Source organism: Xanthomonas sp. D-36-1, from assembly GCF_017746155.1.
In the GTDB taxonomy this organism is placed as follows: Bacteria; Pseudomonadota; Gammaproteobacteria; order Xanthomonadales; family Xanthomonadaceae; genus Xanthomonas; species Xanthomonas cissicola.
In genome coordinates, this window is sequence record NZ_JAGHWR010000057.1 from 1 (window position 1) to 57,671 (window position 57,671).

40 protein-coding genes, 3 pseudogenes and 1 riboswitch (1 of these 44 running past the window's edge) are annotated in these 57,671 nt (G+C 64.8%); of the genes and pseudogenes, 24 read left to right on the forward strand and 19 right to left on the reverse strand.

Annotated elements, in window-relative coordinates; all coding sequences use genetic code 11:
- Window positions 1-186, reverse strand: a pseudogene (locus tag J7367_RS15355) (IS5/IS1182 family transposase); the annotation flags it as partial.
- A gap of 71 nt (window positions 187-257) precedes the next feature.
- Here J7367_RS15355 and J7367_RS15360 point away from each other — a divergent pair.
- The 5 genes and pseudogenes from J7367_RS15360 to J7367_RS15380 form a co-directional block, all read left to right on the forward strand.
- Window positions 258-1,928, forward strand: a pseudogene (locus tag J7367_RS15360) (peptidase domain-containing ABC transporter); the annotation flags it as partial.
- Between the two features lie 164 nt (window positions 1,929-2,092).
- Complete coding sequence (locus J7367_RS15365) at window positions 2,093-2,242, forward strand: hypothetical protein (RefSeq protein ID WP_209028950.1); 150 nt, start codon at window positions 2,093-2,095, stop codon at window positions 2,240-2,242.
- Between the two features lie 102 nt (window positions 2,243-2,344).
- Window positions 2,345-2,542: a zinc-finger domain-containing protein gene (locus tag J7367_RS15370; RefSeq protein WP_003483377.1), complete on the forward strand. Its 198-nt coding sequence runs from the start codon at window positions 2,345-2,347 to the stop codon at window positions 2,540-2,542.
- A gap of 10 nt (window positions 2,543-2,552) precedes the next feature.
- Window positions 2,553-3,665 (forward strand): glycosyltransferase, encoded by a 1,113-nt coding sequence (locus J7367_RS15375; RefSeq protein WP_057661131.1) that lies wholly within the window; start codon window positions 2,553-2,555, stop codon window positions 3,663-3,665.
- A complete protein-coding gene (locus J7367_RS15380; protein ID WP_057661129.1) occupies window positions 3,646-4,977 on the forward strand; it encodes an O-antigen ligase in 1,332 nt (443 codons plus the stop codon). The genes J7367_RS15375 and J7367_RS15380 overlap by 20 nt, the downstream gene beginning before the upstream one ends.
- 92 nt (window positions 4,978-5,069) lie before the next feature.
- On the opposite strand, the gene J7367_RS15385 is transcribed toward J7367_RS15380, so the two are convergent.
- Complete coding sequence (locus J7367_RS15385) at window positions 5,070-5,990, reverse strand: LpxL/LpxP family Kdo(2)-lipid IV(A) lauroyl/palmitoleoyl acyltransferase (RefSeq protein WP_057661127.1); 921 nt, start codon at window positions 5,988-5,990, stop codon at window positions 5,070-5,072.
- Between the two features lie 264 nt (window positions 5,991-6,254).
- Between J7367_RS15385 and waaA the strand changes: the two genes are divergently transcribed.
- Entirely contained in the window at window positions 6,255-7,571 is a 1,317-nt protein-coding gene (waaA, locus tag J7367_RS15390) for a lipid IV(A) 3-deoxy-D-manno-octulosonic acid transferase (protein WP_007967746.1), read from the forward strand.
- 267 nt (window positions 7,572-7,838) lie between these two features.
- Here waaA and J7367_RS15395 read toward each other — a convergent pair whose 3' ends face one another.
- The 3 genes from J7367_RS15395 to J7367_RS15405 form a co-directional block, all read right to left on the reverse strand.
- Window positions 7,839-9,221, reverse strand: coding sequence for a TolC family outer membrane protein (locus tag J7367_RS15395; protein ID WP_007967744.1), 1,383 nt, complete (start codon window positions 9,219-9,221; stop codon window positions 7,839-7,841).
- A gap of 20 nt (window positions 9,222-9,241) precedes the next feature.
- Window positions 9,242-9,898 (reverse strand): protein-L-isoaspartate O-methyltransferase, encoded by a 657-nt coding sequence (locus J7367_RS15400; RefSeq protein WP_007967742.1) that lies wholly within the window; start codon window positions 9,896-9,898, stop codon window positions 9,242-9,244.
- 127 nt (window positions 9,899-10,025) lie between these two features.
- Entirely contained in the window at window positions 10,026-10,679 is a 654-nt protein-coding gene (locus J7367_RS15405; protein WP_057661125.1) for a TetR/AcrR family transcriptional regulator, read from the reverse strand.
- A gap of 216 nt (window positions 10,680-10,895) precedes the next feature.
- Here J7367_RS15405 and J7367_RS15410 point away from each other — a divergent pair, with 216 nt between their 5' ends.
- A complete protein-coding gene (locus J7367_RS15410) occupies window positions 10,896-13,898 on the forward strand; it encodes a two-component regulator propeller domain-containing protein (protein ID WP_007973353.1) in 3,003 nt (1,000 codons plus the stop codon).
- 243 nt (window positions 13,899-14,141) lie between these two features.
- On the opposite strand, the gene J7367_RS15415 is transcribed toward J7367_RS15410, so the two are convergent.
- Window positions 14,142-15,026, reverse strand: a complete 885-nt coding sequence (locus tag J7367_RS15415) for a LysR family transcriptional regulator (protein WP_057661123.1) — start codon at window positions 15,024-15,026, stop codon at window positions 14,142-14,144.
- 120 nt (window positions 15,027-15,146) lie between these two features.
- Between J7367_RS15415 and leuC the strand changes: the two genes are divergently transcribed.
- The gene (gene leuC, locus J7367_RS15420) at window positions 15,147-16,586 is read left to right on the forward strand and encodes a 3-isopropylmalate dehydratase large subunit (protein WP_057661121.1); all 1,440 of its coding nucleotides are present in this window, start codon (window positions 15,147-15,149) and stop codon (window positions 16,584-16,586) included.
- Here the strand turns inward: leuC and J7367_RS22330 are convergent.
- Window positions 16,561-16,653 (reverse strand): annotated as a pseudogene (locus tag J7367_RS22330) (16S rRNA (cytosine(1402)-N(4))-methyltransferase); the annotation flags it as partial. The gene leuC and the pseudogene J7367_RS22330 overlap by 26 nt on opposite strands.
- Window positions 16,654-16,656: 3 nt before the next feature.
- Here J7367_RS22330 and leuD point away from each other — a divergent pair.
- A complete protein-coding gene (leuD, locus tag J7367_RS15425; RefSeq protein WP_007967735.1) occupies window positions 16,657-17,304 on the forward strand; it encodes a 3-isopropylmalate dehydratase small subunit in 648 nt (215 codons plus the stop codon).
- Window positions 17,305-17,397: 93 nt separating this feature from the next.
- The gene (gene leuB, locus J7367_RS15430) at window positions 17,398-18,471 is read left to right on the forward strand and encodes a 3-isopropylmalate dehydrogenase (RefSeq protein WP_007967734.1); all 1,074 of its coding nucleotides are present in this window, start codon (window positions 17,398-17,400) and stop codon (window positions 18,469-18,471) included.
- Window positions 18,472-18,764: 293 nt separating this feature from the next.
- On the opposite strand, the gene J7367_RS15435 is transcribed toward leuB, so the two are convergent.
- The 5 genes from J7367_RS15435 to ilvC all read right to left on the reverse strand — a co-directional run bounded on the left by J7367_RS15435 (window position 18,765) and on the right by ilvC (window position 24,537).
- Window positions 18,765-20,327, reverse strand: a complete 1,563-nt coding sequence (locus J7367_RS15435) for a 2-isopropylmalate synthase (protein WP_022558520.1) — start codon at window positions 20,325-20,327, stop codon at window positions 18,765-18,767.
- Entirely contained in the window at window positions 20,324-21,454 is a 1,131-nt protein-coding gene (locus tag J7367_RS15440; protein WP_057661120.1) for a threonine dehydratase, read from the reverse strand. The genes J7367_RS15435 and J7367_RS15440 overlap by 4 nt, the downstream gene beginning before the upstream one ends.
- A gap of 75 nt (window positions 21,455-21,529) precedes the next feature.
- Window positions 21,530-21,787, reverse strand: a complete 258-nt coding sequence (locus J7367_RS15445; protein WP_022558522.1) for an ACT domain-containing protein — start codon at window positions 21,785-21,787, stop codon at window positions 21,530-21,532.
- The gene (gene ilvG / locus J7367_RS15450) at window positions 21,771-23,492 is read right to left on the reverse strand and encodes an acetolactate synthase 2 catalytic subunit (protein WP_057661118.1); all 1,722 of its coding nucleotides are present in this window, start codon (window positions 23,490-23,492) and stop codon (window positions 21,771-21,773) included. Before ilvG ends, J7367_RS15445 begins: the two co-directional genes overlap by 17 nt.
- A 43-nt stretch (window positions 23,493-23,535) precedes the next feature.
- Window positions 23,536-24,537 (reverse strand): ketol-acid reductoisomerase, encoded by a 1,002-nt coding sequence (ilvC, locus tag J7367_RS15455; protein ID WP_017156821.1) that lies wholly within the window; start codon window positions 24,535-24,537, stop codon window positions 23,536-23,538.
- A 649-nt stretch (window positions 24,538-25,186) separates the two neighbouring features.
- Between ilvC and ggt the strand changes: the two genes are divergently transcribed.
- Both ggt and J7367_RS15465 read left to right on the forward strand, forming a co-directional pair.
- A complete protein-coding gene (gene ggt, locus J7367_RS15460; protein ID WP_057661116.1) occupies window positions 25,187-26,896 on the forward strand; it encodes a gamma-glutamyltransferase in 1,710 nt (569 codons plus the stop codon).
- A 58-nt stretch (window positions 26,897-26,954) separates the two neighbouring features.
- The gene (locus J7367_RS15465) at window positions 26,955-28,811 is read left to right on the forward strand and encodes a methyl-accepting chemotaxis protein (protein WP_170922377.1); all 1,857 of its coding nucleotides are present in this window, start codon (window positions 26,955-26,957) and stop codon (window positions 28,809-28,811) included.
- A gap of 263 nt (window positions 28,812-29,074) precedes the next feature.
- Here J7367_RS15465 and J7367_RS15470 read toward each other — a convergent pair whose 3' ends face one another.
- Window positions 29,075-31,846 (reverse strand): TonB-dependent receptor, encoded by a 2,772-nt coding sequence (locus J7367_RS15470; protein ID WP_057661114.1) that lies wholly within the window; start codon window positions 31,844-31,846, stop codon window positions 29,075-29,077.
- 432 nt (window positions 31,847-32,278) lie between these two features.
- Window positions 32,279-32,376, forward strand: a riboswitch (TPP riboswitch).
- A gap of 91 nt (window positions 32,377-32,467) precedes the next feature.
- On the opposite strand from J7367_RS15470, the gene thiC reads away from it, so the two are divergent.
- The 4 genes from thiC to J7367_RS15490 all read left to right on the forward strand — a co-directional run bounded on the left by thiC (window position 32,468) and on the right by J7367_RS15490 (window position 41,003).
- Window positions 32,468-34,345: a phosphomethylpyrimidine synthase ThiC gene (thiC, locus tag J7367_RS15475; RefSeq protein WP_057661111.1), complete on the forward strand. Its 1,878-nt coding sequence runs from the start codon at window positions 32,468-32,470 to the stop codon at window positions 34,343-34,345.
- 422 nt (window positions 34,346-34,767) lie between these two features.
- Window positions 34,768-37,107 carry a winged helix-turn-helix domain-containing protein gene (locus J7367_RS15480; protein ID WP_057661109.1) on the forward strand — a complete coding sequence of 780 codons (2,340 nt, stop codon included), beginning with the start codon at window positions 34,768-34,770 and terminating at the stop codon, window positions 37,105-37,107.
- Between the two features lie 110 nt (window positions 37,108-37,217).
- On the forward strand, window positions 37,218-38,111 hold the full coding sequence (locus J7367_RS15485; RefSeq protein ID WP_057661108.1) for a helix-turn-helix transcriptional regulator: 894 nt from the start codon (window positions 37,218-37,220) through the stop codon (window positions 38,109-38,111).
- 48 nt (window positions 38,112-38,159) lie between these two features.
- Window positions 38,160-41,003 (forward strand): TonB-dependent receptor, encoded by a 2,844-nt coding sequence (locus J7367_RS15490; RefSeq protein ID WP_057661106.1) that lies wholly within the window; start codon window positions 38,160-38,162, stop codon window positions 41,001-41,003.
- A gap of 395 nt (window positions 41,004-41,398) precedes the next feature.
- On the opposite strand, the gene J7367_RS15495 is transcribed toward J7367_RS15490, so the two are convergent.
- Together J7367_RS15495 and ppa are read right to left on the reverse strand one after the other, a co-directional pair.
- A complete protein-coding gene (locus tag J7367_RS15495) occupies window positions 41,399-42,547 on the reverse strand; it encodes an HDOD domain-containing protein (RefSeq protein ID WP_057661104.1) in 1,149 nt (382 codons plus the stop codon).
- 113 nt (window positions 42,548-42,660) lie between these two features.
- The gene (ppa, locus tag J7367_RS15500) at window positions 42,661-43,197 is read right to left on the reverse strand and encodes an inorganic diphosphatase (protein ID WP_057661102.1); all 537 of its coding nucleotides are present in this window, start codon (window positions 43,195-43,197) and stop codon (window positions 42,661-42,663) included.
- Between the two features lie 197 nt (window positions 43,198-43,394).
- Here ppa and J7367_RS15505 point away from each other — a divergent pair, with 197 nt between their 5' ends.
- Complete coding sequence (locus tag J7367_RS15505) at window positions 43,395-43,874, forward strand: hypothetical protein (protein WP_209028951.1); 480 nt, start codon at window positions 43,395-43,397, stop codon at window positions 43,872-43,874.
- A 285-nt stretch (window positions 43,875-44,159) separates the two neighbouring features.
- Here the strand turns inward: J7367_RS15505 and J7367_RS15510 are convergent, their stop codons facing one another.
- Window positions 44,160-46,187: a sodium-translocating pyrophosphatase gene (locus tag J7367_RS15510; protein WP_057661099.1), complete on the reverse strand. Its 2,028-nt coding sequence runs from the start codon at window positions 46,185-46,187 to the stop codon at window positions 44,160-44,162.
- 250 nt (window positions 46,188-46,437) lie between these two features.
- On the opposite strand from J7367_RS15510, the gene J7367_RS15515 reads away from it, so the two are divergent.
- Window positions 46,438-46,962, forward strand: coding sequence for a hypothetical protein (locus tag J7367_RS15515; RefSeq protein ID WP_007972791.1), 525 nt, complete (start codon window positions 46,438-46,440; stop codon window positions 46,960-46,962).
- A 247-nt stretch (window positions 46,963-47,209) separates the two neighbouring features.
- On the opposite strand, the gene J7367_RS15520 is transcribed toward J7367_RS15515, so the two are convergent.
- Entirely contained in the window at window positions 47,210-48,466 is a 1,257-nt protein-coding gene (locus J7367_RS15520; protein WP_057661098.1) for a 6-phosphofructokinase, read from the reverse strand.
- A 158-nt stretch (window positions 48,467-48,624) separates the two neighbouring features.
- Here J7367_RS15520 and J7367_RS15525 point away from each other — a divergent pair, with 158 nt between their 5' ends.
- The 4 genes from J7367_RS15525 to J7367_RS15540 all read left to right on the forward strand — a co-directional run bounded on the left by J7367_RS15525 (window position 48,625) and on the right by J7367_RS15540 (window position 52,544).
- Window positions 48,625-49,188 carry an adenylate kinase gene (locus J7367_RS15525; protein WP_003483308.1) on the forward strand — a complete coding sequence of 188 codons (564 nt, stop codon included), beginning with the start codon at window positions 48,625-48,627 and terminating at the stop codon, window positions 49,186-49,188.
- A gap of 359 nt (window positions 49,189-49,547) precedes the next feature.
- Window positions 49,548-50,915: a UDP-N-acetylmuramate:L-alanyl-gamma-D-glutamyl-meso-diaminopimelate ligase gene (gene mpl, locus J7367_RS15530; RefSeq protein ID WP_176215021.1), complete on the forward strand. Its 1,368-nt coding sequence runs from the start codon at window positions 49,548-49,550 to the stop codon at window positions 50,913-50,915.
- Window positions 50,915-51,511 carry an LON peptidase substrate-binding domain-containing protein gene (locus J7367_RS15535; protein ID WP_057661093.1) on the forward strand — a complete coding sequence of 199 codons (597 nt, stop codon included), beginning with the start codon at window positions 50,915-50,917 and terminating at the stop codon, window positions 51,509-51,511. Before mpl ends, J7367_RS15535 begins: the two co-directional genes overlap by 1 nt.
- A gap of 148 nt (window positions 51,512-51,659) precedes the next feature.
- A complete protein-coding gene (locus J7367_RS15540) occupies window positions 51,660-52,544 on the forward strand; it encodes a bestrophin family ion channel (protein WP_057661091.1) in 885 nt (294 codons plus the stop codon).
- Window positions 52,545-53,202: 658 nt separating this feature from the next.
- Here the strand turns inward: J7367_RS15540 and J7367_RS15545 are convergent.
- A complete protein-coding gene (locus tag J7367_RS15545) occupies window positions 53,203-55,290 on the reverse strand; it encodes a bifunctional DedA family/phosphatase PAP2 family protein (RefSeq protein ID WP_057661089.1) in 2,088 nt (695 codons plus the stop codon).
- A 151-nt stretch (window positions 55,291-55,441) separates the two neighbouring features.
- Here J7367_RS15545 and J7367_RS15550 point away from each other — a divergent pair, with 151 nt between their 5' ends.
- On the forward strand, window positions 55,442-56,101 hold the full coding sequence (locus J7367_RS15550; protein ID WP_042806174.1) for a serine/threonine-protein kinase: 660 nt from the start codon (window positions 55,442-55,444) through the stop codon (window positions 56,099-56,101).
- A 132-nt stretch (window positions 56,102-56,233) separates the two neighbouring features.
- The gene (locus J7367_RS15555) at window positions 56,234-57,049 is read left to right on the forward strand and encodes an NAD(P)-dependent oxidoreductase (RefSeq protein ID WP_007967700.1); all 816 of its coding nucleotides are present in this window, start codon (window positions 56,234-56,236) and stop codon (window positions 57,047-57,049) included.
- 139 nt (window positions 57,050-57,188) lie between these two features.
- Here J7367_RS15555 and J7367_RS15560 read toward each other — a convergent pair whose 3' ends face one another.
- Window positions 57,189-57,671, reverse strand: partial view of an ion transporter gene (locus J7367_RS15560; RefSeq protein WP_007967699.1) — the 3' portion only. 390 nt of this gene lie beyond the right edge of the window; only the last 483 of its 873 coding nucleotides appear in the window; the start codon falls outside the window, past its right edge; it ends in the stop codon at window positions 57,189-57,191.

The following is a 57,671-nucleotide window of genomic DNA, read 5'->3' on the forward strand; positions in this document are numbered from 1 at the left end:
AATCCGCAACATCGTCGCCAGTGCGTACGGCTGCCGACCTGGCCGCCCCGACACTGGATAGTGCGGCGCGATCAGGGCAAGCAGTTGCTGCCACGGAACAACCTGCTCCATCTCGGCAAGAAAGATCTCGCGCCGGGTCTGCTTACGCTTGCCCAAGCCCTCAGCGTCACCGAACGTCAGCTGCATGGATGAATCCTCTACATAAGGCGATAGTGTCGCGCATCTGCGGTGAGTTGATCAGACCTTCCCTAGGGGGCGCAGTTTTACAGATCCTGTTGTTTTCCTTTGCGCTGCAGGTATTTGTCATCCTTGCGCCGTTCTATATGCAGTGGGTGGTGGATCAAGTACTGGTGTCGGGCGATCACGACCTTTTGATGGTAGTTGGCCTGGGGTTCGGCTTGGCGCTATTGCTGCAGATCGGCATCGGACTGCTGCGTGGCTGGTCGGTAGTATATCTGTCGTCCACGCTCGGTCTACAATGGATGACTAATGTCTTTGCGCATCTTCTGAAGTTGCCACTCTTTTTTTTTGAAAAGCGCCATTTAGGCGATGTGACGTCGCGTTTGTCGTCTGTGCAAATCATCCAGAACACACTCACCACCAGTTTCGTCGAGTCAATCATTGATGGGCTGATGACGATCGTAACGCTGGGGCTGATGTTGATATACAGTTGGAAGCTTGCGTTGGTGACCTTGCTGGCGGTTGGTCTTTATTTAGCGATTCGGGCAATTGCCTTTCATCCGATGCGCAACTGCACCGAGCTGCAACTTGTTGCAGCTGCCAAGCAACAAACCCACTTGTTGGAGTCTTTGCGCGGTATTCAGAGTCTGAAGGTCGCAGGTGAGGAATCGCAACGTCGATCTACTTATGAAGGCTTGCTCAATGATACGGTCAACCAGGATGCGCGGTTGGCGCGTATGGGGCTTGGATTCAGCACAGCGAGCCAGCTTGTATTTGGCATAGAGCGGATTGCGGTGATCTGGATTGGTGCCACTATGACGTTGGATAATGTGTTTTCGGTCGGAATGTTGGTCGCCTATCTGGCGTACAAGGACCAGTTTGCTACACGCGTGAGTGCTTTGATCGACAAATGGATCGAGTTCCGCATGTTGCGGCTGCATGGGGAGAGATTGGCCGATATCGTGCTGACGCCGCCGGAATGCGATTACGCATTACCGGAAGTACTGCCGCCGACTGAGCCGCGCATCGAAGTGGAAGGGCTATCCTTTCGGTATGCCGAAGGTGAGCCGTGGGTACTCAAGGGATGTAGTTTCAGCATCCACGCCGGTGAGTCGGTGGCGATCATCGGCCCGTCTGGCTGCGGAAAGACTACGTTGTTGAAGCTTTTGCTTGGTCTGCTGCAGCCGACCGAAGGCGTCATCCGCATCGGCGGTCATGACGTGCATAAGATCGGCCCGCGCAATGTGCACGCGATCGTGGGTGCGGTAATGCAGGACGACCAGTTGTTCGCCGGAAGCATCGCCGACAACATCAGTTTCTTCGACCAGGATTTCGATCTTGAGCGGATCGAGGCGGCAGCGCGGCTGGCAGCGGTCCATGAGGATATCGCTGCAATGCCGATGGGTTACCACGGATTGATTGGCGACATGGGCAGTTCGCTGTCTGGCGGCCAGAAACAGCGAATCATCCTGGCACGGGCGCTATATCGTCAGCCGAAGTTGCTGTTTCTGGATGAAGCCACCAGTCACCTCGACGTGATGTGTGAGCGACTGGTCAATGAGGCGGTCAAGCAGCTGAAGGTAACCAAGGTGCTCGTAGCGCATCGACCTGAGACCATTGCCAGCGCAGACCGGGTGATCGTGCTTGAGCAAGGGCGCGTGGTACAGGAGTTTCATCCCCACGCGGCGCTTTCGGACGTGCTTCCCGCCCGAGATATCGAGCGCGCGCATGGTCCTGCTGTTGTATAAACCCTCAAGAACTCGCTGGTCGGGGCGGTTGACATGGAGCAGGCACAGTGAGGAAGGCGATGGGTTTCAGGAGCGCCGTGGTAGCGGCCAGCATGCTGCTGTCGGGCTGCGCGAGTGACGACTGGGGGACGGCAGGCGCCTCGTCCCCGCCTGCCGATTGCCTGGTGGGCAACGACGATGGCCCGGTGGCGCCGGCCGGTGCAACGGGTGCGCGCAGCCTGCGCGACTCACGCTGCGATCCCACCAAGCAAGCGGAGTCCACCGGCATGCGTGCCGATCCGATCAAGCCGAACTTTGGCAAGCGGAACGAGTGAAGCACCAGCGGCGCGCTGCGACATCGATCGTTGCCACAGCCGCTCTCGATACGGCTCGCGCTGCTAGAATACCGGCCGTTCCCCCCGCCTGCGATGTACGCCATGAGCCAGACCGCCACCGCGCCCGCCAATGCCGAAAAGCGTTACACCGTGCACCGCGGCGACCTGCCGCTGAGCTGCCCGACCCCTGCGATGGCGCTGTGGAACTCGCATCCGCGCGTGTACCTGCCGATCGAAGACGAGCCCAACGGCGAAGCCAAGTGCCCGTATTGCGGCGCGCTGTTCGTGCTCGCCGACTGATACTGGCCGGATGCACCGCCTGACCGTGGTGCAACTGCTGCCGGCACTGCAGTCCGGCGGCGTCGAGCGCTCCACCCTGGAAATCGCTGCCGCGCTGGTGCGCGCCGGTCATCGCGCCGTCGTCGTATCGGCCGGCGGTCGCCTGGTCCAGCCGTTGCTGGACGCTGGCGGCGAGCATCTCACGCTGGAGATCGGCCGCAAATCGTTGCTGACGCTGCGGCATGTGGCCGGCCTGCGTCGCCTGTTCGCCGAACTCGGGGCCGATATCGTGCACGCGCGTTCGCGGCTGCCGGCCTGGCTGGGCTGGTACGCGCTGCGCGGAATGCCCAAGGCGGCGCGGCCGCGTCTGGTGACCACCGTGCACGGGCTCAATTCGCCCAGCCGCTACAGCGCGGTGATGACCTACGGCGAGCGCGTGATCTGCGTGTCCAAGACGGTGCGCGAGTACGTGTGCACGCACTACCCCCAGACCGATCCGGCGCGCCTGCGCACCATTCCGCGTGGGGTGGATATCGCACAGTTCCCGCGCCGGCTGCAGCCGGACCGCCGCGCACGTGCATGGGCGCAGACGCTGCTGCCCGGACTGCCGGCCGATGCACCACTGCTATTGCTGCCGGGCCGCGGCACGCGCCTGAAGGGGCATGCCGATGGTCTGCACCTGCTCGCCGAGATCCGTGCAGCCGGCGTGCCGGCCTTCCTGTGGTTGCCAGGCGCACGCGAGCCCGGGCGCGAAGCGTATGTGCGGGAGCTGGAGACAGAAGCCGCCAAACTGGGCGTTGCCGAGGCCGTCGCCTTGACCGAGCCCACCGCCCGCATCGCCGAGGCCTATGCGGCCAGCGATCTGGTGCTGCAGCTTTCGCGCAAGCCGGAAGCCTTCGGTCGCACCGTGGTGGAGGCGCTGTCGGTCGGCCGTCCGGTACTGGGCTGGGCGCATGGCGGCGTGGGCGAACTGCTGGCCGAGTTGCAACCCAGTGGTGCGGTTGCCGCCTTCGATGCCCAGGCCTTATGCGCGCAGGCACTGCAGTTGCTGCAGCGCGCCCCGGCAGCGCCGGCCGGGATTCCCTACACGTTGCAGGCCATGCAAACGGCCACTCTGAAGGTCTATGACGAACTCCGCCGCTGAGGCCCTCCCGCGGGCGCCCGTGTTGACGCCCGATGCCGGCCGCTGGGCGCCGCTGTGGGTGATCGTGTTCGTGGCGCTGTGGCCTACGCCCGGCCTGGCCGAAACGGTGTTGTCGCTGGGTGCGTTGTTCGCGGCGTACCGCCTGTTGCATGCACGCTTTCGCGGCGGCACGCGCCTGCTCAGCGGCGCGGCCTGGGCGCTGACCAGCGTGTTGTTCCTGGCGTACTGGTTGCCGCAGATGCTGTCGGCGTTCGACGCGGTGGATGCCGGCCGCGCGCTGCGCAAGTCGGCCACCGATCTGCGCTACCTGCCGTTCATGTGGTTGTGCGCCATCGCCGTGGCCAATGCGCAGCGTCGGCGTCGCACCTTTACCGGGCTGGCGGTCATCGGTGGAGTGTGGACGCTGGACGCGCTGCTGCAGCCCGCCTTCGGCACCAGCCCGTTGTTCTTTGGCATCGATCAGATCAAGCAGCTGATCAGCGGCCATGGCCTGTGCACGGCCCAGGAGCTGGCGCTGGTGGACAGGTTGAGCGGCGTGTTGGGCCCCTGCAATCTGAAGTTCGGGCAGACCCTGGCCAGCCTGTCGCCGTTCCTGTTGCTGGCGTTGGGGCGGCGTCATGTCTTGGCCTGGCTTGTCGGTGCGGCGGCGGTCGGCATCGTGTTGGTGTTGGCTGGCTCGCGCGCATCGTGGATCACCTATGGCGTGATCATGCTGCTGTCGGGTTGGCAGCTGCTGGGCGGGCGTCGTTTACTGGCTGTGGCGGTGGCCGGCGCACTGCTGGCCGTAGCGCTGGTGGCGGTGGCGCCACAGGCGCGCGAGCGCATCCAGCGCACCACGCTGGCGTTCGGCAATGGCGAACAGGGCGTGGACCAGGCCCTGTCCGGGCGCGCCCAGATCTGGGGCGCGGCGCTGTGCATGATCCGCGAGCATCCGCTCAACGGCGTGGGTGCGCGCGGGTTCCGGCAGGCCTATCAGGCCTGCAATCCAGCACCTGGCCGAGCGCCGGCATGGGGCGACGGGCCGGCCTTTCATGCGCATCAGATCGTGCTCGAAATCCTGGCCGAAACCGGCGTGATCGGCTTGCTGCTGTGGCTGGCCGGCGCGGCGCAGGCGTGGCGCGCGTGGCGCTACTCAAGCGTGGTGGCGCGCGAGCAGGCGCGGCCGGCAATGATCGCGCTGGTGGCCACGGTCTTTCCGTTCAACACCCATCTGGCGTTCTATTCCAGCTTCTGGGGCGGACTGAGCCTGATGCTGGCCGGGCTCTATGCCGGTGCCTTGCTCAACGACGATGCGGACCGCGTGTCGCAGTAACGCGGTGCGTAAGGGTGATCGGCACCGCGTCGATTTGCGAGCGTGCAGCGGCAACGCCCACACCTGCATTGCAGGCGTTCGCCGGCCCGGCGTCAGCGATAGAACGCGCTACGCCCCCCCGGCTGGCGCTTGAAGCGCCGATGGATCCACAGGTACTGGTCCGGCGCTTCGCGCACCATGTCTTCGATCGCGGCATTGACCTGCGTGGTATCGGCGATGACGTCATCGGACGGAATGTCGGCCAACGGCGGCGCGATCTTGAGGATGTAACGGCCACCCTCGCGACGATGGAAGTAGGGCACTACCGCGCAGCCGGTCAACCGCGCCAGCTGATGCGTGGCGGTGATGGTGGAGGCCGGATGTCCGAAGAACGGCACGAACACGGTGTCCTTGCCGCGCATGTCCTGATCCGGCGCATACCACAGAAAACCGCCGCGCTTGAGATGCTTGATGGTGGCGCGCAGGTCTTCGTTGGCGAACATGTGCGTGGCATAGCGCAAGCGCCCACGCTTGACTGCCCACTCGAACACCGGGTTGCGATGCCTGCGGTACATGCCGGCCAGCGGCACGTGGTCGCAGAGCAGGCGCCCGCACATTTCCAGTGTCATGAAGTGGCCGGACACCAGCAACACGCCGCGCTTTTGCTGTTGCAGTTGCTGCAGATGCTCCAGGCCCTCGATCTGCACGCCAGGTCGAATGGCATCGATGCTGCCCCACCAAGCGCGCGCGAACTCGAACAGGCCTACGCCGAGCGCGTCGAAACTGTCGCGCAAAAGCCGCGCTCGCCAGGCATCGTCCTGTTCGGGGAAACACAGTTCGAGGTTGACCTCGGCCGCGCGCCGACGTGTGCCCGCCAGGCGCATCGCAAGCCAGCCCACGCCGCGGCCCACTGCACGTTGCAGCGTCCAGGGCAGGCGCCCGGCCACCACCATCACCACCAGGCCCAGATACATCGGCCAATGCTTGGGGTTGCGCAGGGAAGGGCGGACGGCGACGTTGGCGGGCTCGGACATGCGCCAATTCTAGAGCGTGTTATGCACTTTGAGATGAGATGCATTGGCCGCTGACGGCCAACCCTCCGGGAAGCGCCCTGTGGCGCACCGATACTGCGTGCGCGCCTTGCCCAGGCGGCCGGCCTGGGCCGCAGCACACGCCTTGTCTCGACGCGCCACAGGACGCTTCGCACTCACCTCACAGTACATAACACGCTCTAAGGGATTGCATCCAGCCGGCAGCGTGCACATGCGCACGCACGGACGCTCCCGTATCCTGCACCCATGCGGAAAGATCCGATCGAATGGCTGTTGCGCGGGCTGTACTCGGCGCTGCTCTACTTGTTGTTGCCGGTCACGGTGTACCACCTGGTATGGCGTGGCTTTCGCGTGCGCGAATACTTCAATCGCTGGAACGAGCGCTATGCGTCCTACACGCATGCCTGTGGGCGGCCACGGGTATGGGTGCACGCAGTGTCGGTGGGCGAGGTCAACGCGGCCGCGCCGCTGGTCAACGCGCTACGTGCGCAGCGCCCGGATATCCGTTGGGTCATCACCACCATCACCCCCACCGGCTCCGAGCGCGTGCGCGCGCTGTGGGGCGATGCGGTGGACCATGTGTACCTGCCCTACGACGTACCCGGCAGCGTGGGGCGGTTTCTCGAACACTTCCGCCCGCGCCTTGCGTTGATCCTGGAAACCGAGCTGTGGCCGAACATGTTGTTCGGCTGCCGCGATCGCCAGATTCCGGTGTACATCCTCAATGCGCGATTGTCGGCGCGTTCGTTGCGCGGTTATCGGTTGCTGGCACCGTTGATCAGTCGTGCGCTGCGCACCGTCACCTGCGTGGCGGCGCAGTCGCAGGACGATGCCGAGCGGTTCGTCACCCTGGGCGCGCGCCCGGATCAGGTGATCGCGTTGGGCAATCTCAAGTTCGATATCGCCGCGCCGGCGCAATTGCAGGCGTTGGTCGCGCAGTTCCGCATGCACGTGCCGGCCACGCGCCCGGTGTGGATCGCCGCCAGCACGCACGAAGGCGAAGAGGCGGCCGTCGCCGATATCCACGCACGTGTGCTGCTGCAATTTCCGGACTTGCTGCTGTTGTGGGCGCCGCGCCATCCCGAGCGCTTTGCCAAGGTCGAGACATTGGCACGCGAGCGCGGTTGGCGCGTTGCCACGCGCAAGACCCAGCAATGGCCGCAGGCAGGCGACAAGGTATTCGTCATCGACACCCTGGGCGAGCTGATGAGCTTCTATGCGTGCGCGCAGGTGGCTTTCGTCGGTGGCAGCTTGCAGCCGATCGGCGGACACAACCTGCTCGAGCCGGCCGCCGTCGGCACGCCGGCAATCACTGGCCCGCATCTGCATAACTTCTCGGAGATTTCGCGGCGCATGCGCCAAGCCGATGCCGTTGCCATCTGCGAGGATGCCGAGTGCGTCTACCAGGCGTTGGCGCGCCTGCTCGCCGACCCCGCACAACGCCAGGCGATGGCCACTGCGGGCCTGGCGCTGGTCGCCAATGGCAAGGGCGCCGTGACCCGCACCTTGGTTCAGATCGCTCCCGATCTGCCGCCGCTGGCGAGCGAGGGCGTTGCGGCGTGAGGTCTGTCGCCCGGTGCGTGGCTGCGTGCATGGACGTGCTGCACTCCACCGAGGCGTGACCCCGGATTGCAGCCTTCGTTGCGTTCGGCGGTGAGAGCGTGCGCCAGGGAGTGAGACGCGCGTGGTCGGATCGCTCCGGTCGCATGCTGCATGCCGGAGTTGCCGGTTTACCGTACTTGCAACAGACCTCACAACAGGTGCGCATGCAGTTGCATCGCGCACAAAAAAAGCGGGCCTGGGCCCGCTTTCTCGTGCATCCCGTGGGTCTTACTGCAACGAACCACTGCCCTGCAGCTTGGATTCGGCATCCTGCGACAGCAGGCGATTGACATCCTGCAGGTCGGTGATGTCGAGCTTGCCGATGGCCTGGCCCAGCAGCAGGCGGTTCTGCAGGAAGTTGTAACGCGACTGCGCGTAATTCAGCTGCGCCTGGAACAGCGTGCGCTGGTTTTGCACCACGTCCAGCACGGTGCGCGTGCCGACTTCCAGGCCCACCTGCGAGGCGTCGTAGGCGGCCTGCGCCGACACCACGGCCAGACGGCGGGCTTCCACTTCGCTGATACCGGCAACGACGGTCTGGTAGGCATTGCGGGTGTTGCGATCCAGCGCGCGCTTCTGCTGCTCGTAGGTGTCCTGCTGGATGTCGCGTTGCGACAGTGCCTGGCGCACGGCCGACTGGGTCGCACCGCCGGCAAAGATCGGAATCGTCAGCGTGATGCCGACCGAATCGGTATCGATATTACGGCCTGCGGTGGTGAAGTTGCCCGCCGCCTCATCGACCGTTCCCTGGCCACCCCAGCTATTGCTGCGGCCGACATTGGCACCCAGGCTCAGCGTGGGCAGATGGCCGGCACGCGCAGCACTGACCTGCGCCTCGGCAGCGCTGACCTGCAACTGCTGCGCCTTCAGCGCGGGATTGTCGGCGATCGCGGTGGCAACCAGCTGATCCACATTGCTGTAGGCGGCCGGTACTTCGGGGCGGAACTCATCCGGCAATGCGCGCAAGCCGACCACGGGCTGGCCGGTCAGCTCGGTCAGAGCCTGGTAGTAGTCCTTGAGCGTATTGCGCGCGGTGATGGTGTCTGCACGCGCCTGGTCGTACTGGGCGCGGGCTTCGTGCACGTCGGTGATCGGCGCAAGACCCACTTCCAGACGCTTGTCGGCGTAGTCGAACTGCTTCTTTGCGGCCGCTTCGTTGGTCTCGGCTGCCGCCAGCGACTCGATCCCCACCAGTACCTGGAAATACGCCGCCGAGGTGCGGGTGATCAGGTCGTTGTTGGCCGATGCCAGGGTGAAATCCGCAGCCTTGGCCACTTCGCGCTGCGCACGCAGGTTGGAAAACTGCGCCCAGTTGAAGATGGTCTGGCTGCCCTGAATCGCGTACTGGCGCTGCTTGGTCGTGGAACGGCCATCGACGCCCTCCAGCTCGCGATGCGACTGGGTGTAGCCGGCGCTACCGTCCAGCTGCGGCAACAACGCCGCACGCGCCTGCACCTGACCTTCCCGATTGACCAGACGCGTGGACTCGGCCACGGCCAGCTGCGGATCGCCGTTGCGGGCCATTTCGTAGACCTGCAGCAGGTCGGTGGCGTGCGCAGCCATGGGAGACAGGGCGGCGGCCAGGGCCAGAACGAGGGATCGGCGGATCATCGGGGAAGCTTCCTTGGGAATCAGAATTGGAATCGGGGCGTCGGTGCGGCGCCCTGGAGATAGGCGAGGTCGGTTTCGAACAACGATTCGATGCGCGGGGCGTTGACGTCGCCACGGACCAGGACCGCTTCCATCACCGGGTCGTGACCGCGCACGACGAACAGCCGGCCGTTCGGGCGCAACCACTGCAGCCACTGGACGGGCAGCGTGTCGACCGCGCCGGTCACGCAGATGGCGTCGAAGCGACGCTCGCTCTGCCAGCCGAAGACGTCGGCGGTTTCGATGCGGACGTTGCTGCCCAGGCCGGTGCGATCCAGATTGGCGCGTGCGGCGGCGGCCAGCGCCGGATCGATCTCCAGGCTAAGGACTTCGCGTGCCAGTGCGGCCAGGCAGGCGGTGGCAAAGCCGCTGCCGGTGCCGACTTCCAGGACGTCCTCGCCTGGTTGCAGATCCAGTGCCTGCAACATGCGGCCTTCGACCACCGGCTTCATCATCTTGTGGCCGGCCGACAGCGGAATTTCCACGTCGACATAGGCCAGCGTCTTGTAGGCCTCCGGCACGAAGGCTTCGCGCGGCATGCGCGCCAGCACGTCGAGTACGCGCAGGTCCAGCACGTCCCACGGCCGGATCTGCTGCTCGACCATCTTTTCGCGGGCCTGGGTGAAATCGATCGTCATGATGCGGGTATCCAACGCGGTGGGGCGAACATTTTACCGGTGCGCGAGGCGCCTGGCGCATCTAGCATCGCCGCGCGCTGGCATCCGGCGCAGTGCCGGAAGTCATCGCCACCAAAGGCCGGGGCGCTCAGCGCGGCGCATAGGCCCTCAAAAAGAAGTCCACGCTGGTGTCGATGTGCTCATTGACCTGGGCGCGGGTGGGCTGGCCGTGCAGGCCGCACATCATCAAGGCGTAGAGCTCGCCCTTGAGCAGGCAGAAGAATTGCGAGGCGGCGCGTGCGACCTCCGGGATCTCCAGCTGGCCGTCGGCCACCCGTGCGGACAGGAAATCCGCCAGCGCCCGCTGCGTGCGCTTGGGGCCTGCATCCCAGAACATCTCGCGGATATGCACGTCGCCGGTCCCCGGCGCCATCATCATGCGGTGGGTGGAGATGGCCGATTCGGTGCTGACCATGGCGAAGAACGCATGGGCGATCTCGGTGAGCTGGTCGCGCAATGCGCCCTTGGGCGCGTGATCGAACAGGTCGTCCGGCATCATGTGCTGGCACTGTGCGCGGATCGCCTCGGAAAACAGGCTCTCCTTGTCGCCGAAGTGGCTATACACGGTCAGTTTGGAGACGCCGGCCTGTGCGGCGATCCCATCCATGCTGACCCCTGCATAGCCCTGCTCCATGAACATGGTGCGGGCGGCACCGAGGATGGCGGCACGCTTTCCAAGATCCTTGGGACGACCAGGGCCGTTGCTCTTGGTCTTGGAATTGAGAGGGGACGAGCTGGACATGCCGCCAATACTAGACCATCGGGTTCTATATTTATACTCGGCGCCGAATCGGTACGTTAACGGTTCCGTCTGCCCGGTTCCCGGTGTCGTGCCGCTCCCGGCAGCTGTCAGGGATCCACCGAAGGCAGCGCAAAAACCCCGGTGATAAATTTGCCGTAGGCCTGCCGGTGCATACGGTAGGTATCTCCAGCAGGCACGGACGAGGGGACGGGGAGCGTGGGAAGGGGCGGTACGCAGGCGCACACAAGCTGCGTTCGCAGCACGTGCGTGCGGCGGATCGGGCAGGCGTGGCTGTGGCTGCTGTGGTGCTGCGCAGTGCTCAACGCCTGGCCGGCCGGCGCGCAGGTGCTCAAACACACCGCTTACCACACCGTCACGCGCTGGAACATGGACGACGGCCTGCCGCACAACCTGGTGCACGCGGTGGCCCAGGGCGAAGACGGGCTGATCTGGCTGGGTACCTGGGAAGGCGTGGCGCGCTTCAATGGGCGCGACTTCACCGTGTACGACCGCCAGAACACTCCCGGCGTCGAGCTGGGCGGGGTCTTCGTGGTGGTGCGCGACAGCACCGGCGGGATGCTGTTCGGTACTGCGTTCGACGGTGTCTACCACTATCAGGATGGTCACTGGCAGCAGCTGGGGGATGCGTCGGCGCGGCATCTTGCGGTCAGTGCCCTGCTGCGGCGTGCCGATGGCGCGCTGTGGGTGGGCACGCCGCAGACGCTGTACCGCATCGAGGGCGACGGGCGGGTGGTCGACGTCGGCCGCCAGACCGGCTTGCCGCGTGCGCGCGTCACCGCCCTGTCTGCAGACGAAAGCGGCGACCTGTGGGTTGGCACCGAGGTCGGCCTGTATCGCCTGCCGCGCGATGGCGGCCAGGCTGCGGCCTGGGGCAGGGTGCACGGGATGCGCGATGCGCCGGTGCGGCGGTTGGCCAGCGACCGGCAGGGCGGCCTGTTGGTCGCTGGCGACGACGGCGTGTGGTGGTGGAGCCGCGGCGGTGGCCTGCAGCGTTTCCGCCAGGGCCAACGCGTGGATTCGGTGTTGCTGGACCGCCGTGGGCACCTGTGGATGAGCCTGTCTTCGGGAATGCTGGTGGTGCACAGCGGCCCGAACGACCCGGACGAGCAGATCGCCATCTCCGGCGTCGCCAGCCCGGCGCTGCTGGAGGACGCCGAAGGCCTGATCTGGGTCGGCAGCACCCACGGGCTGTTCCGTATTGCCGAGGGCGCCGCGCATGGTGTCACCCACGACGAAGGCCTGAGTTCGGACTACGTGCGCTGCGTGCTGCAGACCGGCCAGGGCACGGTATGGGTGGGTAACGCCGTCGGCCTGGATCGTTGGCGCGACGGCACCATCAGCCGCGTGTCGCTGTCGCCCAGCGAAGGTGGGCGTGTGCTCGAGCAGTCGGTGCTGGCGCTGGCCGATGCTGGCGATGGCGGCGTCTGGGCCGGTACCTATAGCCAGGGCGTGGTGCGTCTGGACGCGCAAGGCCACGTGCTGGTGCGCATCGGCGCGGCCGATGGCCTGCCCTCCATGTCGGTGCGTGCGGTGTTGCCGGACGGCGACGATCTGTGGATCGGCACCACCGCCGGGTTGGTGCGCTGGCGCAATGGCAAGGCGCGTCGCTACACCGCAGCCGATGGCGTACCCGATGGCTCGGTGCAGGTGTTGTACCGCGATGCGCAGGGCATCGTCTGGATCGGCACCGATCGCGGTGTGACCGCGCTGTCGCCGGACGGCAGCACCCGCGCCTGGCTGGGCGAGCAGGATTTCCCGGGACAGAACGCCTTCGATTTCCTGCGCGATGCCGCTGGCGATGTGTGGATTGCCAGCGATCGCGGCCTGCTGCGGTTGCGCGGCGACAGCTTCCGCGTCTACGACCACCGGGTCGGGCTACCGCGCGACAAGGTGTTTCGGGTGATCGACGACGGTCGTGGCTATTTCTGGTTGTCGAGCAACCACGGGGTGTTCCGCATCGCACGCGATAACTTCGACCAGCTCGATGCGGGCACGCGCGAGCAATTGAGCGTGGAAGTGGTCGACCGCAGCGACGGCATGCCCAGCAACCAGGGCAACGGCAGCAGCGCACCGGCCGGCTGGCTGACCCGGTCCGGGCAGTTGCTGTTCCCCACCGCCGCGGGCCTGGGCGTGATCGACCCGGCCCGCGTGGGGACCTTGCAAGGCCATCGGCTGCCGATCGTCTTCGAGCGTCTGCTGGTCGATGGCATGGTGCAGCCGCTCAGTGGCCCGCACCGGTTCGGTGCCGAGACGCGGCGTATCGCGATCGCGTACGCCGGGCTGAATTTCCGCGGCCCGGACAAGGTGCGGTATCGCTATCGGCTGGAAGGCTTCGACCCGGAGTGGGTGGATGCCGACAATGCCAGCGAAGCGGTCTACACCAATTTGCCGCCGGGCCGCTTCCGCTTCCGCGTGCAAGCGATGTCGCTACCAGTGGACTGGCGGCAAAACGACCTGCTGGGCGAAGCCAGCCTGGTCATCGAACTGGCGCCGCCGTGGTGGCGCCGGGGCGAAGTGATCGGCCTGGGCATCCTCGCCCTGGCCAGCGTGATCTACGGGTTTTACTTATGGCGTACCGCCAGCTATCGCCTGCGTCAGCGCCAGCTCAATACCGTCATCGACCGGCGCACGCGCGAACTGAGCGACAAGAACCTGGCGCTGCAGCAGGCCAGCCAGGAGCGCGAAGCGTTGATGCGCCAGCTCGAACACCGCGCCAGCCACGATGTGCTGACTGCGCTGCCGAACCGGCGCGAAGCCGAGCGCGTGTTGCAGCAATGGTTCGACGAGGCGCACGCCGGTGGCGCGGCGTTGGCGCTGGCGTTGATGGATATCGATCACTTCAAGCGTATCAATGACGACTACGGCCATGAGGTCGGCGATGCGGTGCTGTCGGCCATCGGCGAGGTGTTGGGCGAGCAGGATCAGGCGCACTGCTTCGCCGCGCGTCACGGTGGCGAAGAATTCCTGCTGGCGGCTACCGGACTGGATGCGGTACAGGCGCGCGCGCTGTTCGAGCGCATGCGACAGCGACTGGCCGACATCGAAGTCGATGCGCAAGGCATGACGGTGCGTTGCACCGCCAGCATGGGCATGGCGATGAGCGAGGAAGCGCCCAGCCGGCGCGAATTGCTGGCGTTGGCCGACCGTCGTCTGTACGAAGCCAAGCGGCAGGGGCGGGATCGCTTGATCGGGCCGTAAGACGTTGCTTAGGCCCGTGAACGGCTGGATGCTGGAGCGATGCAGCACACGTGTTGTGACAGCGCACGGCTGGTGTGTGGCGAAGAACAATCGCAGCATTGCGGGCCGGTTCGCGGCATCGCCGAGTCCGCAAGCCGCGTGTGCATGACGCATCGCACTGCTCGTGCGGTCGTGCCGAGATCGACCTGCTGACGTCATCTTTCGCCGACGCGTGCAGCACGCTGCAGACATATCGCCCGCAGCCTACGCCTGCGCCGGATCCGCCTGCGCGTGCAACAACGCAACAAACGCCTGCGCAGCGCGCGACAAGGTGCGCCCGCCATGGGTGACGCAACCCAGCTCGCGGGATAACGCGACATCGGCCAGCGGCAGCGTCACGATCTGATGGTCGATCATGCGCTCGGGCAACACGCTCCACGCCAGGCCCACCGACACCAGCATCTTGATCGTTTCCAGGTAATTGGTGGTCATGCGCAGACTCGGCACCAGACCGCGCTCGGCGAACAGGTTGGCAACGATGCGATGGGTGAAGGTGCCTGGATCGGGCAATACCGCCGGGTGCGTCACCACATCGTCCAGCGACACCGCAGGCAGTGCTGCCAATGGGTGGTCGGGTGCAACCACGAACTGCAAGCGGTCATGCCAGATCGGCTGCGCGCGCAGCGGAGCGCGCGTGTCCGGTGCCAGGGTTGTCACTGCCAGTTCCACCTCGCCGCCCAGCACCGCGGCGTACGCCAACTCCGAATCCAGGAACTGGATGTCCAGCGCCGCCTGCGGATGTCGCGTGGCAAAACCGCGCAACAAGGCCGGCAGGCGGTGCAGACCCACATGGTGGCTGGTGGCCAGACTCAAGCGGCCGCCAACGGCTGCGCCCAAATGCTCCAGCACGCGGCGGGTGTCCTGCAGCTCGGCCAGGATGCGTTGCGCGCGCGGCAGCAACGCCTGTCCGGCTTCGGTCAGCACCACCTGCCGGCCCAGGCGATCGAACAGCCGCGCCGACAATTGCGCCTCCAGGAGTGCGATGCGTTTGCTCACCGCTGGCTGGGTCAGGTGCAAGGCCTCGCCGGCTGCCGAAAAGCTGCCGCTCTCGGCGATCGCCACGAAGGCATTGAGGCTCGCCAGGTCCATTGCTATTCCTAAAATTCATTTCTTGAATAAACAATATGAATTTGCGTAATCCAAGGCAAGCTCCTAGCATCGATCTCAGCCAGGTGGGCGCACCCACCATCCGCCACTCGGATTGCCGCGATGACTGCCAAGACCCTGTACGACAAGCTGTGGGAACTGCACGAGGTCACACGCCGTGACGATGGTTCGTCGCTGATCTACATCGACCGCCACATCCTGCACGAAGTGACCTCGCCGCAAGCTTTCGAAGGCCTGCGCCTGGCCGGGCGCAAGCCGTGGCGCATCGACGCCAATATCGCCACGCCCGATCACAACGTGCCGACCACGCGCGCCGAGCGCCAGGGCGGGCTGGAGTCGATTTTCGACGAGGTCTCGCGCCTGCAGGTGCAGACGCTGGACGAGAACTGCGACGACTTCGGCATCCTCGAGTTCAAGATGAACGATGCGCGCCAGGGCATCGTGCATGTGGTCGGCCCGGAGCAGGGCGCCACCCTGCCGGGCATGACCGTGGTCTGCGGCGATTCGCATACCTCCACCCATGGCGCATTCGGCGCGCTGGCGCATGGCATCGGCACCTCCGAGGTCGAGCACGTGCTGGCCACGCAGTGCCTGATCGCCAAGAAGATGAAGAACATGCAGGTGCGCGTGGAAGGCACGCTGCCGTTCGGGGTGACCGCCAAGGACATCGTGCTGGCGGTGATCGGCAAGATCGGCACCGCCGGCGGCAACGGACATGCGCTGGAATTTGCCGGCAGCGCCATCCGCGCGCTGTCGATGGAAGGCCGCATGACCATCTGCAACATGTCCATCGAAGCCGGTGCGCGTGTGGGCATGGTGGCCGTGGACGAGAAGACGATTGCCTACGTCAAAGGGCGCCCGTTCGCCCCCAAGGGCGCCAACTGGGAGGCGGCGGTCGCGTTATGGAGCACGCTGGTCTCCGACCCGGACGCGCACTTCGATACCGTGGTGGAGTTGCGTGCCGAAGACATCAAGCCGCAGGTCAGCTGGGGCACTTCGCCGGAAATGGTGCTGGCCATCGATCAGCACGTGCCCGATCCGGCCATCGAGCAGGACCCGACCAAGCGCGATTCGATCGAGCGCGCGCTGAAATACATGGGGCTGAAGGCCAACCAGCCGATCACCGCCATCCGCCTGGATCGCGTGTTCATCGGCTCGTGCACCAATTCGCGCATCGAAGACCTGCGTGCCGCGGCCGCAGTGGCCAAGGGCCGCAAGGTCGCTTCCAGCATCAAGCAGGCCTTGGTGGTGCCGGGCTCGGGGCTGGTGAAGGCACAGGCCGAAGCCGAAGGCCTGGACAAGGTGTTTCTGGATGCCGGCTTCGAATGGCGCGAGCCAGGCTGCTCGATGTGTCTGGCCATGAACCCGGACAAGCTGGGGAGCGGCGAGCATTGCGCTTCGACCTCCAACCGCAACTTCGAAGGCCGCCAGGGCGCCGGTGGCCGCACGCATCTGGTCAGCCCGGCGATGGCGGCGGCTGCGGCGGTGAGCGGTCATTTTGTCGATGTGCGTGAACTGCAGGGAATCGAGAGTCGGGAATAGGGAATCGCAAAGTCCTGCTTCCCGCTCTGCCCATTCCCGACTCCCCATTCCCCATTCCCGGCCTCTCTCAATGACTCCTTTCACCCAACACACCGGACTGGTCGCGCCGCTGGATCGCGCCAATGTCGATACCGACCAGATCATTCCCAAGCAGTTCCTCAAGTCGATCAAGCGCACCGGCTTCGGGCCGAACCTGTTCGACGAGTGGCGCTATCTGGATATCGGCGAGCCTGGTCGCGACAACAGCACGCGCCCGCTCAATCCGGAATTCGTGCTCAATTTCCCGCGCTATCAGGGTGCCAGCGTATTGCTGGCCCGGGAAAACTTCGGCTGCGGTTCCTCGCGCGAGCATGCGCCGTGGGCGCTGGACGAATACGGCTTTCGCACCGTGATCGCGCCGAGCTTTGCCGACATCTTCTACAACAACAGTTTCAAGAACGGGCTGCTGCCGATCGTGCTGGCCGAAGCGCAGGTCGATGCATTGTTCGAACAATGCCTGGCGACCGAGGGCTACCAGCTCACCGTGGATCTGGCCGCGCAGCGCGTACGCCGCCCCGATGGCGTGGAGTACGGCTTCGATATCGATGCCTTCCGCAAACACTGCCTGCTCAATGGCCTGGACGATATCGGCCTCACCTTGCAGGACGCCGATGCCATCGGGCGCTTCGAGCAAGGCCATCGCGCGCGCCAACCGTGGTTGTTTGGCGCGTTGCAGTAGTGTCGAGCGGCAGATGCGCGCGCTCACCGCGCTGCGTGCGGACTGCATTGGATTGATGTCAATGACGCTGCGGCGTCACTTCACGAGGATGGCATGAGCAAGCAGATTCTGATTCTTCCCGGCGACGGGATCGGGCCGGAGATCATGGCCGAAGCGGTCAAGGTGTTGAAGCGCATTGATGCGCAACACGGTCTGGGTTTCCAGTTGGTGTATGACGAGCTGGGCGGCGCTGCGTACGATAAATACGGCAGCCCATTGGCCGATGAAACACTGGAGCGTGCGCGTGGCGCCGATGCGGTGCTGCTGGGTGCGGTGGGTGGCCCGCAGTGGGACACCATCGACCCGTCGCTGCGCCCGGAGCGCGGGTTGCTCAAGATCCGCTCGCAGCTGGGCTTGTTCGCCAACCTGCGGCCGGCATTGCTGTATCCGCAGCTGGCCGATGCGTCCACGCTCAAGCCGGAGGTGGTGGCCGGGCTGGATCTGCTGATCCTGCGCGAACTCACTGGCGGCATCTATTTCGGCCAGCCGCGTGGTAACCGCACCCTGGACAACGGCGAACGCCAGGCGTACGACACCTTGCCGTATAGCGAGAGCGAGATTCGTCGCATCGCCAAGGCCGGCTTCGACATGGCACGCCTGCGCGGCAAGAAGCTGTGTTCGGTCGACAAGGCCAACGTGCTGGCATCAAGCCAGCTATGGCGTGCAGTGGTCGAAGAAGTGGCCAAGGACTACCCGGATATCGCGCTGTCGCATATGTATGTGGACAACGCAGCGATGCAGTTGGTGCGTGCTCCCAAGCAGTTCGACGTGATCGTGACCGACAACATGTTCGGCGACATCCTGTCCGACCAGGCATCCATGCTCACCGGTTCCATCGGCATGCTGCCTTCGGCCTCGCTGGATGCCAACAGCAAGGGCATGTACGAACCCTGCCATGGCTCGGCACCGGATATCGCCGGCAAGGGCATCGCCAATCCGCTTGCCACGATCCTGTCGGTGGCGATGATGTTGCGCTACACCTTCGCGCAGGCCGATGCCGCAGACGCAATCGAGCGCGCGGTCGGCAAGGTCCTCGACCAGGGCCTGCGCACCGCCGACATCTGGTCCGAAGGCACCACCAAGGTTGGCACCGTGGCGATGGGCGATGCGGTGGTGGCTGCGCTCTAGGTTCTGCGTTCGTTCTTGTGGTTGTGAGTGCCAGCGGCCATCGTTTGACGACGATGGCCGCTTTCGTTTGCGTTGTTCGGGTGTGGTGTTGTGTTGTTTGAGCGATCGAAGCGCGACTTGCACTGCCTGCAAGTGAGCAGTTCTACGCAGGCGGTGCTTGCCTGAGCGGTCGGTCGAGGCAGCGCCAGCAGCAACCCAATACGCTCGTAGCAGACATCGAAGGCCAGATGCCAGAACGGCCAGCAGATCGCTCTGCTGGCCGTCAGATTTGCAGCGCTCAGCGAGCCACCGCTTTATGCCACCGCAGCGGTCTTGCTGGCGACCACGCCACGCTCGCGCTGACGCAACAAGCGGTTGGCCACATCGAGCCACGCAAGTGCGCTGGCCTCGATGATGTCCTTGCTGGTGCCGGTGCCTTCGTATTCCACGCCGTCGTGGCGCACGCTCAGGCTGGCTTCGCCGCGCGCGTCCGCACCGATGCCCACGCTGTGCACCTGGTAGCTGTCCAACTCCAGCTTCACGCCGGTGGCCGAGGCCAAGGCGCCGAAGAGCGCATCCACTGGCCCGTTGCCCTGCGCGGTTTCAGCCACACGGTTGCCTTCCGGGTCGGACAACTCCACCAACGCGTTGGCGCGGCTGCCCACGTCGCTGATGGTCATCGACGCCAGGCGATAGCCTTCCTGCACCGTGGCATCCTGCATCAATGCCTGCAGATCGGCATCGGTCACCACGCGCTGCTTCTCGCACAGCGCCTTGAACTGTTCGAACACCAATTTGACCTCTTCTTCCTCCAGCAGATAACCCAGCGCGCGCAGCCGCTGCTCGACCGCGGCGCGGCCGCTGTGGCGGCCCAGTACCATTTGCGAGGATTCCCAGCCCACATCTTCCGGGCGCATGATTTCGTAGGTGCCACGATGGCGCAGCATGCCGTGCTGATGAATGCCCGATTCGTGCGCGAAGGCGTTGCCGCCCACGACTGCCTTGTTGCGCTGCACCGGCATGCCGACCAGGCGTTGCAACAATTGCGAGGTGGACACGATACGCGGCGTATTGATTGCCGAATCGATGTTGTAGAACGCACCGCGCACTTTCAGCGCCATGGTGATTTCTTCCAGCGCGCAATTGCCCGCGCGCTCACCGATGCCATTGATGGTGCATTCCACCTGGCGCGCACCGCCTTCGATGGCCGCCAGCGAGTTGGCCACCGCCAGGCCCAGGTCGTTGTGGCAGTGCGCGCTGAAGATGACCTTGTCGGCACCTTCCACGCTGGCGATCAGGCGCGAGAACATGCCGCGGATTTCTTCCGGCGTGGTGAAGCCGACCGTGTCGGGCAAATTGATCGTGGTGGCGCCGGCGGCGATCGCCACACGGGTGACCTCGGCCAGGAAATCTTCTTCGGTGCGGGTTGCATCTTCGGCAGAAAATTCCACATCGTCGATATAGCCGCGCGCCAGCGTCACATGCCGGTGCACCGATTCCAGCACCTGCTCGCGGCTCATGCGCAGTTTGTGCTCGCGGTGCAGCGGGCTGGTGGACAGGAACACATGCAGGCGCGGGTTTGCGGCTGTCTCCAGCGCCTTGGCCGAGGTTTCGATATCGGCCTGCAGGCAGCGCGACAACACTGCCAGGGTGGGGCGGCGCAGTTCACGGCCCATCATCGCCACCGCTTCGCGGTCCGAATGCGAGCTGGCAGGAAAACCGGTTTCGATGATGTCCACGCCGAGTTCGTCCAGCGCGCGCGCCATGACCAGCTTCTGCTGGGGCGTCATGCTGCAGCCGGGGGATTGCTCGCCGTCGCGCAGGGTGGTGTCGAAAATTCGGATACGCGGGGTCTGGTTGGATACGGTCGTGTTCACCAGGAAGACTCCTCTACGGCGATGGCGGTGACAGGCGTTGAAGCGACTGCGGATGGGCGGGAAAGAACGGGTGTGGCGGGTGGCGGATTGGCGCTGCGTTCGCTGCGGAGTCGCTCGGTATTGCGACGGCGCGGCTTGCGAGGCGGACGCGGCCGCACCTCGGACAAGAGTGTGGCCAGCACGGTTGCGTCGATATTACCGCCAGAGACCACTGCACATTTGCGTTTGCCGGAAACGCGGCGACCGGCGGCCAGCGCGAGGGCGCCGGCGCCCTCGGCAATGACGTGTTCTTCCAGTGCCAGGCGCACCAATGTTTCGCGCAATTCGGCCTCGCGCACGATCACCACATCATCGAGCAGGCTCGAGCACAGGCGGCGCGTGAGCAGGCCTGGAATCTTGACCTTCACGCCATCGGCGAGCGTTGGCACCGGGGTGATTTCGCGCAGATCGCCGCGGACGGCGCGCGCCATCGAATCCACCCCTTCCACCTGCGCCCCGACCACGCGCACGCCTTGCGACTTCAAGGCCAGCGCCACGCCGGAAGCCAGGCCGCCGCCGCCGATCGGCACGATCACCACGTCCGGCGCATGCGCCGCCAGCTCGATGCCGACGGTGCCCTGGCCGGCGATCACGTCCGGGTCGTCGAAGGCGGACAGGAAGCGATAGCCGTTCTGCTCGGCCAGCTCGCGCGCAAATGCGAACGCTTCATCGTAGCTGTTGCCGTGCTGGCGTACGGTGGCGCCCCAATGCGCGACACCGGCAATCTTGGTCTGCGGCGCGCCATAGGGCATCACCGTGATGGCCTGCACACCCAGCCGGTACGCCGACCACGCCACACCTTGTGCGTGGTTGCCGGCCGAGGCGCAGATCACCGGACGCTCATCGCCGCGTTCCAGCCCGGCCAGCAACGCATTCAATGCGCCGCGCACCTTGTAGGAACCGGTGCGCTGCAGATTCTCCAGCTTCAACCACACACCGAAGCGTTCGGCGTAGTGCAGCGGCGTGGGCGACAGGTACTTGCGCAGGCGTGCCTGCGCGGCCAGGACGTCGGCCACGCTGACGGCCACGCCGACGGCCACGTCGCCTACCTCTGGCTCCTGTGCGGAAGGGCGGCCGGAATCAGGCATTGCGGCACGCGCGCGGGCGATCCGGAAGAAGACACCTCCGGACGGCAGTCTGATGGTCGCGCGAGGTCTGCATGCTCATGCCGCCGCCTCGATCGATTCCAGTGCGGTGATCACCACCGATTCGCAGTCGTAGACCTTTTCCAGCTGCAGGCGCAGCGTTTCCGGCGGACGGTTGCTGTCCACATCCAGCAGCAGATGCCAGCGCCCGGCATCGTCTGGCGCTGCTGCGCCCTGGATCGCGCATGGGCGGAAGCCGCGGCGTTCGGTCATGCCGATCACCCGCACCAACGCGCCTTCTGCCGGCTTCAGCACCAGATCAAGCCGGTAACGCATGCGATGTCTCCTTGGCCGCGTGTGCGGGATTGCTGTCCAGCATGGTGCTGTTGGCGTTGTTGGGCGGCACCAGCGGCCACACATTGGCGCGCGCGTCGATGGCGACATGCAACAGGCCGGGACCGGGCTGCGCCAGCAAATCGGCCAGTGCCGCATCCACGTCACCGCGGGCGATGATGCGCTTGGCCGGGATGCCGAACACCTGCGCCAGCGCCGCAAAATCCGGGTTGTCGGACAGGTCGATCTCGCTGTAGCGCTCGGCAAAGAACAGTTCCTGCCACTGCCGCACCATGCCCAGCGAGCTGTTGTCCAGCAGCACGATCTTCACCGGCAGCTTGCAGCGCGCAATGGTCACCAGCTCCTGCACGTTCATCATGAAACTGCCGTCGCCGGAAACCAGCACCACGGTGCGGTCAGGGCAGGCGAACTGCGCGCCCATCGCGGCCGGCAGACCGAAGCCCATGGTGCCGAGCGCGCCGCTGGTGAGGTGATTGCGCGGGTCGTTGAAGCGGCAATGCTGCGCCACCCACATCTGATGCTGACCCACATCGCAGGCGATGATGGTGTCGGCCGGAGCCACTTCGCTCAGGCGCTTGAGCAGCGCCGGGGCATAGATGTCGGTACCGGGCGCGTCGTAACGCGCGCCGAATTTTTCGCGGTTGGCAAAACAACGCGTGCGCCAGGCCTGGCAGTTGGCCCGGGCTGCGCTCAGTGCCTTGAGACTGGTGGCCACGTCGCCGGGCACTGCGATGTCGGCAGTGCGCAGCTTGGAAATTTCATACGCGTCGGCATCCAGGTGGATGACGCGCGCAAACGGTGCGAACTCGCTCAGCTTGCCGGTGGCACGGTCGTCGAAGCGCGCACCGACCACCACCAGCAGATCGCATTCCTGGATGGCCATGTTGGCCGCACGGGTGCCGTGCATGCCCAGCATGCCCAGGTAATCGGGATGCGCATGCGGCAGCGCACCCAGGCCGCGCAAGGTCAGCGCGGTCGGGATGCCGGTGGCTTCGACAAAGCGCCGGAACGGCTCCACCGCGCCCGCCAGCGCGATCCCGCCCCCGCCGTACACCACCGGGCGTTCGGCGCCGGCGATCGCCGCCAGTGCTTCGGCCAGTTTCGCGTCCGCTGGCGCCGGCGGCGGCTGCACGGCTGCCGGAACATGCGGCGGCAGATGCGAGGCATCTGCCACCTGCACGTCCTTGGGCAGGTCGATCAGCACCGGCCCGGGACGTCCTTCGCGCGCGATGCGAAATGCCTGGCGCACCATCTCCGGAAGCTCCTCCACGCGCCGCACCAGAAAGCTGTGCTTGACGATCGGCATGGTCATGCCGAACACGTCCAGCTCCTGGAATGCATCGGTGCCCAGCAACGGGGTGGCGACCTGGCCGGTCAGGCAGATCATCGGCACCGAGTCGAGCATCGCATCGGCGATGCCGGTGACCAGGTTGGACGCGCCCGGGCCGGAGGTGGCCAGGCACACGCCGACCCGGCCGCTGGCACGGGCATAGCCGTTGGCAGCCAGTGCAGCGCCCTGTTCGTGACGAACCAGGATGTGCTTGAGCCTGGAATCCACCAGGGCATCGTAGAACGGCATGATGGTGCCGCCCGGATAGCCGAATAGCGTTTCCACGCCTTCGGCTTCCAGGGCCTGCGTCAGCCAGCGCGCGCCATTGCGGGGCGTGCTGTGTGCGGAGGTGTTCATGCGTTGCGGACCTTCGGTTTAAGCGGTGGGGGAGGCGGCGGCGTTATGCCGCCTGTTGATTCGCAGGTGCGGCAGCGGCTTGCTGTTGCCCGTTGAGCCACACCATCTTGGCGCGGAGCTTCTTGCCCACTTCCTCGATCGGGTGCTCCAGGTCGGCCTGCTTGAACTTGTTGTAGTTCGGCAGGCCGGCGTCGTATTCGGCCACCCAGTTCTTGGTGAAGGTGCCGTTTTGGATGTCGGTCAGCACGTCCTTCATGCGCGCCTTGGTGCTGGCATCGATCACGCGTGGGCCGCTGACATAATCGCCGTATTGCGCGGTTTCGGACACGAATTCCAGCATGCGGGTGATGCCGCCTTCGTAAAACAGGTCCACGATCAACTTCAATTCGTGCAGCACTTCGTAGTATGCGATTTCCGGCTGATAGCCGGCCTCGACCAGCACTTCGAAACCGGCCTGCACCAGCGACGAGGCGCCGCCGCACAGCACGGCCTGCTCGCCGAACAGATCGGTTTCGGTTTCTTCCTTGAACGTGGTCTTGATGATGTTGGCGCGCGCGCCACCCAGGCCGCCGGCATAGGTCAGCGCGAACTGCTCGGCCTTGCCGCTGGTGTCCTGGTACACCGCATAGATGCACGGCACGCCGCGGCCGATCTCGTATTCGCGACGCACCAGCGCACCCGGGCCCTTGGGCGCGACCAGCACCACGTCCAGATCGGCGCGCGGTTTGATCATGTCGAAGTGCACGTTCAGGCCATGCGCGAACAGCAGGCAGGCGCCCTGCTTCATGTTCGGCGCGATGACGTCTTCGTAGAGCTTCTTCTGCACCATGTCCGGGGTCAGGATGGCGACCAGGTCAGCGCTCTTGACCGCCTCGGACGGTGCCACGACGGTGAAGCCGTCGGCCTGGGCCTTGGCTTCGGTCGGGCCACCGGCACGCAGGCCGACGGTGACGTCGAAGCCGGAATCGCGCAGGTTCAGCGCGTGTGCGCGGCCCTGGCTGCCGTAGCCGATGATCGCGATTTTCGGTTGGGTGTCGTTGCTCATGGGATGTCCTTGCGGAGTTGGCAGTGGAGATTGGTCGATAAATGGATCAGCCGGCAGTGCGGGCACTGGCCGGCTGAGCAAAGCGGGGACGCGCGATGACACGGCGCAGGCAACCACAGGCGGCCATGCGCGTCTGGGCGCACGGCGATGTTGCGGATGTGGCAATGATGTCGTTCATGTCATTCGAAACTTTTGGTGATCCCTGAAACGCGAAACCCCGCGCCGTTGCCGGTGCGGGGTCTGATCGAAGCCTTGTGTGTCTGTTGCCTACACGAAGTCTCGTCCCGCACCGGTTGGCGAGGTAATAAGTACGAGCACGAGAAGCGACGCGGCCGACGCGCCGAAGGGCGCGGACATCAGAGCACTCGAGGTGGTGGGGCGGTGCAGCATGGGTTGAGATAACCATCGCCGCCGGTGAGGTGTCAACCCTTGCGGGTGAAACATCCGCGGGCCCGCTGCACGTATCGTGCGAAGCCGCATGGCAGCAGCATGGTTACCGCTGAAACCGCATCGTCTCATGATCTGCAGAGCCGACCTGGATCACCAACTGCGCGGGTTTATCGTAACTCGCACTGTTGATCGGGCGCTGTGCCCCGGGCCGCTGGTATGGTGGGTCATCCACTGTTGTGTCTTGGGGAGTTGCCTGTACATGCGTCGCGTACCTGTCTTGTTGGTGTCTGCTCTGGCGCTGCTCGCGTCACCTCTCGGCGCTGCCGACCGCGTCACCGGGCTGCCGTTTGCCACCCGTTCGGAAGTCATTGCGCCGCATGCCATGGCCGCCACCTCGCAACCGCTGGCCACCCAGATCGCGCTGGATGTGATGAAGGACGGCGGCTCGGCGGTGGATGCAGCGATCGCGGCCAATGCGGCGCTGGGCCTGATGGAGCCAACCGGCAATGGCGTGGGAGGGGATCTGTTCGCGATCGTCTGGGACCCCAAGACCAGCAAACTCTATGGCTACAACGGCTCGGGCCGCTCGCCCAAATCGCTGACCCTGGCTGAATTCCAGCGCCGCGGCCTGAAGGACATTCCGCCGACCGGACCGTTGCCGGTGTCGGTGCCGGGCGCGGTGGATGGCTGGTTCGCGCTGCACGCGCGCTTCGGGCGCAAGCCGATGGCGCAGAACCTGGCGCCGGCCATCCGCTACGCGCGCGAAGGCCACCCGGTGGCCGAAACCATCGCCTACTACTGGGACCGTTCGGTGCCGCGGCTGTCGCAATACCCGGGTTTCAAGGAGCAATTCACCATCGACGGCCACGCGCCGCGCAAGGGCGAGCTGTGGAAGAACCCGAACCTGGCCAACACGCTGCAGCAGATTGCCGACGGCGGCCGCGATGCGTTCTACAAGGGCGAGATCGCGCGCACCATTGGCGCCTACTTCAAGGCCAATGGCGGGTATCTGAGTTACGACGACATGGCCAGCCACCAGGGTGAGTGGGTAGAGCCGGTCAGCACCAACTATCGCGGCGTTGATGTGTGGGAACTGCCGCCCAACAGCCAGGGCATCGCCGCGTTGCAGATGCTCAACATCCTGGAAGGCTACGATTTCTCGAAGATTCCGTTCGGCTCGGCCGAGCACGTGCACTTGTTCACCGAAGCCAAGAAGCTGGCCTTCGCCGACCGCGCACGCTTCTATGCCGACCCGGCGTTTCAGCCGGCACCGCTGGCCAGGCTGATCTCCAAGGACTACGCCAGTCAGCGGCGTGCGCTGATTTCGATGGACAAGGCGCTCAAGGAAGTACAACCGGGGACACCCAAGCAACTGGAAGAAGGCGACACCATTTATATGACCGTGGCCGATGCCGACGGCATGATGGTGTCGCTGATCCAATCCAACTACCGTGGCATGGGCAGCGGCATGGCGCCGCCGGGGCTGGGTTTCATCCTGCAGGACCGCGGCGAGATGTTCGTGCTGAAGAAGGATCACCCCAACGGCTATGCGCCGGGCAAGCGGCCGTTCCAGACCATCATCCCGGCCTTCGTCACCAAGGACGGCAAGCCCTGGCTGAGCTTCGGCGTGATGGGCGGGGCGATGCAGCCGCAGGGGCATGTGCAGATCGTGATGAACCTGGTGGACTTCCACATGAACCTGCAGGAAGCCGGTGACGCGCCGCGCATCCAGCACGAGGGCTCCACCGAGCCCACCGGCCAGGCCACCGCGATGAGCGATGGCGGCGAGGTCAACCTGGAAACCGGCTTCTCCTACGACACCATCCGCGCGCTGATGCGCAAAGGCCACCGGGTGATCTTTGCCGACGGCCCGTACGGCGGGTATCAGGCGATCGCCCGCGATCCGGCCAGCGGCGTGTACTACTGTGCCTCGGAAAGCCGCAAGGACGGACAGGCGGCCGGATATTGAGCGCGGTACGGTCGAGGTTGCCGCTCAATTCCGGCCGCCGCACGCCGCTAATCACGGGATGGAGCAGGAGCCCCTCATGAATTCGATGCAACAGCCCGACCCGCCGTCGCAGGCCCAGACGGCCGTGCTCCCGGATGCGCCCGTGGCCTTGCTGCGCCTATCTGCCGAGGCGTGTGTGGTGGCCTGCAACCGCGTTGGCCTGGATGTGCTGGGCAAGACCGCGGCCGAGCTGCAGGGGGCGCCGGCCTCGGTGGTGTGGGGGTTGAGCGCCGCCGATCTGGTGGGCGAAGAAGGCGTCTGGGCTGCCCCGGGCGACGACCCGGCGCGGCGCGTGCGCTATGTGCGCGACCGCGCGCAGGGCGGCTGGATGCTGTCGCTGCCGCATGTGGAAACCGCGATCCTGCTGCGCGAGGCCACGCGTCTGGCCGACGGCAGCCGGCCGGTGCCGATCTCGCCCCTGCTGCAACCGCTGGTTGCGCGTCTGCAGGCCGAGCACGAAGACCGCACGGTGCTCGAGCGCACCGCGCAGGCGCTGGCCGGCTGCGAACTCGAACTGTTGTTGCCGCCAGGACTGGCAGAAACCGAGATGGGCCGGCGCCTGCAAGCCGGGTTCGGCAATCTGGCCGAGGCCATCCGTCAGGCAGTGGCCTTGTCGGTGCAGATCGCCGCCGAAGTGCCGCCGCTGGTGGCCGAAAACGATGAAATGGTGCGCCAGTCGCAGGCGCAGAACGAGGCGCTGGACGGCGCGCGCACCGCGGTGGAGCGGTTGTCGTCGAGCCTGCAGGACGTCAATGCCGAGCTGGCACAGGTGATCGCGCTGGCCGCCAGCGCCGACGACAGTGCGCGCCAAGGCGTGGCCGCCGCGCATGCGCTGGGCCAGGCGATGCATGAAGTGGAGCGCCGAGCGTCGCGCGCGGGCGAAGTCATCGAAGTCATCGATTCGGTGGCGTTCCAGACCAATATCCTGTCGATCAACGCCAGCATCGAAGCCGCGCATGCCGGCGATGCCGGGCGCGGGTTTGCGGTGGTGGCCACCGAGATCCGGCGGCTGGCCGAACGCGCCGCAGCGGCGGCGCGCGACGTGCGCGCGATCCTGGCCGAAACCAGCGCCGCCGTGGGGGAGGGCGCAGCCTCTGCACGTGGTACCGAAGCGGTGCTCGATGGCATCACCCGCGTGCTCGGGCAGGCCAGCAGCGCGATGACCACGGTGGCCGGGCGCATCCAGGCGCAGGACGGGGAAATTCGCGGGATCGAGCGTGCGGTAGATGGCGTGGTGGCGTTGGGCCGCAGCAATCTGCAGCATGCTGCGCACGTGGCCGAACGCAGCGAAGCGCTGGGGCGCGGCACCGAAACCCTGCGCGATTGCGTGGGCTTGTTCCGGTTGCCGCCGGACCCACTGCTGGTGCCCAGGCACGCGCGGGTCAAGGAGCTGGCCGTTGCCACGGCCGGCAAGATCGGCAGTGCGCTGGCGCAGGCCATTGCGCGCGGGCAAATTGAGCAGGCTGCATTGTTCGCGCGCACCTATACGCCGATCGCCGGCGTGGAGCCGCCCAAGTTCAATACCGACTTCGATGCGCTCTGCGACCAGGTACTGCCCGCTTTGCAAGAGCCGCTGCTGGACGCGCACCCGTGGATCGTCTTCGCCATCTGCGCCAATCCCGATGGCTATGTGCCCACGCACAATCTGCGCTTCACGCAACCGTTGACCGGCGATGCCAAGCGCGATCTGGTCGGCAACCGCACCAAGCGCAAGTTTACCGACCGCGTTGGGCGCAGCGTGGGCGCGCACACCGACCCATACCGCCTCCAGGTCTATCGCCGCGATACCGGCCAGATCATGTTCGACCTATCCGCGCCGATCTTCGTCGGCGGCAAGCACTGGGGCGGCTTGCGGGTGGGCTATACGTTGGAGTGATGGCGTTGACCGGCCGGCGTTTGGCGGCTGTGCGTCAACCCGGGCAACAAAAAAAAGCCGCCGAAGATCGGCGGCAGGGAGAGAGAGCAGGTTTCTTGTTGTAGTGGCTGCAGGCTAACGGTGCGATGTGCCGTGGAAATGTCTGTGCATGTCGCCATCGCCGTGCCGTGTGCCAGGCGCTCGATTGCGTGTTAGCCGTGGCACACAGACAACGACCTCCCGAAGGAGGCCGTTGTGACACCACGTGGATCAGGACAGCGTGCTCAGAAGCGCTGGGTGTACTGCAGGTAGCTGTAGCGTCCCGGGATGGCGTAGGCCGGATCGAACGAGTTGGCCGAGGCGCTGAGCGCGACCGGCGGGTCGCGGTCGAAGACGTTGTTCAGGCCCTGCCGCACGGTCGCATTCCACGGAAGCTGGTAAGACACCTGCATGTCGTTGAACGCAGTCGCCGCAACGTGGCGATAGTTTCCGTTGTCGTCCAGTTCCGAATCGTAGTCCTTCATGCCCGAGTAGTAACGCACGGCCCAGTTGGCGGCCAGATTGCCGTAGCTCCAGTCCAGGGTGAGCGTGCCGCGGGTGCGCCAGTTCGGATTATTGGTGTGGTAGATGCCGTTGTAGCTTTCCCACGCAGAATTGTCGTCCTGCTTCTGCTCGTTGACCGCCACGTAGGTCGAATCCAGCGTCAGCATGAACTGGCCGATTGCGGTCTGCGGCAGTTTGTAACGCGCGGTGAAATCGTAGCCCTGCATGCGTTGCTCGCCGATATTCACCGGCTGGATCACCAGGCCGGTGATGGTCCCGGTCGCATCGCGGGTCACCAGGTCGCAGAACGCCGAGACGTTGAACTGGTAGCACTGCGTCAGGATCTGATTGGCGCTGAATTCGGTGATGGCGTCGGTGATCTGGATCTTCCACCAGTCCAGCGACACGTCCAGGCCCTGCACCGAAGCCGGGCTGTAGACAAAGCCAAGCGTGGTGTTCTTGGACTTTTCCGGTTGCAGATTGGCGTTGCTGGTGTAGGTGAACGGATAGATGGTCTGGCCGGAGTTGCCGCTGGCGCTGTTGTATTCGGCAACGTAATTGGCAGGCACGCCGCGGGCGGCGCATGCGGCCGCAATCGCGCTGGTGTAGGAGGTGCTGTTGGTCGAGCAGGGATCGGAGTAGGTATCGAAACTGTCCGACGCGCCCAGATACAGATCTTCGATCGATGGCGCGCGGAAACCGGTGGCGTAATTGCCGCGAATCAGCAGGTCGGCGACCGGCTTCCACTTGAAGCCGAACTTGCTATTGGTGGTGCTGCCGAAGGTGTTGTAGTCCGAATAGCGCACAGCCGCGCTCAACTCCAGCAACTGCGCACCAGGCACATCCTTCAGCAGCGGAATCGCCACTTCGGTGTAGTAGTCGTTGAGCGTGTACGAGCCGGAGGTGGGCGTGAACGAATTGCCCGAGGTATAGCCGGCAGAGATCAGGGCATCCGGTGAGGAAAACCCGCTTTCCTCGCGGTGTTCGACACCGGCGGCAAAACTCATCCAGCCGGCGGGCAGCTCGAACAGGTCGCCGGTGAGGTTGGCGGTGAAGCTGCTGTTTTTGTATTGATAGGTGTTGTGCGCAGTGAACAGGATGTAGTCCAGCATTTCCTGGGTCACGCCACCGGCCGGCGACAAGGGGTTGAACGGTACGCAGCCGGTAATGACGGCGCCGCCGCTGTCCAGGCACGCCAGGGTGCCATTGACGATGGCCGATGCCCCGAGCGCATTGCTCAGGTTGAGCAGATTGACATCGCCATACTGGGTTTCGGTCTGGTCGGTCTGGTTGTGCGCAAAGCCCACATCCCAACTGAACTGCCGGTCGGCAAACTGGAAGTCGCCTTCCAGCCCGGTGTACACGTGCGAGGTCTTGACGTCCTGCTGGTAGGTGCGCGCGAATTCGGTCAAGCGATGCGACCAGCCCACATCGCGCCCGTCGCCGCCGTAGGCCGTGTTGTACGGGTTGTAGTAGCTGTCGCCGCTCAACAGGATGCCGGTGTTGACCGAAGCCAGCGGAAAGCCGGCCAATTGCTGCGACGACTGGCGGCGGTTATACAGTCCATCGAACTTGAAGCGCACGTTGTCGGTGAGTGCGTAGTTGCCCTGCACATACAACGCGTCGCGCTTCTGTGGTGTCACCAGGTAATTGTCCTTGGCGTAGTTGTAGCCATATTCGGATGTATTGAAGGCGGTGTACTGGTCCAGGCCGTAGCGCGGATACCTGCTGTCGCCGCTGGCGGTAGCACTGTCGGGCAACACCGTCCATGCGCCGCTGGTGCCATTTGCACGGAGGCGGCCGCTTGCCGAGTAGCTGCTGTAGGCCGAAGAGCCCGCGCCGTACACCGGCTCGGCGGAGATCTCCCGGTCGCCTGCCATCACCGCATCTTCCTTGACGCTGGACAAGCCGATGACCAGGTTGCCGCGCTCGCCGGTGGCGCCCACGGTGGCATCGAAGGAGGTGCGCTGGCCATCGCCCTGGCCATATTGGCCAACGTAGGCGTTGACTTCGGCACCATCGAAATTGGTACGGGTGATGATGTTGACCACGCCGGCGATGGCATCGGAGCCATAGATCGACGAGGCGCCATCCTTGAGGACTTCCACGCGCTCCACGATGGCCGAGGGAATGGTGTTCAGATCCACCGAACCGGACAGGCCCGAGACCCAGCGCCGGCCGTTGACCAGCACCAGCGTGCGAGAGGCGCCCAGGTTGCGCAGGCTGACCGTGACCGAGCCGTCGCCGCCGTTGTTGACGGTGCTGTTCATCGTTGCACCGTTGGAAGGGATGCGCTTGAGAACGTCGGCAACCGAGGTCAGGCCCTGCTTTTCGATGTCCTGGCGCGTCAGGACCAGCACCGGTTGCGAATTTTCCACATCGACCGAGCGGATGCGCGAGCCGGTGACTTCGATCTTGTCCAGGTTGGTCGGACTCTTGTCGGTTTGTTCCTGGGCGATGGCGCTCGTGCTGACGCACAGGCTGATGGCGATCGCGAGCGAGCCCCGACGCATGGTCGGGTGGAGCGTTGTCATAGTCATATGTACGGCGGTTCCCGGTAGAGGAGGAGCGACAGCGCGATCCCCGTGAATGACACCTGCATGCGCGCGGCGTTTCCGGCATGCCCTGCAGGCTTAGCGGGAATTTAACGAGCGGGTTTCGCCGCCGTTTTTCGTCAATCGGCGCCTTGTTGCGTGGCCACGCGCGCAATGCATTGGCGCGCCATGTAATGCCTGCGCAACGCAGGGCGTGTGCTGCAGCGACGTGGGATGACCTGTGCGGACATATGTCGCCGCCGGACGCGACAACCTTGCCACGCGCAACAGCAGGCCGGTGCGGGCGCCGCGTCAGTGCGGTATGCCCTATGGGTTTGGCTTGGCGCCATGCGCGCCGCAGGTCTCTGGCGACGTTTGTTTAGCCGCGCAGGGTGCGATGTGGTTTAATCGCCGCAGAAGTGGGGGTACCGCAGCGTGCTGCGGTTGAGATAGTCCCTTCGAACCTGATCCGGCTGATACCGGCGTAGGGAAGCTTCGTCAGATGCGATGGTTCGTGCATGCACGGGCGATCCGTATCGAGCGCCGCCGCTTCGTCCGCACTGCGACTCCTTCGCAGGGCCAGCACACAGGACGAATGCCATGAATGCCGCGCCCACCGTTTTGCAGCAACAAGCCCAGTCGTTGTCGGAGGCCGTCACCCAGCCGATTCCCGGTTCACGCAAGATTTTCGTGCGAGGCTCGCGCGCGGATCTGCAAGTGCCGATGCGCGAGATCGCGTTGACGCGCACGCCCACCTTGTTCGGTGGCGAAGAGAATCCGCCGCTCAGCGTCTACGACACGTCCGGGCCTTACACCGATCCGCGGGTGGCGATCGATCTGGCCGCCGGTCTGGCACCGCTGCGTGCGCAGTGGATTGCCGAGCGTGGCGACACCGTCGCCCTGGGCGGGCTGAGCTCCAGCTTCGGGCGTGGCCGCGAGCACGATGCGCGTCTGGATGCAGTGCGCTTTCCGGCGCGGCGTCTGCCGCGGGTAGCGCGCCAGGGCGCCAACGTCACCCAGATGCATTACGCGCGCCGCGGCATCATCACGCCGGAAATGGAGTACGTGGCGATTCGCGAAAATCAGCGCCTGGAAGCGGTGACCGATGCAAGCTTGCGCAAGCAGCATCCGGGCCAGGCGTTCGGCGCCTCGATCCAGCAACGCATTACACCGGAGTTCGTGCGCGAAGAGATCGCACGCGGCCGTGCGATCTTGCCCAACAACATCAATCACCCCGAAAGCGAGCCGATGATCATTGGCCGCAATTTCCTGACCAAGATCAATGCCAACATCGGCAACAGCGCGGTGTCTTCAGGCATTGCCGAAGAAGTCGAGAAGCTGGTGTGGTCGATCCGCTGGGGCGGGGACACGGTCATGGATCTGTCCACCGGCAAGCACATCCATGAGACGCGCGAGTGGATCATCCGCAACTCGCCGGTGCCGATCGGCACGGTGCCGATCTATCAGGCATTGGAAAAGGTCGATGGGCGCGCCGAAGAACTCACCTGGGACATCTTCCGCGACACCTTGATCGAACAGGCCGAACAGGGCGTGGATTACTTCACCATCCACGCGGGCGTGCTGCTGCGCTACGTGCCCCTGACCGCAAAGCGCGTGACCGGCATCGTGTCGCGTGGCGGTTCGATCATGGCCAAGTGGTGCCTGGCGCATCACAAAGAGAACTTTCTCTACACGCACTTCGAAGACATCTGCCAGATCATGCAGGCCTACGACGTGGCGTTTTCGTTGGGCGATGGCCTACGCCCCGGCTGCATTGCCGATGCCAACGACGCGGCGCAATTCGGCGAGCTGGAAACGCTGGGCGAGCTGACCAAGCTCGCCTGGAAGCACGATGTGCAGACCATGATCGAAGGTCCCGGCCATGTGCCGATGCAATTGATCAAGGAAAACATGGACAAGCAGCTGCGCGAATGCGGCGAGGCGCCGTTCTACACCCTGGGCCCGCTGACCACCGACATCGCGCCGGGCTACGATCACATCACCAGCGCGATCGGGGCGGCAATGATCGGCTGGTTCGGCACCGCCATGCTCTGCTACGTCACTCCGAAAGAACACCTGGGCCTGCCCAACCGGCAGGACGTGCGCGACGGCATCATGGCCTACAAGATCGCCGCGCATGCAGCCGACCTCGCCAAGGGGCATCCGGGCGCGCAGGTACGCGACAACGCCCTGAGCAAGGCGCGTTTCGAGTTCCGTTGGGACGACCAGTTCCATCTTGGCCTGGATCCGGAAAAGGCCAAGGAGTTCCACGATGAGACGCTGCCAAAGGACGCGCACAAGCTGGCCCACTTCTGCTCGATGTGCGGGCCGCACTTCTGTTCGATGAAGATTACCCAGGACGTGCGTGATTACGCAGCAGAGCACGGCATGAGCGATGCGCAGGCGTTATCGACGGGCATGCAGGAAAAGTCCGCGCAATTCGTCGCGCAGGGCGCGCAGGTCTATCGCGCCACGTGACGCGTTACATGGCAGCGTTTCACGGAACGTGATGTAGCGCCTGCTTAGGAAAAGTTCATTTTTGTAATGAAAAGATTGCAGCGCGGTGCGCAAGTGCCGCGCGATGGCAGGGTTGCAAGCGATTCCAGGAAATAAGGGTTTCGGCTGATTTAGCTGAATCGCAGATAAAAAAATCGCGCCAGAAGGCGCGAAGGGTACATCGTCATTATTCGAATTCGTCGGCGAGAGAGAGAGCCTGACGCTGCCGCCTGTCATAGGAAGCAACGGGGCATAGCGTAAAATTTGCACCAAATGGATGCATGACACAGTTGGTCGTCGTCCTTTGCTGAATTTGGCGTTTCACGGATTGCGCGGGGCGCTCTTTGTTGTTCTTGCATGCCGACGCGTGTTTTTTGCCGATGAGTGTTCCTCCCGTCATTGCAATGCCATCGGGCCGGCTACGGGTCGGCCAGTGCGTGGTCGACGTTGCCTCGCGCGAGGTGCACGCACCTGGCGCAAAGCGTCCGCTGCGGCTGGCGCCCAAATCCCTGGCGGTGTTGCTGACCCTGGCACGGCAGCCGGGCCAGGTGGTCACGCGCGAGCAACTGCTGGCCGAGGTTTGGCCCGATACCTTGCCGACCAACGATGTGGTGACCCAGGCGGTCACGCAGCTGCGCAAGGCGCTTGCCAGCCACGGCGGGCAGCGCTCGGAGCATATCGAGACCATCGCCAAGACGGGGTATCGCTTGATGGCGGCGGTTGCGTGGGAAGCGCATGCACCTGCATCGGCAACGCTGCCGGACGAGGCACCTGGTTCGGATGCGTTCGAGCCGGCGCAGCCATACGCAGGCGTGGCGTCCGTCCCCGAGCAGTCCGACGCTGTTGCACCACCCATCCGCGCCGCGCGTGGCCAGCCTGTGGCGCCCACCGCTGCGACGCCGGCCGCGCTGCGGCCGCAGCGCTCGATGGCGCTGGCAGTCGCCTGCGTGGCGTTGCTGGTCGTGCTGGGGCTTGCGGTATGGACCTCATGGCGACGTGCCCCGGCGCCTGAAGCCGAGCAAGCGCCTGCGGTCTTGGGCAGCCCCAAGCGGCCGTATCAGGTGATTACCGCAGGCGGTGGATTCGATCTCACGCCAAGCCTGTCGCCCGATGGCGCGATGGTGGCGTACGCCTCGTTGACCCGCGATCGTGCCGGCACCTCGATCCTGGTCAAGACCACCGACAATGCCTATCCGCGGGTACTGGAAACGCCTGGCCCCGGCGTCTCCGATCGTTTGCCGGCGTGGTCGCCGGATGGCCGCCAGATCGCGTTTTCCAGGCAGGCGCCCGACGGGAGCTGCCGGGTCATGATCGCTGCGGCCACCGGGCCGGCGGCCTCGCGCGAGGTCGTGCGGTGCGATGGTGCCGACATGCTGAGTTTCAGCTGGTCGCCGGATGGGCGCGCGCTGGTATTTGGCAGCATGACCGGCACGCACGGCGCGTCCCGCATGCGTCGCCTGGATCTGGCAACCAGGCACTGGCAGGCGCTGGACTACCCGGCACAGGCGGGTGATTTCGATTACGCGCCGCGTTATTCGCCCGATGGGAATTGGATTGTATTTCTGCGTAATCCGCAGCTCGGGGACCTGTGGCGGATTCCGGCCGAAGGCGGCGTTGCCGAACGACTCACCCATGACAACGCCGATATCCGTGGATGGAGTTGGCTGCCCGACGGCAGCGGTTTGATCTTCGGGCGTCGCGTGGACAGCGAGGCGCGGCTGTATCGCCTCGATCTGCGAGACCACAGCTTGCACGATGTGGGCGTGGACGATGCGCAGGCACCGGACGTGGCGCACGGCCATCTGGTGTTCGTGCAACGCAAACCGCAATTCGGCGTCTACCAGGTCATTGGCGACACGATGAATGGCGGCTACATTCGACGCCGCCTGTTTCCATCCAGCGGGCGCGACGATCAGCCGATGATCGCGCCGGACGGGCGCCAGCTGATCTTTGCATCCAATCGCTCCGGTGCGTACGGGCTGTGGTGGGGCGATGTCAGCAAGCCCGGCTCGGTGCGCTTGATCGAAGGGCTGCGCCCGGATTCTCGCCAGGCCGGCGACTGGTCAGCCGATTCGCAACGCGTGCTGGTCAGCGGCAGCGATGCAGCCGGGCATGCCGCGTTATTCGAAGTGACCCCCGGTAGCGGCCAGGTGGTGCGACTGCCTGTGCCGCAGCCGCGCCCGCTGCAGGCGATCCATCTTCCCGATCCCGACCGGTTGCTGGTGCTTGCTGCTGCCGACGACGGGCATACCTTCGCAACGCTGTACGACCGGCGCAGCAGCCCATGGCGTGCGCTGGCAACGCTGCAGGACGTCTCGCAACTACGCCTGGACCGCGTCAGCGGACAGGTGTTGCTGACCCGCCTCAGCGGCGGCGGTGTCTGGCAGGTCGCTCCGTCGCTGGCGGCCGATACGTTGCATGTCGTTGATCCGCAGCAGCCGTCGCGCTGGCGATATCGCAGTTGGGCGCCGGGCGTGAATGGCCAGCTGCATTACCTGTCGTCGACCGACAGTTGCGCTGCCTACGATAGCGAGCTGCGCAGCGGTCGCGGCCAGTGTCTGGATGCGGTCAAGTTCACCACCATCAACGGTTTCAGCCTGAACCAGCACGACGGGACGTTGTATGTGTCGCTGGCCGAAGAAGATGGCAGCGCTATTGCATACATGGCGCTGCCGCAGCATGCCGTGGCGCCAGTTGGCCTGATTGCTAACTTGTTGGCGGTATTGAGAAAAAGTGCTTCGTAAGTTTTTCGGAAAGGCTTCGTGGCAATTTCGGCACAGTTTCGTCAAAACTTCCTGACTGACGACACATTCGGCAAAACACTACGCCCTCTTTTGTACAGGGGGCTGCCAACATGCAACAGGTCATCACTGCAGATCGTGGGCTTGCGCTCGCGCTTGATAGCGCCAGCGAGTCGACATCGACCACCTGTCTGGCGGTCTCGCGACTAGGTAGTATCCGGACCAGCGCGGCGACATTCACGTTGTGGATTCAGCTGCGTGGACGCGCATGGGTGGAATCCAAGGAAGGCCGCTTTCGTCTGCGCGCCAGCGACTGGATCGCCTTCGACAAGGATTCCCATCCCACCGTGCAGGCAGACCGCAGCGCGCTCTGCGTGGATGTCGGTCTGGATGGCGAGAGCCTGCAGTCGCTTGCTGAACTGACTGACGCCACGCTGTATCCCGGCCGTGCCCAGTTGTCGCGCAGCGATCTGCGCATCGCCTTGCGCTTGTGGCGCAATGCTGCCGCACAAAGCGGTAGCGCGTCCGCGCGGCCGTTGCTGTTGCACCTGGCCGCGATGCAGCGCGATTTCATTGCGCAGGAACAGCGTTGCCCGGGCCGCTCGCGCAGCCGTCGGCGTCAGGTGTTCGGGCGCATGCAGCGTGCGCGGCTGTACCTGGAAGGCAACAGCGACCGCGTGGTGCGCATCAGCGAACTGGCGCAGCTGACCAACTTTTCCAGCTGGTACGTCTCCAAGACGTTTCAGAGCTTGTACGAAGAAAGCCCGCAAGCGTTGTCGGCACGCTTGCGTCTGGAGCGTGCCTCCGATTTGTTGCGCGATACCTCAATGATGATCGGCGAGGTTGCAGCGGCAAGCGGCTTCGACAACTGCTGCAGCTTCGCGCGTGCGTTCCGTGCGCGCTTCGGTGTCTCCGCATCGCACTACCGCGACCAAACGGCAAATCCGCCAGATTCGGCAAAGCCACGTAGCGTGACGCGCAAAGCGACGGCGTTCACGCAATCGTAATTTGCACAGGGGCGCTTAACGCGCCACTAACGAACCCTGGAGAGATTGATGAACCTTCGCACTTCCGCAGTGCGGCTGGGCCTGTTGCCCGCCGGTATTGCGATCGCGTTGACGCCGGCTTTTGCCGCCGCACAAGAGTCGACCACCACGCTTGACCGTATCGAGATCACCGGCTCGCGCATCCGCAGCGCGGACGTCGAGACGCAGCAGCCGATCCTGACGCTTGACCGTCAAGCGTTGGAAAAGCAGGGCCTGACGTCTGTTGCCGACGTGCTGCAGAACCTGACCTCCGCCGGCTCCCCGGCCATCTCGCGCGCTGACGCGCTATCGTCCGGCGAAGACGTTGGCGGTTACTACGTCGACCTGCGCAATCTCGGCGCGCAGCGTACGTTGGTGCTGGTGAACGGTAAGCGTCTGGGTGCATCGACCTCCGGTCTGCAGGATCTCAGCCAGATTCCGATGTCGGCAATCGAACGTATCGAAGTGCTGAAGGACGGCGCCTCGTCCATCTACGGCTCAGACGCAATCGCCGGTGTGGTCAACGTCATCACCCGCAAGCGTTTCGACGGCGCTGAAGCCAGCGTGCAGTTCGGCCAGTTCGGCCAGGGCGACGGCGACACCACGCAGTACTCCTTCACTGTTGGCTCGCAGGGCGAGCGCGGTGGCGTGACGCTGTCTGCCGAATATTCCAAGCAGGACCCGGTGTTCGCCAAGAACCGTTGGTTCAGCCGCGATGGTTCGCGTGGTCCCAACTCGACCCCGAACAGCTGGAGCCCGATCAGCCAGAACGGTTCGTGGTGCAATCCGCTGCAGGTCGACTGCGATGATCCGGATACCGCGGTGTGGCAGACGCTCAATGCCGGCGGCAACCCGAACAACCCGGCCGACTATCACCGCATCACGCCGGCCGAGTACGCCAACTCGAACCAGCAGATGATGGTGCAGACCGGTATCGAGCGGAAGTCGGTGTTCGCCAACGTCAACTACGACGTTGCCGATGCCATCACCTTCAACGCCGATATTGCCTACAACGAGCGCACGACCGATGGACAGATCGCGGGCTACCCGTATCAGTCCGGTTCGTTCGGCACTCCGCTGGAAGGCAGCAGCGCGTTTAATCCGATCGGCCAGGATGTCGACTTCCGTCGCCGTCTGTGGGAAGTGCCGCGCGCCAGCGAAAACCAGCTCAAGACCCTGCGCTTCGCGCCGACCTTGAGTGGCTACTTCGACATCGGCGGCAAGACCTGGGACTGGGACGTGGGTGCGTTGTGGAACCGCAACGAGAACACCAAGCGCAGCCGTGGCGACATGAGCCTCATCGCGTCGCGTCAGGCACTGGGCCCGTCCTTCATCAACGGCCAGGGCGTTGCGCAGTGCGGTACCGCTGCAGACCCGATCTCGTTGTCGGCCTGCCGTCCTTGGAATCCGCTGCTGCCGTACAACGTTGCAGGTCAGGGCTCGCTTGCCGACCCGGCGCTGCAGGAATTCCTGTTTCCGACCTTCACCGATACCGGCCTGACCAAGACCACCAGCTTCACCGCAAACCTGTCCGGTTCGGTGGTTGAGCTGCCGGCTGGCGATCTGGGCGTTGCGGTGGGCTATGAACATCGCAAGGAAGAAGGTCGCTTCTCTCCGGATGCGTTTGCGCAGTCGGGCGAAAGCACCGGCCTGGGTGCCAAGACCACGCAGGGCCAGTACTCGCTGGACGAGGTCTACCTCGAATTGAATGTTCCGCTCCTGAGCGATGTCGCTTTCGCCAAGGAACTGACCTTCAACGCCGCAACGCGTTATTCGGACTACAGCAACTTCGGTAACACGCTGAACTCGAAGTTCGGCCTGACCTGGCGTCCGCTGGAAGACCTGCTGGTGCGTGCGACGTATGCAGAAGGTTTCCGTGCGCCGACCATCAGCGACCTGTATGGTGGCCTGAGCAGCAGCTTCGAGTCTTACATCGATCCTTGCGGCGTCGGCGCCCCGAACAGCGTCAACGGCAACGCGGCTTGCAACAATGCCAATGTTCCGCTCGGCTACACCCAGCTCGGTCAGGGCTTCGTGCCTTGCACGACCTATCCGTGCCAGACGCCTGATGAATTCATCAGCGGCGCCAACCCGAACCTGAAGCCGGAAACCTCCACGAGCAAGACCGCCGGTCTGGTCTGGAGCCCGCGTTGGGTGCAGGGTCTGGACATCTCGCTGGATTGGTACCGCTACGAGATCAACGACATGATCATCGCCGATAGCGTCGACCGCATCCTGCGCGACTGCTATGTGCTCGGCAATGCAGAACGTTGCGCAAATGTCACACGCGCAGCCGATGGTCATATCTCGGCGATGAGCTACGGCGTGGCCAACCTCGGTCAGATGGAAACCGAAGGCTACGACCTGGGTGTGAAGTACAGCCTGCCGGAAACGGCCATCGGTTCCTTCACCTTCGACTGGCAGACCAGCTACGTCAGCAAGTACGACGAAGCCGGCCAGGACAGCGCGGGCAACGCCATCATGATTGGTCGCGTCGGCGAGCCGGGCATCTTCCGCGTGCGTTCGAACGTTGGCGTGAACTGGTCGCTGGGTGATTTCGGCGTCAACTACACCCTGCGTTACTACTCGGGCATGAAGGAAAGCTGCATCACGCTGGCCGAAGGCTATTGCGATGCGCCGGACCATGTCGCCAATGGCGAGTCCGACCCGCTGCGTCACACCGGCGCCAACACCTTCCACGACCTGCAGGTCAACTGGAAGGCGCCGTGGGACGCAACGGTCGCACTCGGCGCGAACAATGTGTTCGATCACCGCGGTCCGCTGCAGTACTCGGCACCGAACAGCAGCTTCGCCTACTACGGCGGCTTCGAAATCGGTCGTTTCGTGTACATGAAGTACACCCAGCGCTTCTGATCCATCGACGCGCGTAGTAAATAGAAGACGGGCCGCAAGGCCCGTCTTTTTTATGTGCAATGCGCTGATGCGATGAGGAAGCTGCGCGTGCGACGCGGTGATTTAGATGCAGGGTAATCGCTGCGCTACTCAAGCGGTGCGGCACTCCCGCGAAGAGCGCGCGCAGGAGGTGAAGGTTGCCGAGCGATGCGGCTTGGGAGAACTGCCGTCCTTATTGCCGTGCAGCTTCCACAGCGCGTGAGCGCACCTGCGGTGCGCGTCGGGTGAGGGTCGTCGTCACCCAGGCCAAGGTTTGCAATGCGCGGCCCTGGCGTAACGGCTCCATGCAGGAAGAAACGGCATAAAAAACGCGGCCTTGGCCGCGTTTTTTTTCAGGCATGCCGCATGCGACTAACTTACGCTTCGGTAAGCCCCAGCAACGTGTCGGCCTGTTCGCGCCAGCTTGGCAGGCGCGCGATGACGCCGACCTTGGTCAGGTACTCTTCGTCCACGCTTTCGCCGCTGGCCAATGCCGTGGCGACATGCACTGCGCCGGTGACCCAGAAGCTGCGCATGCTGGAACGCAGCGGATGGCGATGGAAGGCCACCGCTTCGATGATGGGCATCGGCAAGCCCCACAGGCCAAGCAGGTAGGCGCCGGCTTCGGTGTGACCCAGGCGTTCGTCGCCGCCTTCGGCCGGTGGTTCGCGCTCGTCGCGCACGCCCGGCAGCAGCAGGCCGATGTCGGCCAGCAGTGCGGCGGTGGAACCGAGTTCTGCGCTGGTCGGCGGAAGCACCTTGGCCGCCAGGCGCGAGGAGAGCAGGGCGCGGCGCTGCATCGCATTGCGCTCGGCCGGTGTGAGCGTCTGGACCGAAAACACTTCGCTGGCCAGCACCAGGTCGCGCAGCGTCGCCACGCCCAGGCGGGTCACCGCCGTGCGCAGATCGGTAATGCTGCGGCCACCTGAAAAAAACGCCGAATTGCACAATTGCAGCACTTTCGCCGCGATCGCCGGGTCGCCGGCGATCAGCTTGGCGATATCGGCCGCATCGGCGCCATCGTCCTCTTCCAGCGCATGCATCAGGCTCAGGTACAAATGCGGAGGCGAGGGCAGCTTTTCGATCCGCCCGATCGCCGCGCGCAGGCGCGGATTGCTGAGCAGCTCGCGCAGTTCTTCCAGGCTGGTGACCGCTTCGAGCAGCACTTCGGGTGCCAGCGGCATCGGCAAGAAGCGATGCGCCACGCCGATGATGCGGGCCGGCGGCGTGCGCTGGCCGCATTGCGCATCGATCAACGCAATACGAATGGTGTCCGGGCGCAGCGTGCGGATTTGCCCCAGCAAGGTGGCGGCAGTCAGGTCCGGCAGCACCGGGGCAACGATGACGGCGTCGAACGGCGACAGCGCGGCAGCTTCGATCGCCGAATTGCCATCGGCCACCTGCTGCGCCTGCCACTGGTCGCCCAGGTCGGCGACATAGTCGACAAGGTCGGACGGAAGACTGGCTTCGTCCCCAACAAACAGAATACGCAAGACACTTCCCCAGAAGTCACCGGTGACAGACACCGGCCAAACGCTTTCGGCAATGTACCCAATCTGCCGACTGCGGTCACCGGGATCACGCCAGAAGCGTGATCCCGGTCGCCCCCAACACGCAGGGCAGCATCATGATCGATGGATTAGGGTGCGTCGGAATTGTAGCGTTCCACCGACTCGGTCAGGATGCGCTTGGCCTCGGCCGCGCCGCCCCAGCCATCCAGCTTGACCCACTTGCCCTTCTCCAAGTCCTTGTAATGCTGGAAGAAGTGGCCGATACGCTCCATCCAGTGGCTGGATACCTGGTTGATGTCTTCGATGTGCGCGTAACCGGAGAAGATCTTCTCGATCGGCACGGCCAGGATCTTTTCGTCGCTGCCGGCCTCGTCGCTCATGCGCAGCACGCCCACCGGACGGCAGCGCACCACCGAGCCCGGCACCAGTGGCAACGGCAGCACCACCAGCACGTCGGCCGGGTCGCCATCGCCGCACAGGGTGTTGGGCACGTAGCCATAGTTGCAGGGGTAACGCATCGGGGTCGACAGGATGCGGTCCACGAAGATCGCCCCGCTGGCCTTGTCGACTTCGTACTTGACCGGCTCGGAATCCTTGGGGATCTCGATGACGACGTTGATTTCTTCCGGCAGATTCTTGCCAGAGGTGACCAGTTCAAGGCCCATGCGGGTAGCTCCGAGGCGTCAGCAGTGTGTGGAGCGCGATTCTACGCGTTCGGCTGTTGCGCTGCAGCGACACTGAATGGGCAATGTCCTGACCACTGCGTGCGGCATAGCCCGCGTTCATCACGGGTGGCTGCCTGATCGTTGCGGCCCGGCCGGCGGCGCACGCTGCAGGCTCATCCACCGCATAGGAATTGCCAATGTCCAGGCTTGCGCGTTTGCTCGTTCTCCTGCTGCTGTCCCTTACCGCCCAGATCGCCGCCGCCAAGCCTCCACCCACCTTTGTGGACGCGGTGGACTGGCCCGCCAATGGCGAGGGCTGGGAGGCGTTCATCGACCTGGAGCAGCGGCTGGACCGCGACTTCGACAATATCTGCGGCGATACCTTTTGCGGTGGCGACTTCAGCGACTACCAGCCGCTGCGCTTCCGCTGCTCGGTGCATCGCGTCACCGGGGTGGTGCGGAGCTGCATCTGGACCTTCGGCGCCAGTGAGGTCAGCGTCGATCCGCGCAGCGGTTACCTGCGGTCGGACAGTCGGGTGTGGCGCTGCACGGCACCGTTGAAGGCCGGGACCCGCCTGGATGAGATGTATCGCACGCTTGCGGTGGCCAATCCGCTGTTCCAGCCACTGCCGGGCGGCGCACCGCCGATCTATGACGGCTTGATCGGCTGCCTGTGATCGTTGGTCAGGGCGGGACGGGGGCTTGCCAACACGGGCCAGCCCCTTCCACCTGGGGGTGCCATCTTCGTATCGACGATTTCATATCGACGATGGTCGCCGCCAGCCGGCGCCGGCGTGCTGCCGATCCTGAGCTGGTGAGCAGATGAGCGGGTCGGCCGTGCCCTTATGTGCCTGGTCCCTGGGCCGCAGCGTTGCCACTTTCCGCGTGACCTGCCGCGACTGGTTGGTCGGCTGCTTCCGTCGTCACGACCGCAGGTCACGCGACCTGCGGTCATCGCAGCGTTACAGCAGGGGCACGAGCAATAAGGCCACGATGTTGATGATCTTGATCAACGGGTTGATCGCCGGCCCCGCGGTGTCCTTGTACGGGTCACCGACCGTGTCGCCGGTAATCGCAGCCTTGTGCGCCTCGCTGCCTTTCCCGCCGAAGTGGCCGTCCTCGATGTATTTCTTGGCGTTGTCCCAGGCGCCGCCGCCAGTGGTCATCGAAATCGCCAGGAACAAGCCAGTGACAATCGTGCCGATCAACAAGCCACCCAGTGCACGCGGCCCCAGTAGCAACCCCACAATGATCGGAACCACCACCGGCAGCAGCGACGGCACGATCATTTCGCCAATCGCCGAGCGGGTCAGCATATCGACCGCGCGGTCGTACTGCGGCTTGGCGGTGCCGGCCATGATGCCGGGAAGCTCGCGGAACTGACGGCGCACTTCTTCCACCACGGCGCCGGCGGCGCGGCCGACCGCTTCCATCGCCATCGCGCCGAACAGATACGGAATCAGCCCGCCAATCAGCAGCCCGATGATCACCGTGTGGTCGGATAGATCGAAGGCGTACACCTGGTCGGGATTGGCCGCCTGCAGGTTGTGCGTGTAGTCGGCAAACAGCACCAACGCAGCCAGCGCCGCCGATCCGATCGCGTAGCCCTTGGTCACTGCCTTGGTGGTGTTGCCCACCGCGTCCAGCGGATCGGTAATGTTGCGGACCTCGGGGGGGAGCTCGGCCATCTCGGCGATGCCGCCGGCGTTATCGGTAATCGGCCCATACGCGTCCAGCGCAACGATCATGCCGGCCATCGACAACATGGCCGTCGCTGCAATCGCAATGCCGTACAAGCCGCCGAAATGGAACGCCCCCCAGATTGCTGCACAGACCGCGATCACCGGCAACGCGGTAGATTTCATCGAAATACCGAGCCCTGCGATGATGTTGGTGCCGTGCCCGGTGGTGCTGGCCGATGCAACATGCTGCACCGGGGTGTACTGCGTGCCGGTGTAGTACTCGGTGATCCACACGATCAGGCCGGTGAGCACCAGGCCGATCAGTGCGCAGGCGTACAACGCCGTGGCGCCGTGGATGTTGTCGCGCATCAGCGATTGGGTGATGGGCCAGTAAGCCAACGCCGCCAGCACGCCCGACACGATGACGCCTTTATAAAGCGCACCCATGATCGAGCCGCCGTCTTTGACCTTGACGAAGGCCGCGCCCACGATCGAGGCGATGATCGATACCCCGCCGAGCACCAATGGATAGAGCACGGCATGCGGGCCGGTGTCGGCCAGCGTCAGACTGCCGAGCAGCATGGTGGCGATCACGGTGACCGCGTAGGTTTCGAACAGGTCGGCCGCCATGCCGGCGCAGTCGCCCACGTTGTCGCCGACATTGTCCGCAATCACCGCCGGGTTGCGTGGATCGTCCTCGGGAATGCCGGCCTCGACCTTGCCGACAAGATCGGCGCCCACATCTGCGCCCTTGGTGAAAATTCCGCCACCCAGGCGCGCAAAGATCGAGATCAACGACGACCCGAACGCCAGGCCCACCAAGGCATGCAGGTTCTGCTCCAGTGGCAGCCCCATGCCTTGCAGCACAGCAAAGTAGCCCGCAACGCCGAGCAGCCCCAGGCCGACCACCAGCATGCCGGTGATCGCCCCGCCACGGAACGCCACATCCATCGCCTTGCCAATGCCATGCCGCGCCGCCTCGGCGGTGCGTACATTGGCGCGTACCGACACGTTCATGCCGATATAGCCGGCTAACCCGGACAATGCCGCACCCAGTGCAAACCCGATCGCGGTGTACCAACTCAGGAACAGCCCGACCAACACGAACAGCACTGCCCCAGCAACCGAAATGGTGAGGTATTGCCGGTTGAGATAGGCACGCGCGCCTTCCTGGATCGCGGCGGCGATCTCCTGCATGCGTGCATTGCCGCTCGACTGCGCGACCACCCAGCGCGCCGACACGATTCCATAGACGATTGCCAAGACCGCGCAACCCAGCGCAAGCCACAACCCGTAGTGTTCCAGCATGACCCCTCCCAAGAGAATGGATGTCGTCCGGTCGGGACGAACCAAGGGCGATGCACACAACGAGTGGACTGACGAATACGGACTCGACGGCCGCCTGGGCCGTAATGCGCGTCGCGAATGTTCAGATGGCCGGATCGCGGCCGAGTATGCGCCGCGCCCTGCGTGGCGACCAGCGTTATGGCTTTGGCGCGTCGTTCAGTTGCGGCGTGACAGCCTGCAGCCAACGTGATTCGGTCGACCAGGAGTGTCCATGTCCCACCATGCTGCGCAAAAATACGCCGCGATGCTCGCGACGCTGTTGCTGACGAGCCAAGCGTTTGCGGCCGATCCCACGCCCGAACTCAAGCCGCGCGCACCCGGCGCCGCGCAAGCGGTCGGTGCCGTGCACACTTTGCGTCAGATCCCGGAAGCCTGCGCACGCCTGGAAGGCGTGTTTACCGGAAATGCTGCACAGCCGTATACATTGTCGGTGGTGCGCAGCAGCCCCACCTGCCAGCCACGTGCACGCTTCGTGGATTTCGCCAAGACCGCGCCCAGCGTCGCCTCGGGCTGGATCTTCAACGATGTGATCCGTGTACCAAGCGCAGCGTGCCCGTCGCAGCAGGCGGTCGTGCGCGTGTGGCGCAAGCCGGCCGACGCAAAACCACAACTCGATGGCCAGGGCCAGTCGCGCATCTATCTGGAAGACGCCAAGCAGCAAGCCGCTGCCGGCAAGATTCCACAGGTGCCCATGTTCGCTGCGCAGATGACGCTGGAAGGCAAGGCGTGTCAGTAAGTCGAGACTTTGCTCTGCATCCATAACGACGAACCCCGGCCAGTCCGGAGTTCGCTTTCAGCGCATGCACAGGTGTATCAATTACTTCGACAGACGCCTAGACAACGCGCTTTCATCACCTGTCGTAATGACCGACGTCCTCAGCGCCAACTTTCGTCAGGGCGCAACCCACGTGCATGAGTTGCCCGATGTGCCGCCACCTCAGCGGAGAATTGAGCATCGCTGTGCATCCCACGCGGCGTCGATCTTACCCCTCCCAAACCGGCAACTTCTTCGCCACCGCGACATTCTTCAAACTCACATACTTCGGCAGGCCATCGCTGCCGTAAGCCAGCGGGGCTTCGCCCTTGATCAACGGGGCGAAGTAGCGGCGGGCGCGTTCGGTGATGCCAAAGCCGTCCTTGCGCAGGAAGCTGGGCGGCATCTTCTTTTCGTGATTGGCCACCTTGTGCAGGGGGGCGGGCACGATCTTCCAGCGGTATGGTGCGTCGCTGACGCGTTCGATCACCGGGATCACCGCGTTCATGCCTTTGATCGCGTATTGCACGGCGGCCTTGCCGACCGCTTGCGCCTGTTCCCAGTCTGTCTTCGATGCAAGATGGCGCGCGGAGCGCTGCAGGTAATCCGGTAGCGTCCAGTGCACCTTGTAGCCGAGCTCCTGCTTGACCTGTGCGGCCAGGAACGAGGCCACGCCGCCGAGCTGTGCATGGCCGAACGAGTCGGCCGCGCCGCCGGCATCGGCAACGAACTTGCCGTGTGCGTCCTGGATGCCCTCGCTGGCCACCACCACGCACCAGCCGACCTTCTCCACCACCTGTTTCACCTTGGCCAGGAATGCAGCCTGGTCGTAGGCGCGTTCGGGCAGCAGGATGATCTGCGGGGCGTCATCCGGGCCTTGCCCGGCCAGGCCTGCCGCTGCGGCCAGCCAACCGGCATGACGGCCCATCGCCTCATAGATGAAGACCTTGGTGGAGGTGTCGGCCATGGCGGCGACATCCAGTGCGGCCTCGCGTACCGAGACGGCGGTGTACTTGGCCGCCGAGCCGAAGCCGGGGCAGGTGTCGGTCACCGCCAGATCGTTGTCGATGGTCTTTGGCACGCCGATGCAGTGCAGCGGGTAACCATAGGCCTTTGCGAGTTGCGAGACCTTCCACGCGGTGTCGGCCGAGTCGTTGCCGCCGTTGTAGAGGAACCAGCGGACGTCGTGCGCGCGCAGCACGTCGAGCAGACGTTCGTACTGGGCGCTGTCTTCTTCCAGCGATTTGAGCTTGTAGCGGCACGAGCCGAATGCACCGCCGGGCGTCTGCGCCAGGGCGGCAATGGCGGCGGCGGACTCTTTGGATGTGTCGATCAACTCCTCGCGCAAGGCGCCCAGGATGCCGTTGCGTGCGGCCAATACCTTGATCTTGCGTGCGCGTGCTTCGGCGATGACGCCGGCTGCGGTGGCGTTGATGACGGCGGTGACGCCGCCTGATTGGGCATAGAGCAGGTTGCCAGTGGTCATAGGGGGACGGACTCCTCACATGGACATGGCGCAGGGGGACAGTGCCGGGACATTCCCCGGATGCGGTAAGCTGCACGGCCATACGGTCAGCGCCGGCGAAGACGTGAGTCTAACGCCGCCCACCGCAACGCGTTTTTATTCGAAAGTGGAGTCCACTGATGCGATTGGTTCTGTTGGGACCGCCCGGTTCGGGCAAGGGCACCCAGGCGACACGTCTCAAAGACACGTTTGACATTCCGCATATTTCCACCGGCGACCTGTTGCGCGCCGAAGTGGCCGCTGGCTCGCCGCTGGGATTGAAGGCCAAGGAAGTGATGGCACGCGGCGACCTGGTGTCCGACGACATCCTGCTCGGCATGCTCGAGGCGCGCCTTGGCCAGGCCGATGTGGCCAAGGGTTTCATCCTGGATGGCTACCCGCGCAACGTGGCCCAGGCCAATGCGCTGGACGAATTGCTCGGCAAGATCGGTCAGCCGCTGGATGCCGTGGTGCAGCTGGATGTGGCCAGCGAGTTGCTGGTCGAGCGCATCGCCGGTCGTGCCAAGGCCGAAGGCCGCGAAGACGACAACCCGGAATCGGTGCGCAAGCGTCTGCAGGTCTACACCGATTCCACTGCACCGGTGATCGGCTTCTACGAGCAGCGCGGCAAGTTGGCGCGCGTGGATGGCGTGGGTTCGCTGGACGAAGTGCTGGAGCGCATCAGCAAGGCGCTCGGACGCTGAGTCGGTAGGGGACGCACGGCGCAAGGCCCAGTCTCGGCCAGGCGCGGCCTCTGGTCGCGCTGCTTTCTCGCCGTGATCGTCCGGACAGCGCGACCCAAAAGAAAAACCCCGGACGTACAAGACGCCCGGGGCGGAATAACGCCAGTAGTAGGCTTGCTCAGAGCCCCGACAGCATGAGCTCCCTGGGGATTTGGCCTCTTGGGGAGTAGGACCAAAGGGATACTGCGACTGGCGTTCAGCATAGTGAGCGATGTGACCGGGTTCGCACATCGGGAAATTCCCGACAGTACGGTAGGAAAGGCCCGACACCTGGGCTTGCGTTGGATTGGAATGTCCGGCAACTGCGGCGATCGGCGACAATAGGCGGCATGAGCAAACTCCACATTCTCGGCATCGCCGGAACTTTCATGGGCGGTGTGGCCGCCCTGGCGCGTGAGCTGGGCTGGCAGGTGGAAGGCAGTGACCAGGCCATCTATCCGCCGATGTCCACACAGCTGGAAACGCTGGGCATTGCGCTGGAACAGGGATACGCGCCGTCCAATATTTCGCCGGACGCGACCGAGGTGATTGTCGGTAATGCCCTGTCGCGCGGCAATCCGGCGGTGGAGGCGGTGCTGGATGCCGGCCGCCGGTACACCTCCGGCGCGCAGTGGCTGGCCGAGCGGGTGCTGCCGGGCCGCGACACGCTGGCGGTCGCTGGCACCCATGGCAAGACCACCACCACCACCATCCTGAGCTACCTGCTGGAGGCGGCCGGGCGCGCGCCGGGGTTTTTGATCGGTGGCGTGGCCGAAGATTTCGGCGTGTCGGCGCGACTGGGCCAGGGGCGCGAATTCGTGGTGGAAGCCGACGAATACGACACCGCGTTTTTCGACAAGCGCAGCAAGTTCGTGCACTACCGGCCATTGGTGGCGATCCTCAATAACCTGGAATACGACCACGCCGACATCTTCCCGGACGTGGCCGCCATCCAGCGCCAGTTTCACCATCTGGTGCGCACGGTGCCCGCGCGCGGTCGCCTGATCGTCAACGGCGAGGACGCGCACCTGGCCGAGGTGCTGGCGATGGGATGCTGGACGCCGGTGGAGCGGTTCGGCTTCGAGGCGTCGCTGGACTGGAGTGCGCGTTTGATCGCGGCCGATGGCAGCGCATTTGCGGTGCTGCATCGTGGCGTGGAAATTGGCCAGGTGCAGTGGCCGTTGGTTGGGCGGCACAACGTCCTGAACGGGTTGGCGGCGCTGGCGGCGGTGCAGGCGGTGGGCGTGGATCCGGCGACGGTGATGCCGGCGTTGGCGCAGTTCCAGAGCGTCAAGCGGCGGCTGGAAGTCATTGGCAACGCGCGCGACATCACCGTGTACGACGACTTTGCGCACCATCCCACCGCAATCGCGACGACGTTGCAGGGCTTGCGTGCGAAGGTCGGGGCGGCGCGCGTGCTGGTGGCAATGGAGCCGCGCAGCAATTCGATGCGCTTGGGCGCGCATGCGCAGGCTTTGGCGCCATCGCTGCACGATGCCGATGCAGTGGTGTTTTTACATCGGCCGGAACTGGCCTGGGACGCGGCGCCGATCATCGCGCAGGTGCGTGGCGATGCGCATGTTGCGCACGACGTGGATGCATTGCTGCAGACGCTGGGCGAGATTGCGCGGCCTGGCGACCATGTGGTGTTCATGTCCAATGGCGGCTTCGATGGTGCGCCGCGTCGCTTCCTGGCGCAGTTGTCCTGATGGTGCCGCTCATGCCTACCGGCGAGACCAGCACCTTGCCGCTGTTTCCGTTGCACAGCGTGTTGCTGCCCGGTGCGGCAATGGGCTTGCGCGTGTTCGAGCGCCGCTATCTGGACCTGGTGCGCGAGAGCGGCCGCACCGGCAGCAGCTTTGGCGTGTGCCTGATCCTGGAAGGCGCCGAGGTAGGCGCGCCGGCGACGCCGGCGGCCTTCGGCACCGAGGTGCGTATCGAAGATTTCGATGTCGGGGCCGATGGCGTGCTGGTGCTGCGCTTGCGCGGTACGCGCCGCTTCCATGTACAGCGCTCGCGTATCCGCGACAACGGTCTGGTCGTCGGCCAGGTGAGCTGGTGCGAGCCCGACAGCGACGACGAATTGCGCCCCGAACACAGCCTGCTGGCCACGGTGCTCGAGCGGATGCTCGAACAGGTGGGTGGCGAATTCGCCACAGTGGGGCCAGGTTTGCTGGATCAGGCCGCCTGGGTTGGCTGGCGGTTGGCCGAGCTGTTGCCGCTGACCGAACAGCAACGTCTGTCGCTGCTGCAGCAAGACGATCCGCATCGGCGACTGGATCAATTGCTCGCCTGGATGCCGTAACGCGCCGACGCAATGGCGCAGGCGAGCCCATCACTGCGCTTGCACCCTTGCAACGGCACACTGGCGACGCTTGAGTGCGCTGCCGATGGCATCCACGCGCTGGATGCGTGCAATGGCCGCACTCGCTATCGATCCACGGGAGTGAGCCTTGATCATCGACGTCAAACCGCGTGTGGCGGATGTGTTCCACCAGGTCTGGCGGACCCTGGCGGTGTTGTTCGTGTGGGACGTGTTGATCACGATCATCTATTACGTGCTGCCGTTCCGCGCGCCGGCGTTGCCGCTGACCATCTTTGGCTCGGCGCTGGCGTTATTCCTGGGTTTTCGGGCAAATTCGACCTATCAACGCTGGTGGGAAGGACGCGTGCTGTGGGGCCAGATGATCAACGCATCGCGTAACCTGGTGCGTTTGAGCGTGAGCATTCTGTCCGGGCCGGAAGCGGCGGCGTTGAGGCGTACGATCGCGCTGCGCCAGATCGCTTACGTCAACGCCTTGCGCTGTCAGTTACGTCGGCTGCCGGTTGCCACGGCGCTGGAGTCGCGGCTGGATGCCGATGAAGCGGCCGCGGTGAGCACCCGCACCAACGTGGCCAACGGCTTGCTCGACATCACCGGCCGCAGCGTGGAGCAGGCGCGGCGCGATGGCTGGATCGACAGCATCCAGCAGGCCAGCGTGGAGCGCATCCTGGTGGATATCGCCAACGCACAGGGCGGCATGGAACGCCTGAAAAATACGCCGTTGCCGTACCAATACCGCTTCTATCCGAACCTGTTTACGCGGCTGTTCTGCGTGCTGCTGCCGATCGGTCTGGTGGAGACGCTGCAATACGCCACACCGGTCGGTTCGACCGTGGCCGGGTTGATGTTCCTGGCGGTGCTGAAGATCGGCGATGAGCTGGTGGACCCATTCGCCAACACCATCCACGACCTGCCGCTTGACACGATGTGCCGCACGGTGGAGATCGATGCGCTGCAGGCCATTGGTGAGCAGGCGCCAGAGCCGATGCAGCCGGTGGATGGCGTGTTGTGGTGAGCTATCGCACACTGGTTCAACGCGGTTTGTGCGCATCCGAACGGCGCTGAACCGACATGTCTCGGTTGCCTTGAAGGGTAATCGAACGGTGCGGATGCGTCGGTTGTAGAGCAGAGCATGTGCGGCCTGGCTGCCTGGCCCTTGCCCGCTCACCATCGCGGACACGCTGCAAGTACGTCCCTGTCAGCTCCGTGGCGGTCTCCATACCGCCAAGGGTCCCGCGACGGTGAGCGGGCAAGGACCAGTCGAGAGTTCGGTGTGTCAGTGCAGGCGACAGGCAATGTTTGCTGGCTATCTAAATAAGCGTTGGGAAATGGCAGTTGGCAACGCCCAAGCCCTAAGCTGCACACCGCCTTCGCGCCACGAGCCGCTTTTATAAAGCCGCCGCCCAATGCCCGTGTGCGGTGTCCTCGCCGCTTGCGTGACCGTTGGCAGCATGGATGCCGCCATCGAGCCCCATGGACGGGTTCACGGCGTGTCCGGCAAGTGGCGAGGGCATCGCGCACTCGGCGCACGAGGCTTTCGTCCTAAAATTTCAGCTGCATCCAGACAACGCCAGCACACGACCGCCACCGATACGGCGTTCAATGGCATGGCTGGCAGCTCCTGTCTCCAGAGCCGCGCGATCACCGTCCGCTTGATATCGCTGCCAGATCGATCAACGCTGCCGCTGTGACGAACCCGATGCAGCAGCATCAGACGCAACGGTTCCCGGTGGCGATGCAACGTTGTCGTTGTCATCGCCACGCACCGCACTGCCCGAGGTGCTGTCGATCAGGATCACCGGCACCTGCGAGCGACGACGCTGTTCCATGCGATGGGGCAGCGGGCCGAGTGCCTCGCGCAATGCGCTCAGTGCAGGATCGACGCCGCGCAGCGGGTACCACAGGCCGATCAGGCTGAAGTGGCGGCTGTAGCGCAAGGTCTGGGTGCTGCCCACCCACAGCGGTTGTGCATCCGGCTGCAGGCGTGCAGCCGCCGGCCACAGACGCAGCACATGCACGTGGCCGGGCGCGGCGTGACGCACCATCAACAGGGCTTCGACCTGCGTCTCCAGCGTGGCCGGCAGAATCGGTACTTCGTCGGGGCGGCCGCTGACATCGAGCAAGTGCAGCGCCTGTTCCCAGCCCGCCTGGGGCTGGACCCGCCAGCCGCGCGCCTGAAGCTGGCGCTGCAACGGGGCGAGCGGGCCGGCCAACTGGACGTCCAGCGGCCAACGCTGATCGTCGTCGAATTCGTTGCGGCGCGCCGGCAGCAGGCGCCATTGCTCTTCCCACCACTCGTGTGCGGGCAACTCCATCAATGCCGGCGGCGGCGGTTCGAACTTTGCCAGCTTGATGTCGAGGTTGCGCGGCGCAAAATAAATGGCACAGCTCACGAACACCCCGTAGAAGATCCACGACACCGGCTTGACCCAGAACGCGCGGGTGGCGCGGCGGCGGTAGGCAATGCCCAGCACCAGCAGCCAGAAGATGCCGAACAACATGCCGCCGACGACGTCGCTGAGCCAGTGCGCACCGAGGTACAAACGTGCAAAACCGATCAGCGAGACGATGGCGCCGCTGACCAGATACGGCCACACGCGGCGGCGGCCAGGCAACTCGCGCGCGATCAACAGCGCGAAAAAGCCGAAGGCGATCGTGGCCATGGTGACCGCAACCGATGGAAAGCCGAAACCGCTGCTGGCCGCAGGCGGGCGCACCACCTGCACGGTGGCGCCAAGCAGCTGCGTGAGCGCCAGGCCGAAGGCCAGCGCGATCACCCAATGGGCCACGGCCATCCAGCGACGGCGCCAGGCCAGATAGCCCATCGCGGCGGCGATGGCCGGCAACAGCACCTGCCAGTCGCCCAATGAGGCCAGCGCCACCATCGGGTAGTCGGCCAATGGGTTACGCAGCGCCAGCATCAGGTCGTGCACGGCCAGGTCCACGCGCACTGGCTCGCCGTGCGCCAGCACCACCATCAGCAGCACGAACCAGCCCCAGCCGAGCAGCAAGAGCATCAGGGCCATCATGGCCAGCGGCACCGATTCGCGACGGCGCGGGTCGAATACGCCGACCGACCAATTCCCCAGGACCGGATGCCGGTGCGACCACGCCAGCAGACGTGCCAGCAAGGCATCCAGATGGCCGGCCGACCAGCGGTACGAATACAGCACGACCGCCCAGGCAAGCCCGATCACGGCCGCCAGCAACGCAACCACCACAAACAGCCGCCCGGCCACCGCGGCCACTGCGTCGTAGGCCGTGCCCAGCACCCAGCCAGGCACCAGGAACAACAACGCCCACGAAACGCAGGCCAGCCCGCTGGCGACCAGATACCGTTTGAACGGCATGCGCGACATGCCGGCAATCGCCGGTACGAACGGGCGTACTGCACCTACATAGCGCGCGATCAGGATGCTCTTGAAGGCATTGCGCCGGAACAGCAGCTCGCCGCGCTCCAGCAGTTGCGGGTAACGCCGGAACGGCCAGTAGGTGTGCAGCTGATGGCCCCAGCGATGGCCGACCCAGAAGCTCAACGCATCGCCAACGAAAGCGCCCAGGGTGGCGCACGCCACCGCGTAGGGACCGTTGATCTGCCCGAGCCCGATGAGCACGCCAATGGCGAACAGCAACGGCAACGCAGGCACGATGGCGCCCAGCACGATGACCGCATCACAAAATGCGATGCCAAAGATCACCACGCCAGCCAAGGTGGGGTGGTGTCCGATCCACTCCAGCGTGGCGTCGATCCATGAGTTCATACCTGAATTATAGGTGGGCGCGGCGGCGCCTGACCTGCATCGTCCTCACATCGGGGGATTGGCTTCACCTGAGGTTGCAGCCATGCAGCTGCCGCACGCGCGCATGCCACGGATGCGCGCAGCGAGACAGACCTGCCGCCTACAATGGGGTATGAGTCACGACCCTGCAGCCAATCTGCCGCTGAAGTCCGATACGTTCGGGCGCATTCTGTTGGTCCGCGAGGGCGAACGCATGTTCGTGCGTCGCGACGTGAGCGTGGCGCCGTGGCTGTTGCGCGGCGTGGCCTGGTGGCTGGCACGGCGCGAGGCGCTGGCCTTGCGCCAACTGGATGGCGTGCCGCGCACACCGCGCCTGCTGGACTGGGACGGGCGGCACCTGGACCGCAGCTATCTGGACGGCGCTGCGATGTACCAGCGTCCGCCGCGCGGCGATCTGGCCTACTTCCGCAGCGCGCGCAGGCTGTTGCAGCAGCTGCATCGCCGCGGCGTGGCGCATAACGACTTGGCCAAGGAAGCCAACTGGCTGGTGCAGGAGGACGGCAGCCCGGCGGTGATCGATTTCCAGCTGGCGGTGCGCGGCAACCCGCGCGCGCGCTGGATGCGTCTGCTTGCCCGCGAGGATCTGCGCCACCTGCTCAAACACAAGCGCATGTACTGCCCGGCCGCACTGACCCCGGTGGAACGCCGCGTGCTCAAGCGCACCTCCTGGGTCCGCGAGCTGTGGTTCGCCACCGGCAAACCGGTCTACCGCTTCGTGACCCGGCGCGTGCTGCACTGGGAAGACAACGAGGGGCAGGGGCCGAAGCCCTGAGCGGCTGGGATTGGGGATTGGGGATTGGGAATTCGCAAGAGCGTATTGCTTGAGCGGTGGGTTGGTCGGTGGGAGCAATGAAGGAATAAGCTCTTACGAATCCCGAATCCCGAATCCCGAATCCCCACTCCCATGACGTTATCCGGCAAAACCCTGTTCATCACCGGTGCCTCGCGCGGGATTGGCTTGGCGATTGCGCTGCGGGCGGCGCGCGATGGAGCGAATGTGGCGATTGCGGCCAAGTCGGCGGTGGCCAATCCCAAATTGCCTGGCACCATCCATAGCGCGGCCACGGCGGTGACTGCGGCCGGTGGGCAGGCGCTGGCGCTCAAGTGCGACATCCGCGAAGAAGATCAGGTGCGTGCGGCAGTGGCGGCAACGGTCGCTGCGTTCGGCGGGATCGACATCCTGGTCAACAACGCCAGTGCGATCTGGTTGCGCGGCGCGCTTGATACACCGATGAAGCGCTTCGATCTGATGCAGCAGGTCAACGCGCGCGGCAGCTTTCTGTGCGCGCAGGCGTGCCTGCCGCATCTGCTGCAGGCGGCCAATCCGCACATTCTCACCTTGGCCCCGCCGCCATCGTTGAACCCGTCGTGGTGGGGCGCGCACACCGGCTACACGCTGGCCAAGATGGGCATGAGTCTGGTGACCCTGGGGCTGGCAGCGGAATTCGGCCCGCAAGGCGTGGCGATCAATGCGTTGTGGCCGCGTACCGTGATCGCCACTGACGCCATCAACATGCTTGCCGGCGTGGACGCCGCGGCCTGCCGTCGGCCGGAGATCATGGCCGACGCCGCGCATGCGGTGCTGACGCGCGCCGCGGACGGATTTTACGGGCAGTTCCTGATCGATGATGAGGTCTTGGCCCAGGCCGGCGTCACCGATTTGCGCGGCTATGCGATGGATCCATCGCGCGCGCTGTTGCCGGATCTGTTTCTGGACTGAGAGCGGCTAACCGCAAGGCGAGCAGTGTCGTGAGCGTGGACGGCATGCTCCAACCGCAGTGGACGCGTGGCACACGCGCTACCGAGCAACGGCCGCGTCCGCCTGACGGCGGCGCCGTGGCGTTGGCTGCTCCAGCGCCTCAGCCGTTGCCCAGCTCCGGCAGTGGCTCGGCGCATTGCCGGCAATAACGTGCGTCGGCCGCGTGGCCTTCCAGCCCGCAGCGGGCGCAGTTGCGCGCATCGCGTTTGCCGGTGTGGCCACCTTCGCGCAATGAGCTGGCCAGTTCGGCGGTATAGATGCCGGTGGGCACGGCGATGATGCTGTAGCCGATCAGGATCAGTGCCGAGGTGACGAATCGCCCAAGTGTGGTCTGCGGCACCAGATCGCCGAAGCCGACCGTGGCCATGGTGACGATCGCCCAGTACATGCTGGTGGGGATGCTGGTGAAGCCGTGCTGCGGGCCTTCGATGATGTACATCGTGGCGCCGGCAATCACGGTGATGGTGAGCACGGTGAACAGGAACACCAATACCTTGCGACGGCTACGCCACAACGCATCCAGCAATTGCCCGCTTTCTTCGATGTAGCGGGTGAGCTTGAGAATGCGGAACAGCCGCAGGAT

Bases quoted from the DNA above. Each gene is read 5' to 3' on its own strand.
- J7367_RS15470 (WP_057661114.1), bottom strand. From the start codon at position 31,846: ATGCGTCGGGGCTCGCTCGCGATCGCCATCAGCCTGTGCGTCAGCACG.
- leuB (WP_007967734.1), top strand. From the start codon at position 17,398: ATGAGCAAGCAGATTCTGATTCTTCCCGGCGACGGGATCGGGCCGGAG.
- J7367_RS15370 (WP_003483377.1), top strand. From the start codon at position 2,345: ATGAGCCAGACCGCCACCGCGCCCGCCAATGCCGAAAAGCGTTACACC.
- J7367_RS15415 (WP_057661123.1), bottom strand. From the start codon at position 15,026: ATGGACCTGGCGAGCCTCAATGCCTTCGTGGCGATCGCCGAGAGCGGC.
- J7367_RS15555 (WP_007967700.1), top strand. From the start codon at position 56,234: ATGACGTTATCCGGCAAAACCCTGTTCATCACCGGTGCCTCGCGCGGG.
- J7367_RS15550 (WP_042806174.1), top strand. From the start codon at position 55,442: ATGAGTCACGACCCTGCAGCCAATCTGCCGCTGAAGTCCGATACGTTC.
- ilvC (WP_017156821.1), bottom strand. From the start codon at position 24,537: ATGAGCAACGACACCCAACCGAAAATCGCGATCATCGGCTACGGCAGC.
- J7367_RS15525 (WP_003483308.1), top strand. From the start codon at position 48,625: ATGCGATTGGTTCTGTTGGGACCGCCCGGTTCGGGCAAGGGCACCCAG.
- J7367_RS15505 (WP_209028951.1), top strand. From the start codon at position 43,395: ATGTCCAGGCTTGCGCGTTTGCTCGTTCTCCTGCTGCTGTCCCTTACC.
- J7367_RS15520 (WP_057661098.1), bottom strand. From the start codon at position 48,466: ATGACCACTGGCAACCTGCTCTATGCCCAATCAGGCGGCGTCACCGCC.
- leuC (WP_057661121.1), top strand. From the start codon at position 15,147: ATGACTGCCAAGACCCTGTACGACAAGCTGTGGGAACTGCACGAGGTC.
- leuD (WP_007967735.1), top strand. From the start codon at position 16,657: ATGACTCCTTTCACCCAACACACCGGACTGGTCGCGCCGCTGGATCGC.
- waaA (WP_007967746.1), top strand. From the start codon at position 6,255: ATGCGGAAAGATCCGATCGAATGGCTGTTGCGCGGGCTGTACTCGGCG.
- J7367_RS15465 (WP_170922377.1), top strand. From the start codon at position 26,955: ATGGAGCAGGAGCCCCTCATGAATTCGATGCAACAGCCCGACCCGCCG.
- J7367_RS15405 (WP_057661125.1), bottom strand. From the start codon at position 10,679: ATGTCCAGCTCGTCCCCTCTCAATTCCAAGACCAAGAGCAACGGCCCT.
- J7367_RS15480 (WP_057661109.1), top strand. From the start codon at position 34,768: ATGCCATCGGGCCGGCTACGGGTCGGCCAGTGCGTGGTCGACGTTGCC.
- J7367_RS15440 (WP_057661120.1), bottom strand. From the start codon at position 21,454: ATGCCTGATTCCGGCCGCCCTTCCGCACAGGAGCCAGAGGTAGGCGAC.
- J7367_RS15515 (WP_007972791.1), top strand. From the start codon at position 46,438: ATGTCCCACCATGCTGCGCAAAAATACGCCGCGATGCTCGCGACGCTG.
- J7367_RS15510 (WP_057661099.1), bottom strand. From the start codon at position 46,187: ATGCTGGAACACTACGGGTTGTGGCTTGCGCTGGGTTGCGCGGTCTTG.
- J7367_RS15545 (WP_057661089.1), bottom strand. From the start codon at position 55,290: ATGAACTCATGGATCGACGCCACGCTGGAGTGGATCGGACACCACCCC.
- J7367_RS15445 (WP_022558522.1), bottom strand. From the start codon at position 21,787: ATGCGTTACCGGCTTGATCTGGTGCTGAAGCCGGCAGAAGGCGCGTTG.
- J7367_RS15385 (WP_057661127.1), bottom strand. From the start codon at position 5,990: ATGTCCGAGCCCGCCAACGTCGCCGTCCGCCCTTCCCTGCGCAACCCC.
- J7367_RS15490 (WP_057661106.1), top strand. From the start codon at position 38,160: ATGAACCTTCGCACTTCCGCAGTGCGGCTGGGCCTGTTGCCCGCCGGT.
- J7367_RS15395 (WP_007967744.1), bottom strand. From the start codon at position 9,221: ATGATCCGCCGATCCCTCGTTCTGGCCCTGGCCGCCGCCCTGTCTCCC.
- thiC (WP_057661111.1), top strand. From the start codon at position 32,468: ATGAATGCCGCGCCCACCGTTTTGCAGCAACAAGCCCAGTCGTTGTCG.
- J7367_RS15400 (WP_007967742.1), bottom strand. From the start codon at position 9,898: ATGACGATCGATTTCACCCAGGCCCGCGAAAAGATGGTCGAGCAGCAG.
- J7367_RS15485 (WP_057661108.1), top strand. From the start codon at position 37,218: ATGCAACAGGTCATCACTGCAGATCGTGGGCTTGCGCTCGCGCTTGAT.
- ggt (WP_057661116.1), top strand. From the start codon at position 25,187: ATGCGTCGCGTACCTGTCTTGTTGGTGTCTGCTCTGGCGCTGCTCGCG.
- ilvG (WP_057661118.1), bottom strand. From the start codon at position 23,492: ATGAACACCTCCGCACACAGCACGCCCCGCAATGGCGCGCGCTGGCTG.
- J7367_RS15375 (WP_057661131.1), top strand. From the start codon at position 2,553: ATGCACCGCCTGACCGTGGTGCAACTGCTGCCGGCACTGCAGTCCGGC.
- ppa (WP_057661102.1), bottom strand. From the start codon at position 43,197: ATGGGCCTTGAACTGGTCACCTCTGGCAAGAATCTGCCGGAAGAAATC.
- J7367_RS15535 (WP_057661093.1), top strand. From the start codon at position 50,915: ATGGTGCCGCTCATGCCTACCGGCGAGACCAGCACCTTGCCGCTGTTT.
- J7367_RS15380 (WP_057661129.1), top strand. From the start codon at position 3,646: ATGACGAACTCCGCCGCTGAGGCCCTCCCGCGGGCGCCCGTGTTGACG.